The organism is Chitinophaga fulva, from assembly GCF_012927205.1.
Taxonomy (GTDB): domain Bacteria; phylum Bacteroidota; class Bacteroidia; order Chitinophagales; family Chitinophagaceae; genus Chitinophaga; species Chitinophaga fulva.
Map to the genome: position 1 here is coordinate 2249184 of NZ_JABBGC010000001.1, position 45527 is coordinate 2294710.

A 45527-nucleotide genomic window follows, 5' to 3' on the forward strand; every position below is an offset into this window, starting at 1 on the left:
CACCGTTGAGGTTCAGCGTAGCTACTACAGAGTAGTCCTGAGGAGCCAGCAGTATCTGTTGCAGGAAGTTGTCCGCGATCACGTCTTTGATCAGCAGTTTACCTTCTGCGATAGCTACTTTCAGTGCTTTATTGGCAGCTTCTTCGTTTTGTTCTTTTTTGGTTTGTTCCCACTGTTCCCAGGTGTACACTTTATCACCAAATTCTCTTACCGCCAGTGCATAGCCCCAGTTTTTGAAGCCGCCTTCGGTGAATTTCATGATATTACCTTTGTGTACGAGGGTAACGGAAGGACGTTTGTGCTCGAGTGCATAGAGGATCGCTGCGCGTACCAGTCTCTCTGTTCCTTCGATAGACACCGGTTTGATGCCGAGGGAAGAAGTTTGCGGGAAACGGATTTTTTTCACGCCCATCTCGTTCTGCAGGAAGTTGAGCAGTTTTTCACATTCAGGCGTACCTGTCATGTATTCGATGCCGGCATAGATATCTTCTGTGTTTTCGCGGAAGATCACCATGTCTACTTTCTCAGGATGTTTCACCGGAGAAGGTACTTTGTTGAACCAGCGTACAGGCCTTACACAGGCGTAGAGGTCCAACTCCTGGCGCATGGCCACGTTCAGGGAACGCATACCGCCACCTACAGGTGTAGACAGGGGGCCTTTAATAGACACCAGGTATTCTTTCAACGCATCGAGCGTTGCAGCAGGCAACCATTCGCCGGTTTCCTGGAAGGCTTTTTCGCCTGCCAATACTTCTTTCCATTCAATTTTCCGCTCGCTACCATAGGCTTTTTCCACAGCTGCGTCGAATACGCGGACGCTCGCTTGCCAGATATCCGGACCAATTCCGTCGCCTATAATAAATGGTATGATTGGGTGTGTAGGGACCTGTAACAGGCCATTGTTCATCGATATTTTTTCTGCCGGCATAAAACGGTTTCTTTATGCGTTAACTTAATTGTTGTAATCGGGTGCAAAGGTACAGCATTCCGGTTTAAGGCGGGTGAACTTTCTGCTTAAATCTATGTGAAAAAGCGGGCGTATATAACTTTTTGCTTATGTTAAGATTAATGCTATTTTGCTGTTCCTTTTTTTATCACAACAAAATTGCAGATACCCTTATGGTCCCATATTCTTTCCTGGCGCTGGGTGACAGCTATACCATCGGTGAAAGCGTAGCGGAAACAGAACGTTTTCCGGCGCAGACCGTTCAGCTGCTCCGTAACAAAGGCATCGCGATAAATGACGCTAAAATAGTGGCTACCACCGGCTGGACAACGGACGAACTGGAAAAGGGCATCCGGGAAGCCCGCATCACCGGCACTTTTGACCTGGTGACGCTGCTGATAGGGGTGAACAACCAGTACCGCGGCCGCAGCCTGGAGGAATACCGGGAGCAGTTTACCCAACTGTTGCAACAGGCCATTGATTTTGCCGGTCACCGCCCATCACATGTAGTGGTGCTTTCCATCCCCGACTGGGGCGTGACGCCTTTTGCGGCAGACCGTGACCGGGCCGCCATAGCCCGGGAAATAGACGCTTTTAATGCTGCCAACAAAGCTATTGCGGCAGCACAGGGAGTCCACTGGCTGGACATTACGGCCTATACCCGGGAAGCCGTGCAGGATGCCTCGCTGGTGGCAGCCGACGGTCTCCATCCTTCCGGGAAAGACTACGCCCGCTGGGCTGCGGACCTCGCCGCACTGTCTGCGCATATACTGCATTGAGCAAAAAATATCCTATATTCATATCAAACCAGAAAACCTACTCTATGGAAAGCCATATCGTTAAAGTATTGTCCGTAACCCCTGTCACACACAATGTAAAACGTTATAAGGTAGAAAAGCCCGAAGGATACACGTTCGTCCCCGGTCAGGCTACAGAAGTAGCCGTGAACAAACCCGGATGGGAAGATGAACGCCGTCCTTTTACGTTTACCGGCCTGAATGAGTGGGACCACCTGGAATTCACGATTAAAAGTTATCCCGACCATCACAGCGTGACCGACCTGCTGGGGCATATCCAGCCAGGCGACAGCCTGATCCTGCACGATGTATGGGGGGCCATCCAGTATAAAGGAGAAGGTGTTTTTATTGCCGGTGGCGCCGGCGTTACTCCTTTTATCGCCATCTTCCGCGACCTGCAGCATAAAGGACAACTGGGCGATAACAAGCTGCTTTTCTCTAATCGCACCTATGCTGATATCATTCTGAAAGAAGAATTTCAACAAATGCTGGGTAACAACTTCATTAATACCATCACCCGGGAAGAAGTGCCCGGTTATGACCATCATATTATAGATGAAGCATATTTGAAAAGGAAGATTTTCAATTTCGATCAGCATTTCTATATCTGTGGCCCTGATCCGATGGTGCAACAGCTCCGGGAAGTGCTGGAGAAACTCTCCGGCAAGGCCGATCTCGTAACGGTAGAAATCTAGCTTTCCAGGGCTAAAGCCCTGGGCAACATTTGGTTTTCCGGGAGATATGCCAACAATTAATATTCACTTTACTGTTGAATGAAATCCTATAACATAACCCAGGACTTTAGTTCTGGGAGAGCTGAGCCACTTTCACCGGCCTTTTCCTGCTTTTTACCGGTAAAACCGCATTTTTAGCCTAATGGAGCTTTTACAGCCGCTCCAGCCGTCCTACTTTTGTATTGTTAAAACATTCCAGCAATGAAAACAACAAGACAATGATTAAAGATGATTTTGTCGCCAGAAGAAAAAGAGGACGCGGTATTGGCGGTATTATCCTTATCCTCATCGGTACCGGCCTGCTGTTGCAGCGACTGGACCTGAATATCCCCGGCTGGGTATTCTCCTGGCAGATGATCCTGATCGTAATTGGCCTGGCACTGGGCTTCAAACATAATTTCAGAGGCGGCCCCTGGTTTGCGATGATGGCGGTAGGCGGCATTTTCCTCGCTGGTGAAATCATGCACTGGCCTTACAACACCGCCCGGTTTATCTGGCCGGTTGTATTGATCGCTATCGGTATCACCGCATTATTTAAAAGACACAACGACGGGTATTTTACTGACGCACGATATTTCGCGAAAGACCGTACCAGCAGTGATATTTCTGCCGATGACGATACCATCAACATATCTTCCTGTTTCAGTGGCCTCGAAAAGGTAGTCACCTCCAAAAACTTCAAAGGCGGTTATGTCTCCAACGTATTTGGCGGTACAGACCTTAACCTGATGCAGGCAGACATCAATGGTATCGTGACACTGGAAGTGACCGCTATCTTCGGCGGATGTGAGATTGTGGTACCGGCCAACTGGACCGTGAAAGTAGACATCTCTACCATTATGGGTGGCGTAGAGGAAAAACGCCCGGCCGCTCTCCTGGGAAGTATTGATAAAGACAAAGTATTGCTGCTGAAAGGCTCCTGTATCTTCGGCGGAGTGGAGATCAAAAGCTTCGCTTAAAAGGACCTTACCAGCGCATTATCGTACCAACTTTTTAAATCTTATTGTATGTATTGGTTTGTTGCTAAAGTAGTTTATCAGATCATTTGCGGTAATGGCAGTCATACGCCGCAATTCGATGAACAGTTGAGACTGATCAGCGCCATCTCTAAAAAAGAAGCCTGGCAGAAAGCAAGGGAAATCGGAATGCAGGAACAATATGCCTTCAAGAACCAACAACAGGAATTGGTACAATGGAAGTTCATCAACGTACCTGAAGTATATACCCTTGATCAACTGACAGACGGCATGGAGCTGTATTCCCGCATAGAAGAACCAGGAGATCCTAATTCCTACATCGCCTGGTTGCAGATGAAATCTGCGCAGTTGCAGGGACAACAATATATTGAAGTGAACGTTTAAAACGGACAAAAAAGGCGCGCTATTGGCAAAAGAATTATACAAAGGAAACTCCCGGTGGAGTTTCCTTACCTCATTCCTGATCTGGCTGGTGTTGTATGCAGCCCTGCTGTATTACTGGTTTGATCTCACTTTATGGCAGTCTATTTCAGACAGTTCCGTGCATGTTCTCCTGCTGGGCGGCGCCGGTTTCCTGATCAGCCGTAACCTGTCGTACTACCGCCCGGGCGCCGGTGTCAACAAGTTCCTGTATGTAACGGTCGTGAGTTCAGTTATGGCGGCGCTCTGGGTGTTTTTCACCCACTGGCTGCTGGAAACCACCTTCGATACAGACCCGGTATACCTGCGCTGGTTGAATAATGCCATCCCCATCCATTTTATCGTGGGATGTATGATCATCGCCGGGATCGGCTACCGCAGCCAGTTGTGGTACGATGAAGAAGAAGAACAGGGCGAAAGGGAAAGGAGAGAGGCCAACGAAGCCATTATCCGGGAGGCTGAACTGTATAAGCTGCGGCAACAGTTGCAACCGCACTTTCTGTTCAACAGCCTCAACTCCATCAACGCACTCATTATGTTGCGCCCGGAGCAGGCCCGTGAAATGGTGCTCAAGCTGTCCGACTTCCTCCGTGGCTCCCTGAAACGGGAAGATGACCATTGGATCTCTTTGAAAGAGGAACTACAGTATCTCCAGTTATATCTCGATATTGAAAAAGTAAGATTCGGCCATCGTTTATCCACCAGCGTTAGTTATGATGATGCGGCCGAAGCCATGTATGTGCCACCTATGCTGTTGCAGCCTGTAGTAGAGAACGCCATTAAATTCGGCCTGTATGATACCGTGGGTGATATCTGTATCACGATCAGGGCTTATGTGGAAGACGGGATGTTGCTGCTGGAAGTGAAAAACCCGTTTGATAATGAATTGCAGCAGCCCAATAAAGGCACCGGTTTCGGGCTGACTTCCATCAGACGGCGGCTGTACCTGCTGTTTGCCCGGCAGGACCTGATGGAAACAGGTGCCCAGGAAAATATTTATACTACGCTGATTAAAGTACCACAAACACATGATAAAAGCAGTAATAATTGATGATGAACCTCTGGCACGTGAAGTGGTAAAGGAATTCCTGTCAGGCTATCCACAGGTGGAGCTGATGCAGGAATGCAACGATGGTTTTGAAGGGCTGAAAGCTATTCAGCAGCATCAGCCGGACATTATCTTCCTCGATATCCAGATGCCGAAGATCACCGGTTTTGAAATGCTGGAGCTGGTAGAAACCATGCCAGCCGTGATATTTACCACCGCTTTTGAAGAACATGCACTCCGCGCTTTTGAAGTACACGCAGTGGATTATCTGCTGAAACCCTTTTCCCGCGACCGTTTTGACAAAGCCTTTCAGAAATGGCTGGAACAACATAACAGCAATGCCGCCGCTACAGCCGCGCTACTGGAAACAGCCGCTGCCACGCCGCTTCAGAACAACCGCGTGGTGATCAAGATCAACGGAAAAATTAAAATCATCCCGGTGCAGGATATTCATTACCTGGAGGCCGCAGATGATTATGTGAAGATTGTAACGCAGGAAGGCAGTTTCCTGAAAAACAAAACCATGTCGTTTTTTGAGCAGACGCTGGACCCGCAGCAGTTCACCCGGGTGCACCGTTCGTATATACTCAACGTGAACCAGGTGACCCGCATTGATCCTTATGAGAAGGAAAACCACCTCGCTATCCTGCGCAGCGGCGCCAGGGTGCTGGTGAGCAAAACCGGGTATCCCCGCCTGAAAGCGGCGCTGGGACTATAAAGCGGCAAAACGCCGTTCCAGTTTTTCTTTGAGCAATATTTTCTGCGCCTGTGTGCCTCGCGCGATCAGCCGGTTGCCCACATGCGCTTCATAACTACAGATGATTTCATTTCCCTGCAAGGCAGTGATGGTAGCGGTAAAATGTACTTCGCTGCCTTGCAGGGCCGGTGAAAGATGTTCTACGGTCAACATGGTACCGATACCCTCTTCTTCTTCCGTTTTCATTTCCAATACAAACAGCCGGCAACACCATTCTGCATCGCGGCCCAGCGCAAACGTGGCATACACGGGATGTACCCTGCCGCTGTCAAAAGCAGCACAGTCTTCTGCCCGTACGTGACGGGTAAAATGTTTCACATCGCCGGGCTGAAAGATGGTCCGCATAATCCAGTTTTTTATCTGTTCAAGGTAAGCTATTAATCGTTTATGAGAGCACTGGCGCCTGTGCCTGTTGGTAAATGCGCAGCTGTGTGTCTGTAAAAATCAATTAGTTGACTATTCAACTAATTTTAGTACCTTTGTATAGTTAAAAAATGGCAGACAATGGACCAATCACCACGGATCAGCTTATTGATTTCCCAGGCGCTGGGGCTTTACCGGTTGCGCATCAATGCACTGCTGGCACAACATCACATCGATCTCACTTCCGAGATGGTGACTGTTCTGCGGGTATTGTGGCAGCGGGAGGGACGTAAGCAACAGGAGCTGGCTGACTTGCTGCATAAAGACAAAGCCAGTATCACCAAAGTTATCCACAACATGGAAAAAAGAGGACTGGTGGCCCGTGTAGCGGATGAAACCGATGCCCGTAATAAAAAGATTGTGTTGACGCAGCAAGGGCAGGCCCTGAAAAAAGAAGTGCTGCCGGTGCTGGACCCGTTTCTGGACAGCCTGACGGCGGATTTTGATGAAAAGGAACTGGCTGCTGCCAGAGCTGTGCTATCTGCTATCATCCGTCAATTGCAATAAAAAATTTACCTAAATAGTTGCATATTCAACTATAAATAACACCTCCCATGGTTTATGCATTATCACCATATCGATCTTTTGTACCCAAACGGGTAAAGGGGCCAGTCATGATGTTGCTGATAATTCTGCAGGCTTTTGTGCTGGGCATTACCAGCACTACTGCATCACGGCTGGCAGCCTTTTATGGTATTGAGCCGGAAACGGTCGTTTGGCTTTCGCAGGCCGGCGCTATCGGCATGGTGGCCATTATACCGGTATACTACCGCCTGCGGATGTATTTTCAGAAATCAGATTTACTGCAGCTGGCGCTGGGCTTGCAGGTATTGTTGGCTTTGTTGTGTTACACGATCAATTATGCTCCGTTATTATTGGTGAGCAATTTTTTTATCGGCATGCTGAAACTGGCCTGTCTGCTGGATTTCATCTCTTTACTGACCAATGAATATCCTGTCATGCGCCACCGGGCCATGTTCTACGGTATCTATTATACCATCGCACGTTTTGGGGGAGAACTGGCGGATATTTTTGTGAACCCTGTTCTGGAAGATTATGACTGGCACGATATCTACCTGATTTCCGCGACAGCGGCGGGTATCTGCATGTTACTTTGTGTGCTCCTGTTCCACCGTCAGCGGATGCACCGGCGGGTACCCTTGTATCAGGTAGATTGGCTCAGCATGTTGTTGTTTGTGATAGCTGCCTTTCTTTTTTCGTATATGTTGACTTACGGCAAAACGCTCGACTGGTTTGAGGATAACACCATTCAGTATGCGTTGATAGGTTGTGTTATCACCACGTTGTTGTTCATATACCGGCAGTTTCGGTTGAAGCGGCCTTTTTGGGACCTGCGGGTATTCAGTCTATATAAGCAGGTGCCGCTGGGTATTGCCTTTATGGTGGTGCTGTATGTGTTTTACAGTACTGGTTTTCTGTTTAACTATTACGCTGCTTATAATTTCAGGGGAGAAGAAAACTATCTTTCACAGGTGGCCATTATCGTGCTGTGCGCTTATATGATCAGCTTTCCGTTGACCGGCTGGTTGCTCTGTAGAGGAGTACAACGCCGTATAATGCTCAGCGTTGGTTTTATGTTGTATGCCGGGTCGTTGTATCTTTTTGGGAACAACATACAGACCGCCGCTACTTTTGAAGCGTTGATCATACCTTACCTGATGCAGGGCATGGCTTATGGCCTGGTATTGACTACCCTTTCCACTTTTGCGGCCACCAATGTTCCCCGGAAGATGAACGGGGACAGGGTAATGGGCAGTTTATCTTTCCGTTATATCATCGGTTCCTTTGCGGGGTATGCTTTGTACAGCAACTGGTTGTTCAGGGATACGGCAACCCATGCTACCTGGCTGTCTGAAAGCCTCACCTATGATAATCCGCTTTACGGCCGGGAGCTGGGCGCCTTTAGTGCCTTGTACCGCTCGCATGGGATGGACGTGCAGCATGCCACGCTGGCCGCGCAGGCCATGGTACAAAAGAAATTACAACTGCAGGCGATGCTGATGTCTATCCGCGATATTACCATGTATGTAGCCATCATAGCAACGGTAGCGGCAGTACTGGTATTGCTGGTACGCCGGTTTGAAATGCATGAAGTTGCCGCGAAAAACAAATACAAAATCGTGTAGTTGTTTCCGTTATTGCACCACGAGTACGGGTATTTTCACAAAGTGACGTACCTGGTTGGCTGTTTCCCCGTATATCCAGTCCTTGATACCTTTATGGCCATGGCCGCCGAGTACGAGGAAATCGGCTTTTTCATGGTTCACGATGCGGGCAATTTCCTTGGCGCGGTGGCGGAAGCCGAGCATGCCACGGGCTTTGATGCCGCGGCTGTTCAGCAGCGCGAGGTAGGTGTCCAGCTGCTCCTGGTCTTTACGTGTTTCAAAGTCATCAGATTCTGTACCGAAGTATTTGGCGGAGGCACTTTCCACGATGTGTATCAACAGGTATTCCGTATGCTCGTTACCGTGGGCAATAGCATTGGAGATGATCTGTTCGTCTTTTTTGCTGAATTCCAGCGCCATGGCGATGCATTTGTATTCCGGCTTTTCCAGTTCACCGAGGGAGACCTGCGGCGTATGGATACCACCGGTTGTTTCCTGGCGGTAGCGGCTGATCAGCGGGTATACGACGGTGACGATCAGCAGCACCACGAAGCCGAGGGAGGCCAGGATGATGATACCGTCGATGAAGACATTGCCGTTGCCGGAAATGTAGCCTATTGCTTCTGCGTACACCATGCGCATATTCAAATATACCAACAAAGCAGTGATGGCCCAGCTAAGGACTTTGGTGCCGGGTTTGATGGCGAATTTGCCCATGGTATGTTTATCGCTTACGAAGTGGATCAGCGGGATGATAGCGAAGCCCAGCTGCATGCTGAGCAGCACCTGGCTGAAGACCAGCAGGGCGCCTACCTGGTTTTCGCCGGCGATAAGGATAACGAGGAAAGCCGGTACGATGGCCAGTAGGCGGGTCAGCAGCCGGCGCAGCCATGGGTTGATACGCAGGTGCAGATAACCTTCCATGATGATCTGCCCCGCGAGGGTGCCGGTCACAGTGCTGCTTTGTCCTGCGGCAATCAGCGCCACGGCAAAGAGGATGGGCGCGAGTTTGCTGCTCAGTAATTGTTCCAGCAACCGATGGGCGTCTTGTATTTCTGCAATGTCGGTGCGACCGGTTTTGAAGAATACGGCTGCAGCCAGAATGAGGATGGCGGCGTTGACCAGGAACGCGAGATTGAGGGCAATGGTGCTGTCTATAAAGTTGAGCTTCAGCGCCTGTTTGATGCCGGCGTCGTCTCGTTTGATCTTGCGTGTTTGCACCAGTGCAGAGTGCAGGTAAAGGTTATGCGGCATTACGGTAGCACCGATGATACCGATAGCGATATACAGTGCGGTGTTATCGGGGATAGAAGGGATGAAGCCTTGCGCCACTTCCCGTATATCGGGTTTGGCCATGACCAGCTGTACGAGGAAAGAAATGCCCACGATGGCTACGAGCGCCACAATGAAAGCTTCCATTTTGCGGATGCCGTAACGTTGCAGCACCAGCAACAGGAAAGTGTCCAGCACGGTGAGGCTAACGCCCCATATCAGCGGCAGGCCGGTGAGCAGTTGCAGCCCGATGGCCATGCCCAGCACCTCTGCGAGGTCTGTGGCCGCGATGGCCACTTCTGCCAGCAGGTACAGGATGAAGTTAACACTGCGTGGATATGTTTCCCTGTTGGCCTGTGCCAGGTCGCGGCCGCGAACGATGCCCAGCCGGGCGCTGAGGCTTTGCAGCAGCAGGGCCATCAGGTTGCTCATCAACAGTACCCATATCAGTTTATAGCCGTACTGGCTGCCGCCGGCGAGGTCTGTGGCCCAGTTGCCGGGGTCCATATATCCTACACTGACGAGGTAGGCCGGCCCGAAAAAGGCGAACAGTTTTTTCCACTTCGATTTATTGCTTGTATCTATGCTCTGATGTACCTCACTCAGGGACGTTGCACGATTGTAGTCCATAATATTCAAACGGGTCTAACCATGATGTTTTTAGCTACCTGTTCACTGATGGTGAGAGAAGGTGCGTGTTTCATTTTTATTTCGATGGAATTGTCATATTCATAATGAGCAACAATTTCCAGCTGGGTGCCGAGGCGGATGCCTTTGGCATTAAGGAAGGCCAGCAGGGCGACTGACTGGTCTGTAACGGCCGTGACCACCAGCCGTTTGGCGTTGGCCTGGTCCAGTGAAGTCTGCGGGCGTGGTTTAGCCATCCTGCCATGAGCGTCGGGGATGGGGTCTCCATGCGGGTCTACGGTCGGATTGCCCAGGTATTCACTGAGCCGGTTGGTCAGTTTTTCACTGCGTACATGTTCCAGCTCTTCAGCCAACTCATGCACTTCCTCCCAGCTGAAAGCCAGCTTGTCTACCAGAAAGCACTCCCACAGCCGGTGACGGCGTACAATCTGCAGGGCTGTTTTACGGCCTTCGGCGGTAAGGGTGATGCCTTTATATTTCTCATAATCTATCAGTTGTTTCTCTTTTAACTTCTTAGCCATATCGGTTACAGAAGCCGGTTTGGTATCCAGTTCATACGCCAGGGCGTTGGTAGTCACGGCTGTATCCCCTTCCTGGAGCTTATATATGGCCTTCACGTAGTTCTCTTCTGCAATGGATAAGTTCATATCGTCTAAAAAATTATTTAGACAAATCTAAATAATTTTTGTGAACTTTTCCCTATCCGGTATGTTTTTTGATTTTAGCTGCGCACATATAAAAATTATATCTAACTTTTCGCCCTGAATCAACTTTTCATGAAGCGTTACCTGTTATTATTATTGACAATTGTTGCACTGGCAGCCTGCAAATCCAAAAAGAAACCTGGCAGAGGCGCTGATGAGCCGATGACATTCGAAGACTTCCAGGAATTGTTTACCCCCGGAACATTACCGTATAAACTGAATGCAGACTCCCTGCAGCTGAAACAGGCCGATTCACTGGCCGTTGGCGTGGCAGACGTGGGCCGCTTCCTGACAGACACCCTCCTGATGGGGGATTACGGTAAAACAGAAAAAGTAAAGCTGTTTCCCCTGACCCGTATGCAGGGAAATCTGACCAACTACATGGTCATTAAAGCAGTAGGCCGGACACAAACCACTGGTTATCTCTGTATACTTGACAAAAAAGGAAAATACCTTAACCGTTTGCGTATAGCCAATACCGGTAGTGCCGATGGTACTGTTATCTCCACTTCCATCGACAGTAAAAATGTGATCAAAGTAAGCTCGGAGAAAAAAATGAGCGGCAGCAATACCGCACTGAAAGAAGATTTTTATGCTGTGAACAAAGATGGCTCTGTACAGTTGATCATGACCAATTCCAATGGTCCTACCACACCCGGTCAGATCTTCAATCCCATCGACACATTGCCCCGCAAGCATAAATTCTCCGGTGATTATACTTCCGGCGACATGAGCCTGATCTCCATCCGTGATGGTGAAGACGGAAAAACCTTCCAGTTCTTCATTACTTTCTCTAAAGACAATGGCAACTGTAAAGGAGAACTGAGTGGAAAAGGACATTATATCGCCGGCAACAGAGGAGAGTACAAAGACAAGGAATCGTCCTGTGGTATTGCCTTCCAGTTCTCTGCCGGCAGGGTTAATATCCGGGAGATAGGCGGCTGTGGCGCTTACCGCGGTATTAAATGTTTCTTTGAAGGAAACTATGCTAAAAAAGCAGAGAAGAAAAAGAAGAAATAATCATTATTTAGAAAGATAAAAAGAGAAGACCGAAGCGGATAACATCGCTTCGGTCTTCTCTTTTTATGGAGGATATTATCTAACGGATTTCAAACTTTTCCAGTATTTCCTTCACCACCTGTGGGTTGGACTGCACATTCAGAAACTGGTAGTAAGATGCGCGGGTGACAGGCTTAAAAGCTGTAGCATCAGCCATACAGCCAGCCATATAAGTTGTTTCATCTGTTGGTGTTTAAGGGTTGGGGGATGTTGTGGAAGCTAAGGTAGGGATTAAAATAAAAAAGCCATTCAGTAGTACTACTGAATGGCTTTGTGTGGGAGCTACTGGATTCGAACCAGTGACCCTCTGCTTGTAAGGCAGATGCTCTGAACCAGCTGAGCTAAGCTCCCGGAAAAAGATCTTTTAAATGACGATGAAGTGTGTGGGAGCTACTGGATTCGAACCAGTGACCCTCTGCTTGTAAGGCAGATGCTCTGAACCAGCTGAGCTAAGCTCCCTAAAAAAGATCCTTTCAATAATTCAAAAAACTGAAGTGTGGGAGCTACTGGATTCGAACCAGTGACCCTCTGCTTGTAAGGCAGATGCTCTGAACCAGCTGAGCTAAGCTCCCTTCTTTCTTGTTTACCATTGAGCCTTTCGTTCGATGGGATTGCAAAGGTATAAACTATTTTTATTCTACCAAATATTTTTTGAAATTTTATAAAGTTGTTCGCTTCAAACCCTTTATTGTAAAGGGTTTGAAGCAGGTGAAAAATATTTGTCGTTGCTGATATGATTGATGAATTGTATACATAATGTATGATGATGCACCTTATTTTTTAGGTCCTTTGAAGATACGTTTGAACGCTTTTCCGAGTTTGTTCAGATTGGCCAGTTGCTCCTGTATAGGTGCCAGGGTAAGGTCATCAGGTTGCAGTCCTGCTTCCAGGTAATCAATTTCCGTTTGTTCCGGATACAGCAGGATAACATTATTGTCTTTGAAGTGACGGCTTACTTTAGCCGGAATATTTTCCAGGTAAGCGTGATAAGACAGTGTGCCTTTGCGGGCCGTCACCACTACTACCAGGTCATCACGGGTTACTTCACGGGAGAGGATCAGGAAATCCTCGATGGTTTCGAATTGTTTGAAAGTGACTTCCACGCTCAGTTTGGACTGTGTGATAAATGCTTCTGTAAGGGACTGTGTTCTGGCGTTGGAAAATACCAGCAGTTTGGCGCCGGCCTGTTTGGCCAGCAGAAACATTTTCTGCATATAGTGCAGGAATCCCAGTTCATATTCTGTATTGGGCGGCAGTACCAGCACCATTTTTTTAGTAGTGTTGAGCGGGTACAGGAAGTTGCACACATATACCGTTTCCCATACACTCTGCAATACGTTGTCCATGGTGGTACCGAAGATATTGCCGAAGAGGCGGTCGGTGGTGCTGGTTTTGTCTGTCCAGCCGAGGATCACGTCGCTGATCATCAGTTCCTTGGCGGCACGGGCAATGCCATCGGACACGTTGAGGTCGATGCGGGTGACCACCTGCACATTGCTTTCCGTGGCAGCTGCATGTATGATGGCTTTTTCCATCATTTTATTGGTCAGATGGATCTTGTCACGCGCTTCTTCATTGTCCTGTACCACTGCCAGCGGATAGATCGGCGTAGGGGCGTTGGCGTCTTTGATCATCACGGCAAAGTCCAGCAGTGCTTCGATACGTTCGGGATTGGAAACGGGCACCAGTATACGTTCCGGCTGGTCCGGCAGTTCCGGTTTTTGTTCCGCTTCCTGCAGCGCCAACCGGCGTCCGGCATTTTCAGTAACGAAAGAACCTACCAGGCAGGTGATGAGAATGAGCACTACTGTGCCGTTGAGCACATGTTCATCTACAATGCCCATATTAAAACCGATAAGGATCACCGCGATGGTGGCGGCGGCGTGTGCGCTGCTCAGGCCGAAGATCACATTCCGTTGGGTAGGACTGTATTTAAAGATCAGCTGTGTGAAGAAAGCGGCGAACCATTTACTGCTGAGGGCCATGACGGTGAGGACGCCTGCAATGATGAGCGCCTCGGGGCCTTTGAGCAGTACGCGCAGGTCTACCAGCATGCCTACACTGATCAGGAAAAACGGAATAAAGAGGGCGTTGCCTACAAACTCGATGCGGTTCATCAGCGGAGAGGTATGTGGTATCAGCTGGTTGAGCGCCAATCCGGCGAGAAACGCGCCGATGATGCCTTCCACACCGGCCAGTTCCGCGAGGAAGGCAGAGGCGAACACGAGGGCCATCACAAAGATGAAGTGGGAGGTTTTATCGTCCTTGATTTTCTTAAAAAACCAACGGCCCAGCATCGGCATCAGCCAGAGGATGATCCCGGCGAATATGGTCAGGGAAATGCCCAGTTTCACCCAGAAAGCAGTATTGAGGTTGCCCGCCTGCGCCCCGGTGATAACGGCCAGGATAAGTAGTACGGCGGTATCGGTAATGATGGTGCCACCTACGGCAACGGTCACGGCTTCATTTTTGGTAATGCCAAGCCGGCTGGCCAGCGGGTAGGCTACCAGCGTATGGGTGGCGAACATGCTGGATACCAGCAGGGTGGCCTTGAAGTTAAAATGCAGCACATAGGTACACACCACAAAACCGAGCAGCAGCGGGATGAAGAAGGTCAATGCGCCAAAGACCATACTGCGGTAACGGTTCTTGCGGAACTCAGTCATGTCCAGCTCCAGGCCGGCCAGGAACATGATATACAGCAAGCCTGCCTTGCCAAACAGATCGATGCTGCCCTTTTCGATAATGCCGAAACCGTGATCACCAATAGCCATACCGGCAAGTATCAGTCCGATGATACTGGGGATACGGAATTTGCGGAGGATAATCGGGGCCAGCAGAATAATAAACAGTACCAGTGAAAAAATAGGTACCGGATCTTTCAGGGGCAGATGGGTATCCATCAATAAAACCAAGCTATGGACCATATAACACATTGTTATTTTGTTTATTGTCTGATTACCATTTCTGCACCGCACAGCGGCACAAAGCAGCGAATATGAAAATAAACAAATCTTAAATAATCATTTCTCTGGGTCAAATATGAATAAATTAACGAATAATCCATGTAATTTTGCGTAAAGCTTTATTTAAAAATGAGCGAAAGAACTAATACACAGGTATTTACGGAAGAGCTGGAGGACATACTGGTGGCAGAAGATGAGCAATTTCCCTTCAGCCTGGTGGTGTGGAATGATGATGTCAATACCTTCGACTGGGTGATCGCTTCCCTGATTGAAGTATGCGGCCACACCCACCAGCAGGCGGAGCAATGTGCCCTGATTATACATCACAATGGTAAATATGCTGTGAAGGAAGGGGAATATCACAAGCTGCACCCTATGTGGGAAGCGCTGGTGGAAAGAGGTATCAGCGCCACTATCGAAGAGATGGCGGACCGCTAACCGATTATATTGTTCATGCCCGTTTTCCGTCTCAATAAACAATTACTTTTCCCCCCGGTACATCTCGCTGAGCCGGATGGCCTGCTTGCCGTAGGTGGTGACCTCTCTATGGAAAGGTTACTGCTGGCCTACCGCTCCGGTATTTTCCCCTGGTTTGACGAACGACCTATACTCTGGTGGAGCCCCGATCCCCGTTTTGTGTTGTTTCCGGCTGACCTGAAAGTGTCTTCCAGTATGAAGCAGGTACTGCGCCGCCAACAGTTCCGCATTACCTATAATGCTGATTTCCCTGCCGTCATTGCGCGTTGCAGCCGTATTCCCCGCCGCGGGCAGGACAGTACCTGGATTACGGATGAGATGCAGCAAGCCTATATCCGTTTGCATCAGGCAGGCTATGCCATGTCTGTGGAAAGCTGGCTGGATGACCAGCTGGTAGGCGGCCTCTATGGTGTAAAAATTGGTCCCTGTTTCTTTGGCGAATCCATGTTTTCAGATGTAAGCAACGCTTCCAAAGCGGCTTTCATCACTTTTGTACAGGCTTATGCAAAGGAGCTGAAGCTGATCGACTGCCAGGTGGAAACGGAACATCTCGCCTCGCTGGGCGCGGGTTTCATTCCCCGTGAAACCTTCCTGGAACTGATAGAAGTGCCCTGATTTTTGTAGCTTTGTGGTGACTCACCGACCCCATTTTTCCACTTAAATTTTACTGCCATGAAAAAAGTGATTTTATCTTTGGCCGTAGTACTATTTTCCAGCTTTATCGCGCTTCCCCTGCGATTTACAAAGGATGATGAAACCAAAGCCCAATTGATCAACCGGCTGAAGGACTCAAAGAGCGATTTGCTGAAAGCTGTTGCAGGGCTGACGGATGCCCAGTTGGAATTCAGGCCGGCGCCTGATCGCTGGTCTATCATCGATTGTGTGGAACATCTTACCATCATTGAAAAAGTCATGACGGACGCTGAGAAGAAACTGGTAGGAGAAATGCCTAATCCGCAGAAAAAGAAAGACCTGAAATATACGGACGAACAGTTGGTCAAGATGGTGGAAGATCGCAGCCAGAAACAGAAAACACCGCCATTTGGGATGCCTAAACACAACTATGCTTCTCCTGCAGATGCCATCAATGCATTTGTGGCACAAAGAGACCAGTTGATTGATTATGTGGCTAATACCAAAGACATGCTGCGGGCGCATATTACCAATGATCCCAACCTGGGCTACGTAGATGCGTACCAGTTATTGCTGTTTAATGCTGCCCATACGATGCGGCATATCAAACAGATTGATGAAGTAAAGGCTGATCCGGGTTTCCCGAAATAATTGCGCCGTTGAAAACTACCGCAGTTCCCAGTCTACCAGCTGATTGACCCATTCCTCGCGGAAGTGGGTGGTCACGCGGATGTAGTTATCGGTATAACCTTCCATCATGCCGTCTTTGCTGTGACTTTCAAACAGTACTTTGCGGGTTTGATTCAGGTGTTGTTCCTGGAAGTACTGTTGTTTTTTGTGGCTGAGGTTACGCAGTTGTTTATTGCGTTCGTGGCGAATATTGACCGGCACTACAGGATTGATATCGAGTGCGGGGGTGTTGGCCCTTTCGGAGTAAGTGAATACGTGCAGATAAGACACATCGAGATCGTGGAGGAAATCGTAGGTGTCCTGGAAATGAGCATCGCTTTCAGAGGGGAAGCCAACGATCACGTCCACGCCGATAGAGCAGTGTGGCATGAACTGTTTGATGAGCGCTACTTTTTCCGCGTATAGTTCGCGGCGGTAGCGGCGGCGCATGAGGCCCAGTATTTCGTTGTTGCCGCTCTGAAGCGGTATATGGAAATGAGGCATGAACCGTTGGCTGTTGGCCACGAATTCAATGATCTCATTGCTGAGCAGGTTGGGCTCTATGGAGGAGATGCGGTAACGTTCGATACCTTCCACTTTGTCCAGTTCCTGTATCAGTTCATAAAAAGTTTCTTCTCTTTTTTTGCCGCCGTGGAGGCCTTTGCCGAAGTCGCCAAGGTTTACACCGGTGAGCACAATTTCTTTTACGCCGTTGGCTGCCAGCTGAACGGCATTTTCTACTACGCTGCTAACACTATCACTGCGGCTTTTACCTCTGGCCATGGGAATGGTGCAGAAAGTGCAGCCGTAGTCGCAACCATCCTGTACTTTCAGGAAGGTACGGGTACGGTCGTTAACGGAATAGGAAGCGTGAAAGGTATTGACATCTTCGATGTCGCAGGAGCAGATTTTAGCGCTGTTGCCTTTGGTGAGCGTTTTCAGGTGCTCGGTGATATTGAATTTTTCCGCGGCGCCCAGTACCAGGTCCACCCCTTCGATAGAAGCGATTTCCTGTGGTTTGAGCTGGGCATAACAGCCGGTGATCACCACCATGCTTTCCGGGGCGCGGCGCTGGATACGACGTACCAGTTGCCGGCATTCCTTATCGGCATTGTCGGTCACAGAGCAGGTGTTGATGACATACACATCTGCCGTATTCTCAAAATCCGTTTTAACAAACCCATCCTGTTCCAGCAACCTGCTTAAAGTGGAGGTTTCTGAAAAATTCAGCTTACAGCCGAGTGTATGAAATGCTACTGTTTTAACCTGTTCCATAAAGGAGGGCAAAGGTAGGAACTTTTTATGTCATAGTTTGGTAAGTAATTATTAAGTAATTTAGGGCCGCTTTTCTTAAAAGGTGAGTCTGTTAATCGAATATGAGATCATTGCAAAAGTACCTGCCCGTTATTTTACTGGGATTATTATTGTTTGCCGGCTGGCATCAGGAATGGTGGAAAGGAAGCGATAAAAAAGCTTCTGCGCCAATTACGGACAAGCCCGTAGTAACACCTTCCGGCAGGATGTCTGCCAATGTATCAGCAGGAGCGCTCAACCGTCAGGCACGGCTGGAATATACCAGGCATGCCATTTGTCGGATGGATTGCCGTCATGTGACAAAGGATGAGGTGCAGGAAATCCTGTCAACCGGCATCATCAACCCGGAAAAATCCAATCCGAACGACCAACCATGCCCAACCTATGCACTGGAAGGCTATTCTCACGAAGGGCAGCACCTTCGTATTGTTTTTGCCCCCTGTGACCAACAGCACGCGAAAGTGATCACCTGTATTGACCTGGAAAAGGACTGGACCTGCGCCTGCGAATAGGCGCTCACAGAGAAATAGCGTCTTTGCGGGAAAAAAGTCGTAGTTTTCCGCCATCATTCACATTTCTACAAGGCGTTTATGAATTTTCTATTGAAACCGTTGCGTGTAATTTATGTTGTGTACGCCGCTATCGTTTTCCTCTCCATCATGTTCCTGATCCTGCCGCCAATTTTTCTGGCGTCTTTGCTGGGGAAGGAAAAGGGTGGAAATATCATTTTTTATTTCCTGCGTTTCTGGGCGCATGTGTGGTTTCCGGCAGTAGGTATGCGGGTTACCCGTAAATATGATGGTGAAAAGGAGAAAGATAAAGAACCTTGTATTTATGTGGTGAACCACCGTTCCTACCTGGACGCGGCCATCGCGGTAAAAGTAATGCGGTTACCGTTCCGCCCGCTGGGGAAAGTGGAAATGGCCAAAATTCCGGCATTCGGTTTCATTTATAAAAACTCTGTGGTATCAGTGGACCGGTCCAATGCGTCGGCCCGTGCACGGAGCGTAAGGGAGATGATGAGCGCCCTCAAAGCCGGTATCTCCATCCTCGTGTTCCCGGAAGGGACCACCAACGAATCCAATGAGCCGCTGCGCCCGTTCCACAACGGCGCCTTCCGGATGGCTATTGAAATGCAGATTCCTATCAAACCAGTGTTATATGTTGATGCCGGAGACCGGTTACCTCATACCGGCCCTATGCATCTGAACCCCGGCAAATGCCGCGTGGTGTTTCTGCCTGCCATCCCGGTGACAGGGCTTACCCTCGATGATATCAACACCCTGAAACAACAGACCTACGAAATCATGGACAGGGAGCTCCGGAAATACCGCCATTATCCAACATTGCAACCCGTAGGATGAAGTACGCTGATGTAATACTCCCGCTGGCCCTTCCTAAAAATTACACTTATGCAGTCCCTGAAAGCATGGAACATGCTTTACAGCCGGGAAGCCGTGTGGCAGTACAGCTCGGAAAACAAAAAAAATATGCGGGCATCGTGAAAGCGGTGCACGAACAGGCGCCTGCCTATAAGACCAAGCCACTGCTGGATATGCTGGACAAAGACCCTGTCGTATATCCTACACAGTTAGCTTTCTGGTCGTGGATTGCCAGCTATTATATGTGCAGCGAAGGAGAAGTGCTCAACGCGGCTCTTCCCGCGCACCTGAAGCTTTCCAGCGAAACACTGTTGTTATATAATGATGCCTACGGCGATGATTTTACCGCCCTCGATGATGATGAATACCTCATCGCGGAGGCATTGCATATCCGTAAGGAACTGCGCATTGAAGAAGTGCAACTGATCCTCGATAAGTCAGAAGTATATTCCGTCATCAAAAAACTGATCGAGAAAAAAGTATGCCTGATCTACGAAGAGCTGAAAGAAGTTTACAAGGAAAAAAAGGAAAACTTCGTACAGCTGCATACAGACTATCACGATGAAGCACAGCTGGCAGCGCTCTTCAATGATATGGGCCGCGCACCCAAACAGATGGAGCTGCTCCTGGCCTACCTGCACCTGCAGAAAACAGAAGGCAGCGTAAAACAAAATGAACTGCTGAAGAAATCAGGTGCTACCACGGCGCAACTGAAAGGGCTGGTCGACAAAAATATTCTCTGGATAGAAAAAAGAACGGTCGACAGGATCCGTACCGGTAAGGTAGACACACAAATAGACTTCAACCTGAGCCCTTCGCAGGAAGTGGCTTTACTGGCTATCCGCCGTCATTTTGAAGATAAACAGGTAACCCTGTTGCATGGCGTTACCTCCAGCGGCAAAACACAGATATATGTGAAGATGATGGAAGAGTGCCTGGCCTCCGGCCGGCAGGTGCTGTATCTGTTGCCCGAAATAGCGCTCACCGCGCAGATCATTACCCGGCTGCAGAAACATTTCGGCAGCAGTATTGCCATCTATCACTCCCGCTTCAGCAACAACGAACGGGTGGAGATATGGAACAAAGTCAAAAACGGAGAAGTGCAAATTGTGCTGGGAGCCCGCTCCAGCCTGCTGTTGCCTTTCCGTGACCTGGGACTGATCATCCTCGACGAAGAACATGACGCCTCCTATAAACAACAGGACCCTGCGCCACGCTATCATGCACGTGACGCGGCCATCTATTATGCCAGCCTCTTTAAAGCCAAGGTGCTGCTGGGTTCCGCCACACCGGCACTGGAATCCTATTACAACGCGCGGCAGGGCAAGTACGGGCTGGTAGAGCTGAACGAACGTTTCGGCGGTATTCAGATGCCTGCCATCGAAGTGGTGGACATCAAACAGGAAATGGCCGAAAAGACCATGGACGGCAATTTCACGCAGGCATTAAAAACAGCGATCTCCCAAAGTCTTACAGACAAAAAACAGGTGATCCTTTTTCAGAACCGGCGTGGATACGCACCGTTCCTGCTGTGTACCACCTGTGGCTGGATACCGCATTGCAAACAATGTGATGTATCACTGACGTATCATCGTAACCAGGATAAACTACACTGCCACTACTGCGGCACACGTTATCCTTACGTGTATACCTGCGAGGCCTGCGGTTCTCAGTCACTCATCCCGAAAAGTTTTGGTACTGAAAAAATAGAAGACGATCTGCAACAGCTGTTCCCTGAAGCACGCATCGCGCGTATGGACGTGGATTCTATCCGTAATAAGGACAGCCATAATAAAATGATCCGTTTGCTGGAAGAACAGGAGATCGATATCCTGGTGGGCACACAGATGGTGGTAAAAGGACTGGACTTCGATAACGTAAACCTCGTGGGCATCCTCAGTGCTGATAGTTTGCTGAGTTATCCCGATTTCAGGGTGAATGAAAGGGCGTTTCAGCTGATGGAACAGGTGAGCGGCCGTGCCGGCCGTAAACATGGTATGGGCAAAGTGTTGATACAGGCCAGCAATACCCGTCATCATATCCTGCACTTTGTGAGAGAGCACGACTATAAAAGCATGTATGAAGCTGAGATCGAGGAGCGGCAACAGTTTGGCTATCCGCCGTTTTTCCGGGTGCTGAAGCTCACGTTGAGGCATAAGAACCAGCAGGTGGTGGAGCAGGCAGCGCAGATACTGGCCAGCTGGCTGCAACCGCATATCGGCGCGCAGCTCGTAGGACCGGCAGCGCCGCTGGTAGCAAGGGTCCGGAACAACTACCTCCAGGAGATGCTGGTTAAACTACCCCGTGACAGCAGAGTGATCGCTCACGTAAAACAGGTGCTGCGCGAGTATTTCGTGCAGTTGCTGGCGGAGAAACGTTTCCGTTCTGTGGTAATTGTGCCGGACGTAGACTGTGTATAACTATTGTTTTTTCACCAGTGTGAGCTGCTGCAGCTGTATTTTTCTGAACCGATCGAGAATACTTCCCAATACTTTTTTGTCTTCCCCTTTTAACTCACTCTGGCTGTACCATTCGATGATAAAGATGTGCAGCCGGCTGTTTTCTTCCTCACATCTCATTTTGAGCCCAAGCACGTTGTTATGGGAGATGTCTGCCGTGAAGGCTGCTTTGTCTGCCAGCGTATATCCTGCCGGCAGATCGATGTGTACCCGTTTTTCCTGGTAATAGGGGAAGGCCAGTTGTACCGGTTTATCACCTTCCGGGAGATGGTATTGGTAGTTTTGAACGCCGGCTAATAACTGGCCGATGCTAAGCAGGTAATGGTCGCCATCCTGAACAATGAGGGCTGGCGTTTCCAGGGTGCTGTTGATCACGACGGGTTTGTCGAGCGGTGCATTGGTGAATTTTTCATTCTGGGCTTCTACAGACACGATGGTGCGGGCGCCTGGAATAAAAGGCAGCAGCGCGTTGAAGATATTGTTGCGTTCTTCTGTGGTGGTGGCCTGTATGAAGGCGTTTTTAGCATTGCTGCCGCCGTAGCCGCCGAAAGACTGCGTTACTTTCCATACCGGGTGACTTAAAGAGCTGAGGCTGGCTTCCAGCGTGCTGTTGCTGAACGTGTACTGCGGCTGCGGTGTCATGATGAAATCGGTGAGCACCTTGCTTTCTGTGCCTGCGAGCGTATCACGGCAGCGAAGCGCGAGCGTATTGCTCCACAGGGCCGGGTAACACGGATAACGTGTATTCATCTCCGTAGGGGCCAGTGCTTGTTGCTGGGATGGGAAGTACAGCAGGAGGTTGTTGGCCGCGGCACGGTTTACCAGGTCTTTCTGTAAGGGGATGGTATCCCGCGAAGCGGTAGCCAGCAGCTGTACAGGGATATTCAAGGTGTAATATGCTGCCATCATGAGTTTCACCATGCCATTCCTGTCTGTTTGTTTGGTACGGATGATAGTGCTCAGGTCTTGCGGTTCATAAAAATCACTGGCAGGCCGGAGGCTGTAGTTCGTTTTGATATGTTGTTCTACCAGGTAGATCAGCTGCGGCACGGGGAGGCGGTATTTCAGAAAGGGCCAGCGGTCCAGTTCTTTCTCCAGTTGCTTCTGTTCGTTTTTATTAACGGACACATAAGGGATATAGAGGTCCTGCCCGAACTGTTGCCAGGAGAGGCGGGTAGTATCCCTGCCTTCCACGGCGGTGCTCAGGGCAAAATCGATGCGTTGCAACTGCGGCAGGAAGTAATAAAAATCATTGTTTTTCAGCGCTGGTACCTGATGCAGTGCTATCCTGTGGTAGTGGTTGTTGCCAGCCACACTGTCTGTAATGCCGGGTACACCGTTGGCAGCATGAAAATTGAATTGCAGGTTGCGGGGCGCTACCAGCATAAACTGTGTCTGTCCGCTGGCGATGCCTGACTGGAGGTAATCAGCGCCGGCGTAATCGAACATTTCTTTGAGGCTCAGTTCATATTCCAGTTCACCGCCGGCTTGTACCTGGATATTGTTGACTATCACTGCCGTGCGGCCATCATTGAGTTTGAGGGACCTGGTCTGATCTGTCAGGTTGATGATTTTACCATCGGGGGGGAGGGACCGGATACGGAAGCCACGCAGCAATTCATTGTTTTCCAGCGTCAGCGCCAGTTGCGTGAGACTGTCGGCCGCTGCGGTGGTATTGATATGTATGCTCTTGTAAATAGTTTTGTAGTGTGTGGCGGCTTCTGCTTTATCACGATTGGTGATATTGAAGTCGCGCGCTATCTTATAGCTGGTGATGTAATAAGGTGCTTCAGCGGCGGCGCCGGTAAGCGTAACCGTTTCAGGGCGTGCATTGTCTTTCCAGGTATTGGGGTAGTAATTGTTGATCTGAGCGGATGCTAACAATGGTAAGCTGGCAATGCATATAACGGAGAGAAAGAATATAAGTCGTTTCATGATAGCGAAGGTATCTAAATTCCTAAATTTTGTATGGCATCGGATTCAAAGATGTGTATACCCGGATCATACTGTTTGGCAACCCTTACCATAGCATGGGCTACGGTAGCGGCTTTGATGCCACGGTATTTCTTCCAGCGGCCTTGTAACAGGAAGTAGAACAACTGGATAAGATACTTGCCCAGCCATTCTCCGAAACGGAATTCCTTTCGCTCGCCGATGAGAAAAGAAGGCCGGAAAATGTAGGTGCCGATAAAGCCTATGGCCAGGATGGCTTCTTCCGTTTGTCCTTTGGTACGCAGGTAGAAATTGGAAGACCTGGGATTGGCGCCGATGGAAGAGATCATCAGGAACTGTGGTATGTCCTTGCGGCGGGCGATGGCCGCGCATCTGGTGGTGATGCCGTAATCCACTGCCCGGAAGTTTTCCTGCGTACCGGCTTTTTTGATGGTAGTACCGATGCAGGAAAAAAACACATCTCCTTCAATCGCAGCTGTCAGGCCTGGTTCGTCATCGAAGTCAACGACGACGCTTTCCAGTCCCGGATGCTGATGGGCCCAGGGCTGGCGTACCAGCACCTTCACCTTGCTGAAGTAATTGTCCTGCAACAGTGCGGCTACCAGATGGGTACCGGTAAGGCCTGTTGCACCGATGACGATAGCAGTTTTCATACAATTTCTGATATATTTGCCTTTATATAAAGTTAAGCTATTATGGTATCAGAAAATGTGTTGCTGCAATCCTATAATACATTTGGCATCCCGGCAACGAGCCGTTATTTCGCTTCCTTCGACAGTGAAGCTGCGTTGCTGACCTTGCTGGATGAGCCACGGGTAAAGGGATTGCCCCGGATGATCCTCGGAGGCGGCAGCAACATCCTGTTTACGCAGGATTTCAATGGGCTCATGCTCAAAAATGAAATCAAAGGCATGAAGGTGGTAGACGAAGATAACGACCACGTATATGTGAAAGCTGGTGCCGGCGAGAACTGGCATAGCTTTGTGCAATACTGCCTGGCTGCTGATATGGCTGGCCTGGAAAACCTGTCGCTGATACCGGGCAATGTAGGCGCCAGTCCCATGCAGAACATCGGCGCTTACGGTGTGGAGATAAAAGACACGTTCCACTCACTGGAAGCAATACACCTGGAAGACCGCAGGGTAGCCACTTTTACGAACAATGACTGTGCATTCGGGTACCGCGAAAGCATCTTCAAAAAACAATACCGTAATCAGTTTGCTATTCTGAGCGTTACTTACCGGCTCAATAAAACACCCCGTTTTAATACCAGCTATGGCGCTATCAATGAGGAACTGGAGCGTATGGGCGTAAAAGAACTATCGATACAGGCGATCAGTCAGGCGGTGATCAATATCCGGACTTCCAAGTTACCTGACCCCGCTAAAATCGGAAATGCCGGCAGCTTCTTCAAGAATCCGTCTATAGATGCGGCCAAATATGAAGCACTGAAAGCGGCGTTTCCGCAAATCGTGGCGTATCCGTTGGCCGACGGGCATTTCAAGCTGGCAGCGGGCTGGCTGATAGAGCAGTGCGGCTGGAAAGGCTACCGCGAAGGCGATGCGGGCGTACATGCCAAACAGGCGCTCGTGTTGGTCAACTACGGTCATGCAAAAGGCAGTGAAATTTACGCATTATCCCAACGGGTGGTGGATAGCGTGAAAGAGAAGTTTGACGTGGAACTGGAACGTGAGGTCAACATTATGTGATCTGTTACAAAGTGATAAAAGCAGCAGGGTTATGGAAGTCCATAACCCTGCTGCTTTTTATCGTTTAATGGATTGTATGATCTTATCCGCATGATCGCGGGAGTTTTCGATAAACCACACATGTGTGTCCATGCCACCGCAAACCACGCCGGCCAGATAGATGTGCGGCATATTGGTTTCCATGGTCAAAGGATTGTACACGGGCAGTTTTTTACCATCATCGGAGAGTTGGATGCCTGCTTTCTCCAATAGTGTAAAGTCGGGCTGATAGCCGGTCATAGCGATCACAAAGTCATTGGCAAAAGTCATTTCCCCTTCCGGTGTGTTGATGGTCACCGTTTGTTCTTCGATGCTTTTGATGGTAGAATGGAAATAGGCTTTGATAGACCCTTCCTTGATCCTGTTTTCGATATCCGGTTTTACCCAGTATTTCACTCTTTTGCCGATCTCATCTTCGCGGATGACCATGGTTACCTGTGCGCCTTTGCGATAGGTTTCCAGCGCTGCGTCCACGGCTGAGTTGTGGGCACCTACCACCACTACCTTACGGGTAGCATAGTAATGCGGGTCTTTATAGTAGTGTGTGACTTTAGGAAGATTTTCGCCTGGTACGTCCAGCATATTAGGGATATCATAGAAACCGGTAGCGATGATCACATGCCGGGCATGATAGGCCATTTTGGTGGTGGTGATGAAATACTCGCTGCCATTGCGCTGTAGCTCCCTTACTTCTTCAAACAGGTTGATATTAAGTGCTTCCGAAGTGGCCACGCGGCGGTAGTATTCCAGCGCTTCCGGCCGTGAGGGCTTGGGATTGATGGATACAAAAGGAATACCGCCTATTTCCAGTCTTTCTGACGTAGAGAAGAAAGTCATGTACAGGGGGTAGTTGTAGAGCGAGTTGACAAGGCAACCTTTTTCGATGATGACATAGCTGAGCCCTGCTCTTTTTGCGGCCAGTCCGCAGGCTATTCCAATGGGTCCTCCTCCTATTATCAGTACGTCGTAAGCAGCGATCATAATGTCGTTTATTTTATAGTCCGGCCAGGTAGTCCAGCAGCCGGAACATGGTTTGATTGTTTTCGTTGGCCAGGTGCAGGTATTGTTCTATTTTCTCAGGGCTCTGCACGAAGGGTGCGCTACGTTGAAAAACGTCGGTATTGTAGCGTAATATTTCCAGTATGGCAGCGCTGTTCATTTCCATATGAAACTGCAGTCCGATGACACGGTCGCCGTATATGAACGCCTGGTTGCTGCATGCGGCTGATGCGGCGAAGCGGGTGGCGCCGGCGGGCACATCGAAGGTGTCGCCATGGAAATGGAAAGTATTGAGGCGGTGGGGCAATACTTTTTCCAGTGGTGCGGCCTGTTCCTGAAACGTAATGTCTATCGGGAACCAGCCGATTTCCAGTTGTTTATGCGGATATACATTAGCACCCAACGCATGCGCCAGCAGTTGTGAACCGAGGCAGATGCCGAGTATTTTCTTTCCCTGGTCAATCGCTTCCCGGATAAGGCTTGTCTCGGTCGGTATCCACGGATATGGTTCATATACGCCCATGGTGCCTCCTACAATGATGAGCAGGTCGGCATCTTCCAGGCCGGTGGTATCAGGTGCTTCATCGTACCAGCGGGTATGGCTGGTGGTATGTCCTCCCTGGGCTATCCAATCTGCAATGCTGGCCAGGCCTTCAAAAGGCACGTGTTGAAAATAGTGGATATGCATGGTTAGTGTGGTAAATGGTTATTCGAAGATACGTTGCAATCCTGAAGATTGATAACCCGAATTTACCAGCGGAGAGTGGTTATTTCAGTTCGCTTTTCACCACCCTGAAGTATTCATAGCCTTTCATCTTTTTGCTTTTCTCACCGAAATATTGTTGACGGTATTTATCAGCGCCGCCATCGTAACGAACGATCATGTTACGTTCATGCATAAACGCGGTGATGTTGTTTGGGTCGAGGCCATAGTCCCAGTTTTCGCCGGCGCGGCGCAGAGTATCGTTGATCCGGGAGAACCCTGGGTATTGTTTGGGATTCTCCAGTACGGCCTTATCGGGGTAGGTGACGATTACCTGTGTGCCGGGAGGAAAACTGCGAATAAAGCCGAACATGGCTTCCGCGTGACGGGCTTCCAGGCGCGTGGAGAGATTTTCCCAGAGAAAGAGTGTTTTATTGTAATGGCGTTGGTTGAGGACATAAGGAGAGATGACATCGGCGAGGTATTGTTTGTTCATGTCCAGTTTGACATAATCCGGATGCACAGCAGGAGATTCGATCAGTTCCCAGAGGCGTGTTCGTTTGAAGTGTTGTGTGTCCGGGTGGTCTACCTCAACAAAACTGACCGGTTTATCGATTTGGAGACGGTATGCCCTGGTATCGAAGGTGGCGCTGAGAATGATGATCTGATTGATGCCTTCTTCGCGGACCGCCTGTATCACCATATCATCTATCAGTTTGGTGCGGGCGATGGCAGCGGTGTGCGTGCCGGGCCAGCGTAGCTGGATATAGGCTGCCAGCAGTTTCCGGAAAAAGGGAATACGACAGCCGGAAACCAGCGTCTGATGATAGCCGGATAAAAAGGCTGCTGCGTACGGATCATGAAAAAGCCGCTCTTCAGCTGGTTTGGTACTCTCAATGGCCCGGAAGATAGCCATGTAGGTCCCGGACTTGGTAGATGGCGCCTTACTCATAAGGACTTTAACTTGGTGGTTGTGTGGTGAATAGTTCTTCAGGGAGATCTCGGTCGTCTATTGGTTATTTTTTCACTTGACTTGGATATCAAATATATCGTAAAATAATCAATCTGAATCCGGGAAAATCACCCCCTTTTTTATCTCACCAGTTGAAGGATAGCCATCAAAGCGCCCACACTGATACATACCCAGAGCAGAACGCCCTGTAGCAGTGGCTGCCAGCCTATTCCCCGGAAAGCCTGCCGGGTAAGGCCGGTGCCAATCAGGAAGAGCGTGAGGGACAGGGCGGTTTTGGCGCTGTGCACCAGCAAAGGGCCAACGGTGCTGATGGCAGGCACCCAGGTGTTGACCACCATGGCCAGCAGGAAAAGGCCGATGAACCAGGGTATTTTTATTTTACCGTTGCTGTTTCGGAAAAGCAAGGTGGTAATAAACGCGACCGGCATAATCCAGAGGGCACGGGAGAGCTTAACGGTGGTGGCTATCTGCAAAGCCGTTTCGCCGTATTTGTTGGCGGCGCCTACAACAGAACTGGTGTCGTGGATGGCAATAGCGCTCCACATACCAAATTGTTGCTGGGAGAGGTTTAGCCAGTGTCCCACCGCTGGAAATACAAACAAGGCGAGGGAGTTGAGCAGGAACACGATGCCCAATGCCACAGAGATCTGTTTTTCCCCTGCTTTGATCACCGGGGAAATGGCCGCAATGGCGCTGCCGCCGCAGATGGCCGTTCCACATGCGATCAGGTGAGAGGTTTGTTTTTCTATTTTCAGCAGCCTGCCGGTAATGAGGCCCAGCAACAACGTGCCGACGATAGACACGATGGTGAACAGGAAACCGGCTTTACCTGCCTGTAAGGCAGCATGCGCGTTCATGCCGAAGCCCAGTCCTACTACAGACAGTTGTAGCAGCCAATGGGTTATTTTAGGGGTGATGTGCGCAAAAGGGTTGCCGGTAGTTTGTGCCAGCGCCAGTCCGAGCAACAGGGCTATGGGCGGTTGCACCACCGGCAGCAGCGTGGCGGCTGCCGCAGCGATAAAGATAACTTTGGATAAATGAAGGTCTTTGTGTGTATGTCCGGTCTTTTGTAATTGCATAGCAGCATTGATTTTTCAGACACAAAGGTCTGTTCATTTGCTGCCGGAGTCAAATGGTCAAAAGTGATATCCCATAACTTTTGGTTATGACCTTAATTAGTCTGCCGCGACGATAAACTTATTGAACTTACCTGCAAAGTCTTCCTGAAGGCTCTTTTCGATGCCACTGAAGTATTGGATGGTAAAGTCGCGTTGCAGCCTGCGGGAGGTAGTGCCGGGCAGTTCGAGGGGGCGGGAATGTATCACGCCGATCAGCTGTTTACCCTGGCAAACCAGTACCACGCGATACATCGGGCTGGGGTCATCGATACCACTTTCGTAGTTGAAATACAGGGTGTAGGGGCGCAGGGATTTTTCTTCTTCCAGTTTAAAATTGTGGATAAAGGCCTGCATGTCTTCTTCCCGGTGATCTTTATGTTCCCGGAGATAGTTGATCAGCGCTGTTTCTATCACGGTGCCGCCGCGAATGTTTTTCTTTTCCGTATAGCCGTTAAGGGTAGCCCACATTCTTTCGCCATTGGTGGCTACGGGGAGGCGTATATCTTTTTCCAGTACGCCTGCGTCTGTACCGTTGATCTTCAGTTGACGGCCTTTGCGGAACAACGGCTTGGTATATTCGGTGGAGGTAATGTCAATATCTACACTGACAGGGTACCAGCCGTCTTTCAGCGGGGCGCAGTGGACCGGTATATAATCGGCTAAGGTGGCGATGACATCACCCTTGGGACCGGAGCGGATGACCGTACCGGGAGATACTCTTTCTCCGATAATAGCTGCGCCAACGCTGGCTGCGAGTTTTTTGTTGGCAGGTTTCTTTTTGGCAGTGGTAGTGGCAGCACCGGTGTTGGTTTCGTCTTCATTACCAAACCTGCTGTGTTTATCTGAATGGCAGGCAAACAAAAACATTACCAGCGCCAAATAACAAAAATTCTTCATAATTGATTGGTACACAGAATCTAAGATAGCTAAAATTATCCAATCAGCGCTTGTTTCAGGTGGTACGCAGGAATTGGATATTTTTACGCAGATTAAATTTTTTACGTTGATACCTGCTGAATTATTGTCTTTATTGGATTTGTATGCCGAGGATGAATATAATTTCCAGTTGATGAAAATGGATTTAACGGAGGACAATCCTATTGTTACCATAGCCGTTAACGTTACATCGTATGATGGGGAGCCATTTACGCAGTTATGGGAAGTGACGGTCGGCGGATATGTAAAAGGCGGAGCTACCCACCGTTATTTCGATGAATTGTATTGCGAAGTGCATCATCCTGTGTTGTGGGAGTATACGCTGGAACAGGGAGAATTGTATTTCTCCGGAACTGTGGCGGATAGTGCGGCGTTATTCCAGGATTTATGGCAGGAGCATCTGAAAGAGACGGACCATTGGTTGTCGTTTGGCAATTTTATTGAGTGTGACAGACTGATTACGTTGAAGCGGCGGTCTGGTTTGCTGGCCAGAGGGCCGGTACGGTTGCTGCAGACTTATGCTGCCTGTCTGGACAGGCATGGCGTTGGCTGGACCATCATCGGGCATCGAATGCCTCATGGCGGGTCAGGAAAATTGAAGGTATTACTAATGGGTAGTAGTTATATTATTGCTGAAGACTTTGACTTCCATCGTTTGTCCTGATATCAGTATGCTGAGAAGATAACGTTATCGCCTATCTGAAGCCGACGGATTTCCTTCATGCTGGAGAAGGGATCGAGGGGCGACCATGCGGCGGTGGTGAACAGTTGTACGGAGCGGCCATGCAGCTGTTGCTCCAGGCTGGCCATGGTAGCTGATGGTACGGACGCTGGTTTGATGTAGTAGATCCTTGGATCATCTTTCAGGTGGATAACGTAGCCGGGAGAACTTTGGGTGACTTCCATTACCTGACCGGTAACGGGTTTGCAACTGGTTTTACTGAGCCGGCGGGTAGATGGGATACCGGAAATCAGCAGTATCAGCATAAAACAGGCTACAATTAACAACGTAGCCGGGCCTTTGGTGTTGGCTTTGTTATTCATCAGTTGGCAGTGTGTTGTGGTGGTGGTATAGGTAATGCTCTAATGTACGAAAATATATGAATAAAAAAAGCAGGCTGTAAGCCTGCTCTATATCAATAGGTTATTTTTTCTTGGTGTCGGTATCGTCTTCCCATTCTTCGCTTTCGTCCCAGTCTTCATCTTCGTCCCAGTCATCCTCCTCTTCTTCGATCAGGAGACTTTCATCGGAGCCTGGTTCTACGTTGTTGGCGCGCCAGTGGGCTACTATTTCATCATTCTTTTTCTGTACGGTATCGAAGCTGGTGATTTTTCCTTCTTCAAAGCGGACTTCCACGTCGGGGAGTGCTTTGATGGCGTTAAAGCATGTTTCCAGGAGGCTGATGTTGGCGGGTGCATTACGCAGTGCGCTATACGAAAGCCGGATGGCGTCAAAGGGGCCGCTGTTGTGAAATACTTCTTCGCCGTTAAACATCGGGAAAAGCCAGATCAGAACGTCGTCTCCGGTTTCTTCGTCATTCAGGATACCAAAAAAGTCGTCCAGTTGCTCAAACCCGAGCGGGGCCAGTTGGGCAAAGGTTTGGCTCCGGGCAGGGAATTTCGGATGTTCTTCCCCTGTGATCAGGAACAATTCACTGAAGCGGGGTTTCTCTTTGGCAATAAACCGGAAGTCAATGAGGATATCGTTTTCCATTGATGGCTTTTCGTTTATACTGTAATTTAATGGTTTAATTGGAAAGGTATTCAAATTATTTCTCCTGGATAAGCGCTGCTGCTGTATTGCGGTAGGCATCTCTCTTCCACCACGTCATGTAGCATGCCAACGATTTTCTCTTCGTTGGTACGTCCCATTTGCATGATACGGAGTACGTGAGTGATGTAAGGGCTGGCCATATTTATCCACCTGGCCCTGGGGGGCCTCAGTGGCAATAGCGATTGCACGGGTTAGATCCATGCGGTAAATGTAATATTTTTCATGTTACACCAGATAATAAAAAAAGCGAAGACCATCAGTGGATGATGGTCTTCGCTCTTTATAGTGAGTACGGTATTACATGAAGTGGTAACGTACAAACGCTTCCATCGCGGAGTATTTCTGCAGGCCAAGCTGGTCATACAGGTTAGCGGTGTTGGCGTTGCGGTCTTCCGCACGTTGCCAGAATTCGCGCAGGTCGGTACCCTGGAAAGGCACCACGTCTTTCTGGCTTTGGTGGATGAAGATACCGAGGCGTTTCTGGAGCACCTGGTCAGGGCTCATAGGTACTGCCATTTCGATTTCATGGATATCCCATTCCTGCCATGCGCCTTTGTAGAGCCATACCCAGCAGTCTTTCATCCACTCTTCGTGTTTCAGCCTGTCGAGTGCTGCGAAGATGATGTCCAGACATACTTTGTGGGTACCATGCGGATCGGCGAGGTCGCCGGCGCAATAGATCTGTTGAGGTTTTATTTTGCGGAGCAGGTCTACTGTCAGTTGGATATCTTCTTCACCCATTGGTTTCTTTTCCACGAGACCTGTTTCGTAGAACGGCAGGTTCATGAAGTGGGCGTTTTCTTCAGGGATGCCCACGTAGCGGCAGGTGGCTTTTGCTTCGCAACGGCGGATCAGGCCTTTGATAGCGCGGTTTTCCGGCGTATCCTTCTGACTTGGTTTTTTACCGCGGATAAATGCTTTGGCTTCTTCCAGGATCTGGGAGCTTTTGCTTTTATCGATATCGAACATGCCTTCAAAGCCTACGGCGAAATCGATGAAGCGCAGTAGGAATTCGTCGGTAACAGCGATGTTGCCGGAAGTCTGGTATGCTACATGTACATCGTGGCCTTGTTCGTGCAAACGGATAAAGGTACCGCCCATGGAGATGATATCATCATCAGGGTGCGGAGAGAAGATCAGCACGGTTTTTTTGGCAGGCTCGGAACGCTCAGGATGGTTAGGCAGCTGAGGACCGGGTTTACCACCAGGCCAGCCGGTGATGGTATCGCGGATGGCGTTAAATTCTTTGATATTGAGCTCGTAGGCAGAACCATATTGTACGATCAGGTCGTTGAGGCCGTTCTCGTTATAGTCTTTATCGGTGAGCATCAGGATGGGCTTGTTCAGCTTCAGGGCCAGGCTGGTCACGGCTTTGCGGATCAGGCCGGGAGTCCATTCGCAGTCGCCGGTGAGCCAGGGTTCTTTGAAGCGGGTAAGCTCAGCAGAAGCCTGTTCGTCGATCACGAATGTGCAGTTAGGATGCTGTTGCAGCAGGGAAGCAGGCACCTGATCAGTGCTGTGGCCTTCTACAGAGCGGCAAACGATTTTAGCTTTGTGGGAACCCCATGCCATCAGGACCACCTTTTTGGCTTTGAAGATGGTGCTCAGGCCCATCGTGATGGCCAGACGAGGCACCTGGCTCATGTTGGGGAACTCGTAGGCGTTAGCCAGACGGGTACTGTTGTCCAGCGTTACCAGACGGGTGTGTGAGTTGATGTTGGAACCCGGTTCGTTGAAGCCAATGTGGCCATTGTTGCCGATACCCAGGACCTGGATGTCGATACCACCGGCTTCTTCAATACTTTTGTCGTAATCAGCGCAATATTTTTTGATCTGATCTTTCGGTATGGTGCCATCAGGAATATGGTATTGTCCTTCCGGGATATCGATGTGATTGAAGAGATGTTCTTTCATAAAGCGGTTGTAGCTCTGCAGCGCATCCGGCTCTATGGGGTAATATTCGTCGAGGTTAAAGGTGATCACATTTTTGAAGCTCAGTCCTTCCTCTTTGTGCAGACGAACCAATTCGGCGTAGAGATATTTAGGGGTGGAGCCTGTAGCCATACCCAGCACGCATTTTTGATTGGCAGCTGCTTTTTCGCGGATCAACGCAGCTATTTCATGCGCCACTGCTTTGGAACCCTCTTTGGCAGAAGGATGTATTTCCACAGCAATTTGCTCAAAGCTGTCAATCAGTTCGATTTCCTGATGATTAATCGTCATTTGTAAACGTTTTTGATTAGATGCGGTTTAAAAACGAGCCGGAAAATTAAATAAAATACTGCTAATCTTTGCTAAAATTTAGCTCTTATTTAATTTAAATTTATTTTAACTTAATAAGAACGTTTTTTTATATTAGTAATACATTCTTATCCGGCGCCCCCAGGATTAAAGTCCTGGGCTACGAACTAATGTTAATTTGGTGTAGGAGTCATTAATAAATAAAACCGCCCGGCCTGTAAGCCGGGCGGTTTTGCTATGTTATTGTATGATCATTTCATCTATGAAGAGCCAGGCTGGCTTCCCGGCGCCTTCTCCTCCGGCGGGAATAGTACCGAAGTTGGCAGCGGTGAGTTTTACAAAACGTCCGCGGGCTTCTACCTTGCCCCGTACCTGGTTGATACCGGTTTGATTGAAGGCGGTCTGTTTATATACCTCTTTATAGGTCTTGCCGTCTTCTGATACAGAGAAGGTGACCTGTTTGGGAGGATATATCCAGTTGGCCCGCAGGTTCAGCGTGTTGAGGCCTACCAGCCGGATGTCCTGGATGCTGTCCAGCTCCACAACGGCTTCCATGTTTTTGCCGTTGTAGCCGAACCACTGACCGTCGTTATAAGAAGCGATGCCTTCGATGCCGTTTACCAGCGCGAAGGGGTTGCCCGGATCATATTCCTTGCTGGGCGGTGCTGCGAGGGTCACTTTTTTACCCAGGCCTTTGTGGAAGATGAAATGCTGGCTGTATTCATTACCGAAAGGTTTGTCGCCTTCAAATACCTGCGCCCGCAGGGTACCGGACTGCTGTACCTGTACCGGGCCGCTATAGGCCTTTGATTGCAGGGAAGGAGCGGTGCTGTCGAGGGTATACACGATTTTGCCGCCATCCAGCTTGCTGTCGAGTTTTACTTCGATACCGCCTTTTTTATTCTCCGCTACAACGCCTGTCACTTCAAACACATGTTTGGCGTAGTTCACCTTTTTCTGGTCGAGGCGTTTTACGTGTATTTTCAGCCTGTCCACGAAATTGTCGTAGTTGCGTTTGTCGGCCGGGGTCCACAGTACTTCTGCCAGTGCGGAAGCGCGGGGGTATACCATGTACTCCAGGTAATCGGTGTTGGCGATGTATTCGGTCCACAGGTTGGCCTGTGCTCCTTTGATATATTTCGCTTCTTCCCTGGTCAGCTCTGTTGGAACAGGTTCGTAGCTGTATACTTTGCTGACAGGGGTGTAGCCACCGATGGCCAGCGGTTCGTTATGGCCCTGTGACTGGTAATGGTCAAAGTAGCAGTAGCTGCCTGGTGTCATGATCACGTTGTGGTGTTGTTTGGCAGCGGCGATACCGCCTTCGATGCCGCGCCAGCTCATCACGGTGGCGTTGGGGGCGAGACCACCTTCCAGTATTTCGTCCCAGCCGATAATCTGACGGCCTTTGCTGTTCAGGTATTTCTCCATGCGCTGTATGAAGTAGCTCTGCAGGGCATGGGCGTCTTTGAGGCCTTCCTGTTTCATGCGGGCCTGGCATTTAGGGCATTTTTCCCAGCGTACTTTGGGGCATTCATCGCCTCCGATGTGGATGTATTTGCTGGGGAACAGCGGCAGTACTTCGTCCAGTACATCCTGGAGGAAGGCGTATACGCTGTCGTTGCCGGCACAATACACATCGTCATATACGCCCCAGCGGGTACCTACTTCGTAGGGACCGCCGGTACAGCCCAGGTTGGGATAGGCGGCGAGGGCAGCAAGTGCGTGGCCGGGCATCTCTATTTCAGGGATGACAGTCACAAAATGATCAGTGGCGTATTTCACCACTTCTTTCACCTGCTCCTGTGTATAGAAGCCACCATAGGGCTTTCCGTCGTACTTGTTATCAGCATAACGACCGGCCATGGTTTCTTTTCGTTTAGAAGCCACTTCCTGGAGGCGTGGATATTTTTTGATCTCGATGCGCCAGCCCTGGTCTTCCGTGAGGTGCCAGTGGAAGGTGTTGTATTTGTGCATCGCCAGCAGATCGATATATTTTTTGATGAATTCCACCGGGAAGAAGTGACGGCCCACATCGAGGTGGAGGCCACGGTAAGCGAAGCGGGGAGCGTCGGTGATGCTGACGCCGGGGATGTACATGGCATCGGCCTTTTGTACGGGCAGCAGCTGAATGAGCGACTGTATGCCGTAGAAGGTGCCTGCGCCGCTGTTACCGTTGATGGCCACACCTTTGCCGTCCACATTCAGCGTATAGCCTTCTGCGTTGATGGTATCATTGCCGGTATGCAGGGTGATGGCGTTTCTGTCGCCGGTTTCTTTGATATCCAGTTCATAACCGGTCAGTTCTTTCAGCCAGGCATTGAAGAGGGCCGCTGTTTTGCGGTCAGCTTCGCTGGTAGCGACAATCACGGTGTGTTTGTCGAGCAGGAATGAATCCTGTTTTTCTGCTATACTGGCCGGCATCGGGATGATGCTTACTTTTCCTTTGGGTGCATCTGCGTGGCGGGAGCCTGAGCAGCTGCCCAGGGCGGCGGCGCCACCCAAAAGACACAGGTAGAACAATTTTTTCATTGACACTTTTAGCATTTCGATGATAATTATTTCAGTTCCAGTTCACTGAGCACGGGGCGATGGTCGGAAGCCACGGCTTCTTCGATGATCCTTGCTCCGGTGACGTTCCAGCGGCTTTGCGGGTGGACCATGATATAGTCCAGCTTTATGCGCGGGGAGTCAGCGGGGAAAGTAGGCCCCATCTGCTGGGTAGCGTCAGTGAATATTGTTTTTAAAGCTTTTATTTCTTTACTGGCGGGAGGCGCGTTAAAGTCGCCGGCGAGTATGACGGGTGTTTTTGTTTCCTTAAAGTAGGCAGCCAGGTGGTTGGCCTGTGCGATACGGTTGGCTGCAGGTCTTTCCGCATCGAGGTGGGCGCTTACAAAGTGCAGCAGGCTGTCGCCGGGTAGCTTCACCGTGATAATGCCGGCCACTCTCGGTTCCACTTCTTCCTTCGTTACGGAAGGCAACGGGAGCGTTATGGCTTCCGTGATGGGGAAGCGGGAGAGGATACCGGTACCATAGCCACCGCCGTCAAAGTTCATTGCTTTGGCAAAATAAGTGTACATGCCGGTGATCGCTGCCAGTTCTTTGAGCTGGTCGGTATTTTTAGTGCGTTGGGTGGCACTGTCGACTTCCTGCAGGGCTACCAGGTCCGGATTGGTAGCGAGGATCACGTTGGCAATCCCCTGAAGGTCCAGCAGACCTTTCATGTTTTCGCCGTGATGGATGTTGTAGGTCAGTACTTTCACCTTTTGCACCTGGGCTGTGAGTGATAATCCTGTCAGACAAACGACGGTGATGAGCAGCAATCTTTTCATAACACTTAGATTTAGATATTTTCAAATTTGGTTATTTGATCATTTGTATAAGGAATCTTGAATACTTTCCAATAGCCAAATTTCAAAATTTCCAAATAACCCAATTACTTAAACGCCTCTTTCACAGGTCTTCCGGTCCATACCTGTGGTGTTTTCAGGCCAAAGATCCAGGCGATGGTGGCAGCGGTATCGTACGTAACAACACTGGTGCTAAGCTCTTTGTTTGCCTTCACGCCCGGGCCGCGGATGATCCATGGAATTTGCATTTCCTCCATGGTTTTACCGCCGTGGCCTTTTTTGATACCGCCATGATCTGCGGTGAGAAGGATAATGGTATTATCCCAAATACCGGCATCTTTGACGGCCTGTAGAATTTTGCCCAGCAGCTCATCATTCTTTTTCACCTGGTCGAAGTAGGGCTGGATATTGTGGCCAATATTGTGCCCTACACCGTCGGGCTGATCAAAATGTATAAAAAGGAAGTCTGGCTTTTTCTCTTTGATATATGCTACAGACGCTTCAGTAGCCAGACTGTCATTGTCTTTGGTACCGAGGTCCTTGTTGACCGCCGCTTTGGGGAAAAGGTATCCGATACCTTCCCAGCTGTAGATCACACCAATTTCCGCGTTAGGTTTTTGTTCGCGCAGGATGGTGTAGATGGAAGGGAACATGCCGTATTGATCGAGTGTGCGGGACGGCAGTTCCGGTTTACGGCTGTCCCATTCCGTATAGCCGTGTATTTCCGGGCCAGCGCCCATCACCATGGAGGCCCAGTTGACAGCCGAAGAGGAGGGCAGTACGCTGCGTGCCTGCAGTGTCCAGGCCCCTTCTTTCATCAGCTGCTTCATGTTGGGATTGTCCACTTTCGGAAAACAGTAAGCGCCAAAGCCGTCCATGCCGATCAAGATGACATGTTTTACGCCTTTGACCTGTGCCTGCGCGAATAAGCCGCCCAGCAACAGTCCGGTTGCGATGATCAGTTTTTTCATTTCGTTGTTCACTTTTAAAAGGCTTGCACGGCCGTATAGGGGCCGTGCAGCATAAAATATATGTTCCCTGCTAATATAGCCTACTGATTGCTCTCTTGCAAGGCTTTTTCCCCTCTTTCACGAATTAATAATACTTCCTGGCGTTGGGTCTGGGAGATGCCGTATTCCGGCACGCCGGGAATACCACCCATGCTTACATTAGGATTGCGGTATACCATGCCGCTTTCCTCATAGGCTTTGGCGGAGGTGTGGAATTCTGTTACGCCGGTGGTTTTGATCAGGGTAGCGATGTTATTGGCCCTGACGCCGGAACCGGCCATGATGGCGATGCGGTCGTTGGCGCGTTCCACCAGGTCTTTCAGCAGTGAAGCGCCTTCCACGGCGGTATTGCGGGCGCCGGAAGTGAGAATGCGTTCACAACCGATTTCGATGATCGCTTCCAGTGCTTCAAACGGGTTGTCGGTCATATCGAATGCGCGGTGGAAAGTAACGCCCATCGGCCATGCCAGGTCTACCAGTTCTTTGCAGCGGGGTTTATCTACCCGTCCGTCTGGCGTGAGGATACCGATTACGACGCCATTGCAGCCGAGTTGTTTGCAAATGGCGATATCTTTTTTCATCACTTCAAATTCCAGGTCGGAATAGAGGAAGTCGCCGCCTCTGGGGCGTATGATGGGGTAGAGGTCTATTTTTACTTTTTCGCGTGCTACAGCGATGGTGGCGTAACTGGGAGTGGTACCGCCTTCCAGCAGGTTATCGCACAGTTCAATGCGATTGGCGCCGCCTTCTTCGGCTGCGATGCAGGAAGCCACAGAAGCAGCGCATATTTCGAGGACAAAAGACATAAGCATTTGGTTATTTGATTATTTGGTTATTTGAATATTTAAAAGAGTTCATGCGTCCTTCAAATATCAAAATAACCAAATAACCCAATGGCAAAATTAGAAATAGTGTTTCCCGTCTATCAGCGTGTTGTTCACATCTTTGCTGAGCACAGCATAGCTGAATCCTTTCTGGAGGCAGTAAGCGCCGTATTGTCCTTTTTTGTTGAGGGCGAGGAAGCCTACCTGTATTTCTTTGGCTTTGGAAGGGCTTCTTTTCACGATGCGCTCTACTGCTTCTTTACAGGCTTTTTCAGGGGGATATCCCTGGCGCATCAGTTCCACGACGAGGTGGCTGCCAACGATTTTAATCACTTCTTCGCCGACGCCGGTGCTGGTGGCGGCGCCTATTTCGTTATCCACATAGAGGCCGGCGCCGATGATGGGGGAGTCTCCCACACGGCCGTGGAGCTTGAAGGCCATACCGCTGGTAGTGCAGGCGCCGGAGAGGTTTCCTTCCGCATCCATGGCCACCATGCCGATGGTATCGTGGTTATACACATTCCCGGGGAGCATCAGCGGATTGAAGGCTGTAGCACCGTTAGTGGGTGAGTACGATTTGTTTTCTATGTTGATGACCGGTTTGTATTCAGATGTTTTGAGCCATTCTTTCCAGGCTTTCTCCGATTCCGGCGTGAGCAGGTTTTCCTTTTTGAAACCGTTGGCCAGTGCGAATTGCAGGGCGCCGTCGCCTACCAGCATCACGTGTGGTGTTTTTTCCATAACGAGGCGTGCCACGGAGATAGCGTGGGTGACATGCTCGAGTGCTGCCACAGATCCGCAGTTGCCGTGTTCGTCCATGATGCAGGCATCGAGGGTCACGCGGCCATCGCGGTCAGGGAAACCGGAATAACCTACGGTGTGGTTATTGGGATCGGCTTCGGGGACACGCACACCGGCTTCCACGGCATCGAGGGCGCGACCGCCTTTTTTGAGTATTTCCCAGGCGGCTTCATTGGCAGCACGACCGAAATCCCAGGTGGAGAGCACGATGGGTTTCCCTTTTACGGGTGCTTTGGCTTGTGCGCGTGCAGCCGTGGCTGTTACACTGTCTAAAGAGAAAACAGCGGCACTAAGGGCCGCTGTTTTCAGAAAACTTCTTCTATTTTTCATATTATTTTTATTAGCTGTCAGATAGCCGTGGGCTAGTCTTTCATTTCCCAGGCCAGGGCGCTGGCACCGAGGATGGCGGCGTCGCTTTCCTTCAGTTCAGAGAATAGCAATTTAACTTTATTCTGGAAGATGGGCAGCAGATTTTTTTCCATATGCTCTCTTACCGGTTTCATGATAACATCACCTGCCTGTGTGAGGCCACCGAAGAGGATAATGGCTTCAGGGCTGGAGAACATCACGAAGTTGGCCAGGGCAGCACCCAGTATCTGGCCGGTGAACTCGTATACTTCCATGGCCAGCGGATCGCCTTTCATGGCAGCTTCGTAGATCAGTTTGGAATTGATTTCCTCTTTGGTGTGCTCCCGCATGATGCTGGGCACATCCGGACGGGTGGCGAGGAATTCGATCGCGGTGTTGGTAACACCGGTAGCGGAAGCATAGGCTTCGAGGGAGCCGTAGGCGCCGGTACCAGGGTGGTAGCGGCCACCAGGGATCACGATGATGTGACCCAGTTCGCCGGCAAAACCGTCGTGACCATAGATCAGCTGGCCGTTGGCAACAATACCGCTGCCTACGCCGGTGCCGAGGGTGATCACGATAAAGTCTTTCATGCCGCGTGCAGCACCGTAGATCAGTTCGCCCAATGCGGCTGCGTTGGCATCATTGGTTAATACAGCCGGGAGCCCGAATTTTTTCTCGAGCAGGCTGGCTAAGGGAACTACGCCTTTCCAGCGCAGATTCGGAGCATATTCAATATTACCGTTGTAATAGTTGCCGTTGGGTGCACCAACGCCGATACCTTTGATATTTTCGATTCCTCCTACCTCTGCTATCAAACCAGATAACTGTTGGTGAAGTTCATCCAGAAAGCAGTTTACATCTTCATGTTTATTCGTTAACATACGACCATCACACAAAATATTACCTCTGCGATCTACAATGCCGAATTTGGTATTAGTCCCTCCGATATCAATGCCCACCACTAGTTGCTGACTCATAATCGATTCCTTGAGATTTTAATATGTTTTTAACTCTGAATGCAAAAAATGCAAGATAAGCAAAGCACAGCGCCGGAATAACATAAGAGGCGTGGATGCCGATGCTTGGGATGTCTGCCAGACCGCCCTGTACCGGAGGTACGAGAGAGCCGCCGAGGATCATCATAATCAGGAAAGCAGAGCCCTGACCGGTGTATTTACCCAGACCGCCGATAGAGAGGGCGAAGATGCTGGGCCACATTACGGAGCAGAACAGGCCGCCGCTGATGAAAGCGAAAGTTGCCAGTGAACCGCTGGTGAACAGGCCTACCAGTACGGTAGCTACGCCCAACAGGCCAAATACCATGAGGGTTTTAGCGGGTTTATCCTGACCGGCGAAGAAACCGATGATCTGGATAACGATGCAGATGGCATATGGATACAGTGCGCTGACATCGTTGCCTTTGATCACGTTGGCACCGAGGATCACGCCGTAGGCAACAAAAGGCACGATCACGCACAGAATTTTACGGGTAGTTTTAGATACGTTGAACACGCTGATGGCGCCTGTCCAGCGGCCGATCATCATACTGCCCCAGAAGAGAGACACGTACGGGTCCAGTTCGGATTCCGCCAGTCCTTTCGGCGTGAGGAAGCCCGGATGTTTCAGCAGGGCACCGAGGTTGCTGGCAATGGTCACTTCCACACCTACATAAATGAAGATGGCCAGCATGCCCAGGGTCAGCTGCGGATATTTCATGGCGCCCCATCCTTCGCTGCCACCTGCGGATGACATTTTAGCAAAGAAGAGGATACCGATGATACCTACGATACCCGCCACGAAGAAAGGCAGTTCATATTTCAGTACCAGTCCGAGGAGGATCAGGATAAACATGAGGGTGATGCCTATGATGGATTTGGTAGCTTTCGGAGAAGTTTCGAATGCTTCGTTCTGGTCCTGGCTTTCCGGCATTTTCACAAAAGCGAAGATGGCCGCAGCTACGAGGAACAGTACGATGAGCAGGATATAGAGCGTGTTGATTTTGCTGATGTCAGTGCTGACGTCGCCGCCTTTGATGTTACCGAACAGCAGCATGCTCACGATGATTGGCCCGATGGTGGTACCGAAGGAGTTGATACCGCCGGCGAGGTTGAGGCGGTGAGAACCTTTGGCCGGATCGCCGAGCAGGATGGCAAACGGGTTGGCCGCTGTTTGTTGCAGAGAGAAACCAAGTGCCACAATGAAGAGGGCCATCAGGATCAGGGCAAAGTAACCAAAGGTAACTGTTTGCTGATGGTCAGCGGACAGGGTGTTGATCACTTTCTCCAGGCTGGATTTGTTGAAGATGCCAGCGTATTGATGATGTTCTTCGTCTTTGGTGAATCCCTGCGGTATTTCTGCAAGGAGGTGCGGGTTGTTGATGTATTTATCAGCCGCTTCATTACCGGAGATCAACAGCGCGTAAGTGTCTTTTTCTTTTTCGCGGCGGATTTTCACCTGGCGGTCAGACGTTTGCAGTTGCTGTTCCACCTGGAAACTGCTGATGTCGCTCAGGGTTTCCTTAATGGGAACGATCTTTTCTTTGTTGACACAGGGGATCATAATAGCCGATCCCAGTACAGAAATTAATAAACCGTAAATAATACCCTTTTTATATCCTATCTTATTAAGGATATCCACTTTTCTTGCCGCCGATGCCAGATACAGGATGAGAGAGCCGATAAAGTAGGCGCTGTAAAAGGAGAAGTCAATCAGTTGAGACTCAAGTTGGGTAAGGTTAAAATGAGATTTACAGAAAGGGATAAATATACTGTTGGATGCAGCCAGGAAACCCCAGAAAAAGAACACCAGTATAAGCACAAAAAACGACGGGTGTGTACTTTGTGCGCCTTGCTTTGTTTGCTGAGCCATAAACGTGTTAAGTTACAGTGAAATTTTGCCGGATAAATGTATAATATTTTTTTAAGGATTTTCTAAAAAACCGAATAAACCGTTGCATTTTTTTTCGATAGTAAAACGTTTTAGCTAATATATTTATGAATTATAGCATAAAATATAACGGAGTTTCACTATGTTCGCGTTTATCTAAAATCAAACAGACAGCTATGTCCAACCAAACAGCAACAATGAATATACCCAAACAGGCGGGGTACGGCCAGGCGATGGCGATTATCTGTATTTTGTTTTTCGTGTTCGGCTTTGTTACCTGGCTTAATGGAACGCTGATCCAGTTTTTCCAGATTGTGTGTGAGCTGAACGTGTCGCAGGCGCTGCTGGTAACGATGGCCTTTTTCATGGCTTATTTCTTTTTATCGATTCCTTCATCTTTTATCCTGAACAAGACAGGATTCAAAAATGGTATGGCGTTAGGGTTGCTGATTATCGCGATCGGTTCCCTGGTATTCATTCCTGCGGCTAACGCACGCAGCTTTGGTATGTTCCTCACCGGTCTGTTTATCCAGGGCGCGGGACTGGCACTGCTGCAAACGGCCTCTAACCCCTACGCCAGTATTATTGGTCCTAAGGAAAGCGCTGCCAAGCGTATTTCCATTTTGGGCATCTGTAACAAAACCGCCGGCGCACTGGCACCGCTCATCCTGGGCTCCATCATCCTGAAAGGTGCGGAGAAACTGGAGGCAGACATCGCTGCGGCGGTAGATCCCGCGCAGAAGTCAGCGCTGCTCGACAGCCTCGCTTCCCGTGTGATCGGTCCATACGTGGCCATCGCCATTGTGCTGACCATCCTCGCTTTCCTGCTGAAACGCTCTTCCCTGCCGGAAATTGACACCGATGCAGAAGACGCAGGCACTGCTGCTGCTACCAACGGTAAAACCAGCGTGTTCCAGTTTCCGCAACTGGTACTGGGCGTGATCTGTATTTTTGTTTACGTAGGTGTGGAAGTAATGGCCGGCGACGTGATCGGTCAGTATGGTAAAGCACTGGGCATGAGCATTGCAGACACCCGCTACTTCACCACCTTCACCCTCGTGGCCATGCTGGCAGGGTATGTGATTGGCATTGCTACCATTCCGAAATACCTCACCGGTAAAAAAGGCCTGCAGATTTCTGCGGTACTGGGCGTGTTCTTCACCATCGGAGCTTACCTGAACACCGGCTTCTCCGCGGTAACCTTCATCGCGCTGCTGGGCCTGGCCAACGCACTGATGTGGCCTGCTATCTTCCCGATGGCTATCGACGGCCTGGGCCGCTTCACCAAAATCGGTTCCGCCCTCCTCGTGATGGGTATCGCAGGCGGTGGTGTCATACCACAGATCTATAGCGGTATGTTCGATCAACACAGCATGTTCAGCTTCCTGTACAGCAGCAGCATCGATTTCAGACATGCGTTCCTGTACTGCATGGTGCCGTGCTATATCTACATCCTGTTCTATTCACTGGTAGGAGACAAGATCGGCAAAAAATAATATCGGCATCGACCTGACGTTAAAAAACAGTTATCCGGGTTTTATTCCGCGATAGTAAATGATATACAACAGCAACGGCCTGCATAAGATAGTGACATCAATTCGTCATTGTCGGATGCAGGCCGCTGCTGTTTTTAGTTAATAGCTGAGAGGCTTCCGAATTGAATTTTTCGGGTTACGATGGATTGTATCTTAAAGGTGGCGGATTCATAGGGAAATAACAATCGGTTGCGGAATTTATTTGGGATGGGTACATTGTTTTTCATCGCGGATTCCCGATCCCAGGGCTGAAGCCCTGGGCTATGATGTTGTTCAGGCTGTGTCAATGGTAAAGGGTATCAGAAGGGGTAGGTTGGTGTTATTGTGACGATTGTTGGGAGAATGAATCTGTGAGGGGAATTGATTGTTATTTCTATTTGGTTTCGGAGTTGAAGCCCTGGGCTATGATGTTGTTCAGGCTGTGTCAATGGTAAAGGGTATCAGAAGGGGTAGGTTGGTGTTATTGTGACGATTGTTGGGAGAATGAATCTGTGAGGGGAATTGATTGTTATTTCTA

The 45527-nt window shown here is 49.7% G+C and carries 42 protein-coding genes, 3 tRNA genes and 1 pseudogene (1 of these 46 only partly in view); 18 read left to right on the plus strand and 28 right to left on the minus strand.

All coding sequences use genetic code 11. The annotated features are described in order from the left end of the window. Positions 1–928, minus strand: the 5' portion of a protein-coding gene (gene icd, locus HHL17_RS09370; RefSeq protein WP_169224469.1) for an NADP-dependent isocitrate dehydrogenase. It extends 344 nt beyond the left edge of the window; 928 of the gene's 1272 nt are visible here — the first part of the coding sequence; the start codon lies at positions 926–928; its stop codon lies off the left edge, out of view. Between the two features lie 191 nt (positions 929–1119). On the opposite strand from icd, the gene HHL17_RS09375 reads away from it, so the two are divergent. The 6 genes from HHL17_RS09375 to HHL17_RS09400 all read left to right on the plus strand — a co-directional run bounded on the left by HHL17_RS09375 (position 1120) and on the right by HHL17_RS09400 (position 5640). Continuing rightward, positions 1120–1725 carry a GDSL-type esterase/lipase family protein gene (locus HHL17_RS09375; protein WP_169224470.1) on the plus strand — a complete coding sequence of 202 codons (606 nt, stop codon included), beginning with the start codon at positions 1120–1122 and terminating at the stop codon, positions 1723–1725. 44 nt (positions 1726–1769) lie between these two features. Continuing rightward, entirely contained in the window at positions 1770–2438 is a 669-nt protein-coding gene (locus HHL17_RS09380) for an FAD-binding oxidoreductase (RefSeq protein WP_169224471.1), read from the plus strand. Positions 2439–2695: 257 nt separating this feature from the next. After that, positions 2696–3436, plus strand: a complete 741-nt coding sequence (locus tag HHL17_RS09385; protein WP_169224472.1) for a LiaF transmembrane domain-containing protein — start codon at positions 2696–2698, stop codon at positions 3434–3436. Positions 3437–3484: 48 nt separating this feature from the next. Beyond that, on the plus strand, positions 3485–3838 hold the full coding sequence (locus HHL17_RS09390) for a DUF4288 domain-containing protein (RefSeq protein WP_078671871.1): 354 nt from the start codon (positions 3485–3487) through the stop codon (positions 3836–3838). 22 nt (positions 3839–3860) lie between these two features. Continuing rightward, positions 3861–4925, plus strand: a complete 1065-nt coding sequence (locus tag HHL17_RS09395; protein ID WP_206155950.1) for a sensor histidine kinase — start codon at positions 3861–3863, stop codon at positions 4923–4925. Next, positions 4903–5640, plus strand: coding sequence for a LytR/AlgR family response regulator transcription factor (locus HHL17_RS09400; RefSeq protein ID WP_169224473.1), 738 nt, complete (start codon positions 4903–4905; stop codon positions 5638–5640). The genes HHL17_RS09395 and HHL17_RS09400 overlap by 23 nt, the downstream gene beginning before the upstream one ends. Here HHL17_RS09400 and HHL17_RS09405 read toward each other — a convergent pair. Continuing rightward, positions 5635–6024 carry a thioesterase family protein gene (locus tag HHL17_RS09405; protein ID WP_169224474.1) on the minus strand — a complete coding sequence of 130 codons (390 nt, stop codon included), beginning with the start codon at positions 6022–6024 and terminating at the stop codon, positions 5635–5637. The two genes, HHL17_RS09400 and HHL17_RS09405, sit on opposite strands and share 6 nt — an antisense overlap. A gap of 159 nt (positions 6025–6183) precedes the next feature. Here HHL17_RS09405 and HHL17_RS09410 point away from each other — a divergent pair, with 159 nt between their 5' ends. Continuing rightward, positions 6184–6609 (plus strand): MarR family winged helix-turn-helix transcriptional regulator, encoded by a 426-nt coding sequence (locus HHL17_RS09410; RefSeq protein WP_169224475.1) that lies wholly within the window; start codon positions 6184–6186, stop codon positions 6607–6609. Positions 6610–6716: 107 nt separating this feature from the next. Continuing rightward, entirely contained in the window at positions 6717–8249 is a 1533-nt protein-coding gene (locus HHL17_RS09415) for an MFS transporter (protein ID WP_169224476.1), read from the plus strand. Positions 8250–8258: 9 nt separating this feature from the next. On the opposite strand, the gene HHL17_RS09420 is transcribed toward HHL17_RS09415, so the two are convergent. Both HHL17_RS09420 and HHL17_RS09425 read right to left on the minus strand, forming a co-directional pair. Further along, positions 8259–10130 carry an Nramp family divalent metal transporter gene (locus HHL17_RS09420; protein WP_169224477.1) on the minus strand — a complete coding sequence of 624 codons (1872 nt, stop codon included), beginning with the start codon at positions 10128–10130 and terminating at the stop codon, positions 8259–8261. Positions 10131–10135: 5 nt separating this feature from the next. Next, positions 10136–10795 (minus strand): metal-dependent transcriptional regulator, encoded by a 660-nt coding sequence (locus HHL17_RS09425; protein ID WP_169224478.1) that lies wholly within the window; start codon positions 10793–10795, stop codon positions 10136–10138. Between the two features lie 129 nt (positions 10796–10924). Here HHL17_RS09425 and HHL17_RS09430 point away from each other — a divergent pair, with 129 nt between their 5' ends. Further along, positions 10925–11872, plus strand: coding sequence for a hypothetical protein (locus tag HHL17_RS09430; protein WP_169224479.1), 948 nt, complete (start codon positions 10925–10927; stop codon positions 11870–11872). A 79-nt stretch (positions 11873–11951) separates the two neighbouring features. On the opposite strand, the gene HHL17_RS33710 is transcribed toward HHL17_RS09430, so the two are convergent. From HHL17_RS33710 to HHL17_RS09450, 5 genes are all read right to left on the minus strand, one after another. Next, positions 11952–12080: a hypothetical protein gene (locus HHL17_RS33710; protein WP_262889026.1), complete on the minus strand. Its 129-nt coding sequence runs from the start codon at positions 12078–12080 to the stop codon at positions 11952–11954. Positions 12081–12187: 107 nt separating this feature from the next. Next, a tRNA-Val gene (locus HHL17_RS09435) sits at positions 12188–12262 on the minus strand. A gap of 33 nt (positions 12263–12295) precedes the next feature. After that, positions 12296–12370: transfer RNA gene (locus HHL17_RS09440), tRNA-Val, on the minus strand. A 38-nt stretch (positions 12371–12408) separates the two neighbouring features. After that, a tRNA-Val gene (locus tag HHL17_RS09445) sits at positions 12409–12483 on the minus strand. A gap of 201 nt (positions 12484–12684) precedes the next feature. Then, on the minus strand, positions 12685–14838 hold the full coding sequence (locus tag HHL17_RS09450) for a cation:proton antiporter (RefSeq protein ID WP_169224480.1): 2154 nt from the start codon (positions 14836–14838) through the stop codon (positions 12685–12687). A gap of 168 nt (positions 14839–15006) precedes the next feature. Between HHL17_RS09450 and HHL17_RS09455 the strand changes: the two genes are divergently transcribed. The 3 genes from HHL17_RS09455 to HHL17_RS09465 are packed head-to-tail and all read left to right on the plus strand — an operon-like array spanning position 15007 to position 16638. Further along, positions 15007–15315 (plus strand): ATP-dependent Clp protease adaptor ClpS, encoded by a 309-nt coding sequence (locus tag HHL17_RS09455; RefSeq protein WP_169224481.1) that lies wholly within the window; start codon positions 15007–15009, stop codon positions 15313–15315. Between the two features lie 15 nt (positions 15316–15330). Then, positions 15331–15969 carry a leucyl/phenylalanyl-tRNA--protein transferase gene (gene aat / locus HHL17_RS09460; RefSeq protein ID WP_169224482.1) on the plus strand — a complete coding sequence of 213 codons (639 nt, stop codon included), beginning with the start codon at positions 15331–15333 and terminating at the stop codon, positions 15967–15969. A gap of 57 nt (positions 15970–16026) precedes the next feature. Then, positions 16027–16638, plus strand: a complete 612-nt coding sequence (locus tag HHL17_RS09465; protein ID WP_169224483.1) for a DinB family protein — start codon at positions 16027–16029, stop codon at positions 16636–16638. 15 nt (positions 16639–16653) lie between these two features. Here the strand turns inward: HHL17_RS09465 and mtaB are convergent, their stop codons facing one another. Beyond that, positions 16654–17931, minus strand: coding sequence for a tRNA (N(6)-L-threonylcarbamoyladenosine(37)-C(2))-methylthiotransferase MtaB (gene mtaB / locus HHL17_RS09470; RefSeq protein WP_169224484.1), 1278 nt, complete (start codon positions 17929–17931; stop codon positions 16654–16656). 101 nt (positions 17932–18032) lie between these two features. On the opposite strand from mtaB, the gene HHL17_RS09475 reads away from it, so the two are divergent. The 3 genes from HHL17_RS09475 (at position 18033) to priA (ending at position 21772) form a co-directional block, all read left to right on the plus strand. Next, complete coding sequence (locus HHL17_RS09475; protein ID WP_169224485.1) at positions 18033–18482, plus strand: DUF4258 domain-containing protein; 450 nt, start codon at positions 18033–18035, stop codon at positions 18480–18482. Positions 18483–18560: 78 nt separating this feature from the next. Continuing rightward, complete coding sequence (locus tag HHL17_RS09480) at positions 18561–19334, plus strand: lysophospholipid acyltransferase family protein (protein ID WP_169224486.1); 774 nt, start codon at positions 18561–18563, stop codon at positions 19332–19334. Next, a complete protein-coding gene (priA, locus tag HHL17_RS09485) occupies positions 19331–21772 on the plus strand; it encodes a replication restart helicase PriA (RefSeq protein WP_169224487.1) in 2442 nt (813 codons plus the stop codon). Before HHL17_RS09480 ends, priA begins: the two co-directional genes overlap by 4 nt. On the opposite strand, the gene HHL17_RS09490 is transcribed toward priA, so the two are convergent. Both HHL17_RS09490 and HHL17_RS09495 read right to left on the minus strand, forming a co-directional pair. Continuing rightward, positions 21773–23746 carry a hypothetical protein gene (locus tag HHL17_RS09490; RefSeq protein WP_169224488.1) on the minus strand — a complete coding sequence of 658 codons (1974 nt, stop codon included), beginning with the start codon at positions 23744–23746 and terminating at the stop codon, positions 21773–21775. It lies immediately after the preceding gene. Positions 23747–23760: 14 nt separating this feature from the next. Beyond that, a complete protein-coding gene (locus HHL17_RS09495) occupies positions 23761–24417 on the minus strand; it encodes an NAD(P)H-binding protein (RefSeq protein ID WP_169224489.1) in 657 nt (218 codons plus the stop codon). A 42-nt stretch (positions 24418–24459) separates the two neighbouring features. Between HHL17_RS09495 and murB the strand changes: the two genes are divergently transcribed. Next, entirely contained in the window at positions 24460–25473 is a 1014-nt protein-coding gene (gene murB / locus HHL17_RS09500) for a UDP-N-acetylmuramate dehydrogenase (protein ID WP_169224490.1), read from the plus strand. A gap of 57 nt (positions 25474–25530) precedes the next feature. Here murB and HHL17_RS09505 read toward each other — a convergent pair whose 3' ends face one another. The 5 genes from HHL17_RS09505 to HHL17_RS09525 all read right to left on the minus strand — a co-directional run bounded on the left by HHL17_RS09505 (position 25531) and on the right by HHL17_RS09525 (position 30202). Further along, positions 25531–26493: a YpdA family putative bacillithiol disulfide reductase gene (locus tag HHL17_RS09505; RefSeq protein WP_169224491.1), complete on the minus strand. Its 963-nt coding sequence runs from the start codon at positions 26491–26493 to the stop codon at positions 25531–25533. A 13-nt stretch (positions 26494–26506) separates the two neighbouring features. Continuing rightward, the gene (locus tag HHL17_RS09510; protein WP_169224492.1) at positions 26507–27199 is read right to left on the minus strand and encodes a type 1 glutamine amidotransferase; all 693 of its coding nucleotides are present in this window, start codon (positions 27197–27199) and stop codon (positions 26507–26509) included. A gap of 79 nt (positions 27200–27278) precedes the next feature. Continuing rightward, positions 27279–28166: a class I SAM-dependent methyltransferase gene (locus tag HHL17_RS09515; protein WP_169224493.1), complete on the minus strand. Its 888-nt coding sequence runs from the start codon at positions 28164–28166 to the stop codon at positions 27279–27281. A gap of 140 nt (positions 28167–28306) precedes the next feature. Beyond that, positions 28307–29266 (minus strand): YeiH family protein, encoded by a 960-nt coding sequence (locus HHL17_RS09520; RefSeq protein WP_169224494.1) that lies wholly within the window; start codon positions 29264–29266, stop codon positions 28307–28309. Between the two features lie 96 nt (positions 29267–29362). Further along, positions 29363–30202 carry a hypothetical protein gene (locus HHL17_RS09525; protein ID WP_169224495.1) on the minus strand — a complete coding sequence of 280 codons (840 nt, stop codon included), beginning with the start codon at positions 30200–30202 and terminating at the stop codon, positions 29363–29365. A 172-nt stretch (positions 30203–30374) separates the two neighbouring features. Here HHL17_RS09525 and HHL17_RS09530 point away from each other — a divergent pair, with 172 nt between their 5' ends. Further along, entirely contained in the window at positions 30375–30905 is a 531-nt protein-coding gene (locus HHL17_RS09530; protein WP_169224496.1) for a hypothetical protein, read from the plus strand. A gap of 2 nt (positions 30906–30907) precedes the next feature. Here the strand turns inward: HHL17_RS09530 and HHL17_RS09535 are convergent, their stop codons facing one another. From HHL17_RS09535 to HHL17_RS09585, 11 genes and pseudogenes are all read right to left on the minus strand, one after another. Continuing rightward, positions 30908–31285 carry a hypothetical protein gene (locus HHL17_RS09535; RefSeq protein WP_169224497.1) on the minus strand — a complete coding sequence of 126 codons (378 nt, stop codon included), beginning with the start codon at positions 31283–31285 and terminating at the stop codon, positions 30908–30910. A gap of 100 nt (positions 31286–31385) precedes the next feature. Next, positions 31386–31955: a hypothetical protein gene (locus HHL17_RS09540; protein WP_169222780.1), complete on the minus strand. Its 570-nt coding sequence runs from the start codon at positions 31953–31955 to the stop codon at positions 31386–31388. A gap of 50 nt (positions 31956–32005) precedes the next feature. Then, the gene (locus HHL17_RS09545; protein WP_169224498.1) at positions 32006–32155 is read right to left on the minus strand and encodes a hypothetical protein; all 150 of its coding nucleotides are present in this window, start codon (positions 32153–32155) and stop codon (positions 32006–32008) included. Positions 32156–32312: 157 nt separating this feature from the next. After that, positions 32313–34244, minus strand: a pseudogene (nagB, locus tag HHL17_RS09550) (glucosamine-6-phosphate deaminase); the annotation flags it as partial. A 252-nt stretch (positions 34245–34496) separates the two neighbouring features. Continuing rightward, on the minus strand, positions 34497–36785 hold the full coding sequence (locus tag HHL17_RS09555; protein WP_169224500.1) for a glycoside hydrolase family 20 protein: 2289 nt from the start codon (positions 36783–36785) through the stop codon (positions 34497–34499). Between the two features lie 26 nt (positions 36786–36811). Further along, positions 36812–37585, minus strand: a complete 774-nt coding sequence (locus HHL17_RS09560) for an endonuclease/exonuclease/phosphatase family protein (RefSeq protein ID WP_169224501.1) — start codon at positions 37583–37585, stop codon at positions 36812–36814. A 104-nt stretch (positions 37586–37689) separates the two neighbouring features. Further along, entirely contained in the window at positions 37690–38574 is an 885-nt protein-coding gene (locus tag HHL17_RS09565) for an alkaline phosphatase (protein ID WP_169224502.1), read from the minus strand. An 80-nt stretch (positions 38575–38654) separates the two neighbouring features. Next, positions 38655–39419 carry a copper homeostasis protein CutC gene (locus HHL17_RS09570; protein ID WP_240975116.1) on the minus strand — a complete coding sequence of 255 codons (765 nt, stop codon included), beginning with the start codon at positions 39417–39419 and terminating at the stop codon, positions 38655–38657. A 96-nt stretch (positions 39420–39515) separates the two neighbouring features. Beyond that, complete coding sequence (locus tag HHL17_RS09575) at positions 39516–40568, minus strand: N(4)-(beta-N-acetylglucosaminyl)-L-asparaginase (protein WP_169224504.1); 1053 nt, start codon at positions 40566–40568, stop codon at positions 39516–39518. Positions 40569–40600: 32 nt separating this feature from the next. Continuing rightward, positions 40601–41566, minus strand: a complete 966-nt coding sequence (locus HHL17_RS09580) for an ROK family protein (protein WP_169224505.1) — start codon at positions 41564–41566, stop codon at positions 40601–40603. Then, the gene (locus HHL17_RS09585; protein WP_206155951.1) at positions 41538–43457 is read right to left on the minus strand and encodes an MFS transporter; all 1920 of its coding nucleotides are present in this window, start codon (positions 43455–43457) and stop codon (positions 41538–41540) included. Before HHL17_RS09585 ends, HHL17_RS09580 begins: the two co-directional genes overlap by 29 nt. Positions 43458–43651: 194 nt before the next feature. On the opposite strand from HHL17_RS09585, the gene HHL17_RS09595 reads away from it, so the two are divergent. Further along, positions 43652–44971 carry a sugar MFS transporter gene (locus HHL17_RS09595; protein WP_169224506.1) on the plus strand — a complete coding sequence of 440 codons (1320 nt, stop codon included), beginning with the start codon at positions 43652–43654 and terminating at the stop codon, positions 44969–44971. Positions 44972–45527 lie beyond the last annotated feature (556 nt).

Bases quoted from the DNA above. Each gene is read 5' to 3' on its own strand.
- HHL17_RS09580 (WP_169224505.1), bottom strand. From the start codon at position 41,566: ATGAGTCAGCAACTAGTGGTGGGCATTGATATCGGAGGGACTAATACC.
- HHL17_RS09585 (WP_206155951.1), bottom strand. From the start codon at position 43,457: ATGGCTCAGCAAACAAAGCAAGGCGCACAAAGTACACACCCGTCGTTT.
- HHL17_RS09505 (WP_169224491.1), bottom strand. From the start codon at position 26,493: ATGATCGCTGCTTACGACGTACTGATAATAGGAGGAGGACCCATTGGA.
- HHL17_RS09425 (WP_169224478.1), bottom strand. From the start codon at position 10,795: ATGAACTTATCCATTGCAGAAGAGAACTACGTGAAGGCCATATATAAG.
- HHL17_RS09515 (WP_169224493.1), bottom strand. From the start codon at position 28,166: ATGAGTAAGGCGCCATCTACCAAGTCCGGGACCTACATGGCTATCTTC.
- HHL17_RS09535 (WP_169224497.1), bottom strand. From the start codon at position 31,285: ATGAATAACAAAGCCAACACCAAAGGCCCGGCTACGTTGTTAATTGTA.
- HHL17_RS09380 (WP_169224471.1), top strand. From the start codon at position 1,770: ATGGAAAGCCATATCGTTAAAGTATTGTCCGTAACCCCTGTCACACAC.
- HHL17_RS09400 (WP_169224473.1), top strand. From the start codon at position 4,903: ATGATAAAAGCAGTAATAATTGATGATGAACCTCTGGCACGTGAAGTG.
- HHL17_RS09555 (WP_169224500.1), bottom strand. From the start codon at position 36,785: ATGAAAAAATTGTTCTACCTGTGTCTTTTGGGTGGCGCCGCCGCCCTG.
- mtaB (WP_169224484.1), bottom strand. From the start codon at position 17,931: ATGGAACAGGTTAAAACAGTAGCATTTCATACACTCGGCTGTAAGCTG.
- HHL17_RS09540 (WP_169222780.1), bottom strand. From the start codon at position 31,955: ATGGAAAACGATATCCTCATTGACTTCCGGTTTATTGCCAAAGAGAAA.
- HHL17_RS09420 (WP_169224477.1), bottom strand. From the start codon at position 10,130: ATGGACTACAATCGTGCAACGTCCCTGAGTGAGGTACATCAGAGCATA.
- priA (WP_169224487.1), top strand. From the start codon at position 19,331: ATGAAGTACGCTGATGTAATACTCCCGCTGGCCCTTCCTAAAAATTAC.
- HHL17_RS09595 (WP_169224506.1), top strand. From the start codon at position 43,652: ATGTCCAACCAAACAGCAACAATGAATATACCCAAACAGGCGGGGTAC.
- HHL17_RS09525 (WP_169224495.1), bottom strand. From the start codon at position 30,202: ATGAAGAATTTTTGTTATTTGGCGCTGGTAATGTTTTTGTTTGCCTGC.
- HHL17_RS09530 (WP_169224496.1), top strand. From the start codon at position 30,375: ATGAAAATGGATTTAACGGAGGACAATCCTATTGTTACCATAGCCGTT.
- HHL17_RS09480 (WP_169224486.1), top strand. From the start codon at position 18,561: ATGAATTTTCTATTGAAACCGTTGCGTGTAATTTATGTTGTGTACGCC.
- HHL17_RS09545 (WP_169224498.1), bottom strand. From the start codon at position 32,155: ATGGCCAGCCCTTACATCACTCACGTACTCCGTATCATGCAAATGGGA.
- HHL17_RS09520 (WP_169224494.1), bottom strand. From the start codon at position 29,266: ATGCAATTACAAAAGACCGGACATACACACAAAGACCTTCATTTATCC.
- HHL17_RS09410 (WP_169224475.1), top strand. From the start codon at position 6,184: ATGGACCAATCACCACGGATCAGCTTATTGATTTCCCAGGCGCTGGGG.
- HHL17_RS09390 (WP_078671871.1), top strand. From the start codon at position 3,485: ATGTATTGGTTTGTTGCTAAAGTAGTTTATCAGATCATTTGCGGTAAT.
- HHL17_RS09510 (WP_169224492.1), bottom strand. From the start codon at position 27,199: ATGCATATCCACTATTTTCAACACGTGCCTTTTGAAGGCCTGGCCAGC.
- HHL17_RS09450 (WP_169224480.1), bottom strand. From the start codon at position 14,838: ATGGTCCATAGCTTGGTTTTATTGATGGATACCCATCTGCCCCTGAAA.
- HHL17_RS09490 (WP_169224488.1), bottom strand. From the start codon at position 23,746: ATGAAACGACTTATATTCTTTCTCTCCGTTATATGCATTGCCAGCTTA.
- HHL17_RS09430 (WP_169224479.1), top strand. From the start codon at position 10,925: ATGAAGCGTTACCTGTTATTATTATTGACAATTGTTGCACTGGCAGCC.
- HHL17_RS09495 (WP_169224489.1), bottom strand. From the start codon at position 24,417: ATGAAAACTGCTATCGTCATCGGTGCAACAGGCCTTACCGGTACCCAT.
- HHL17_RS09405 (WP_169224474.1), bottom strand. From the start codon at position 6,024: ATGCGGACCATCTTTCAGCCCGGCGATGTGAAACATTTTACCCGTCAC.
- HHL17_RS09565 (WP_169224502.1), bottom strand. From the start codon at position 38,574: ATGAAAAAACTGATCATCGCAACCGGACTGTTGCTGGGCGGCTTATTC.
- HHL17_RS33710 (WP_262889026.1), bottom strand. From the start codon at position 12,080: ATGGCTGGCTGTATGGCTGATGCTACAGCTTTTAAGCCTGTCACCCGC.
- HHL17_RS09375 (WP_169224470.1), top strand. From the start codon at position 1,120: ATGGTCCCATATTCTTTCCTGGCGCTGGGTGACAGCTATACCATCGGT.
- HHL17_RS09385 (WP_169224472.1), top strand. From the start codon at position 2,696: ATGATTAAAGATGATTTTGTCGCCAGAAGAAAAAGAGGACGCGGTATT.
- HHL17_RS09570 (WP_240975116.1), bottom strand. From the start codon at position 39,419: ATGTCTTTTGTCCTCGAAATATGCGCTGCTTCTGTGGCTTCCTGCATC.
- murB (WP_169224490.1), top strand. From the start codon at position 24,460: ATGGTATCAGAAAATGTGTTGCTGCAATCCTATAATACATTTGGCATC.
- HHL17_RS09560 (WP_169224501.1), bottom strand. From the start codon at position 37,585: ATGAAAAGATTGCTGCTCATCACCGTCGTTTGTCTGACAGGATTATCA.
- HHL17_RS09455 (WP_169224481.1), top strand. From the start codon at position 15,007: ATGAGCGAAAGAACTAATACACAGGTATTTACGGAAGAGCTGGAGGAC.
- aat (WP_169224482.1), top strand. From the start codon at position 15,331: ATGCCCGTTTTCCGTCTCAATAAACAATTACTTTTCCCCCCGGTACAT.
- HHL17_RS09475 (WP_169224485.1), top strand. From the start codon at position 18,033: ATGAGATCATTGCAAAAGTACCTGCCCGTTATTTTACTGGGATTATTA.
- HHL17_RS09465 (WP_169224483.1), top strand. From the start codon at position 16,027: ATGAAAAAAGTGATTTTATCTTTGGCCGTAGTACTATTTTCCAGCTTT.
- HHL17_RS09575 (WP_169224504.1), bottom strand. From the start codon at position 40,568: ATGAAAAATAGAAGAAGTTTTCTGAAAACAGCGGCCCTTAGTGCCGCT.
- HHL17_RS09415 (WP_169224476.1), top strand. From the start codon at position 6,717: ATGATGTTGCTGATAATTCTGCAGGCTTTTGTGCTGGGCATTACCAGC.